Below are 56,781 nucleotides of genomic sequence, written 5' to 3' on the forward strand. Positions count from 1 at the left end.
ACCACGCCGAGTTCCTCGGCGTGCTCTTCGAGGAACTCAGAGGGAAACAGTGTAGTGAGCCGACGCATAATCCGAGATGAGGAGTCCTTGTCGTGCACAGACTGGACTTCCTCATTCCTTCCGAAAGGTGCCTCGATAAGCCGCCGCTATCACGCGGTTTCTCGCTTAACTAAAGACGGATGAGGCATCTGTACATCTTCGTTTTGGATGCCGAGACACATAATTCCTCAGGCTCTCGAGATCGGTAGTGTTCAGATTAGCTGATTTCATGCAAAGCTGAAGGATCTGAGCCACTCGTCGGCGGTATCTGCTGTGGCGTTGCTGAAACAGTTTGAGAACGAGGAGGTTCGTTGTTTTATCTCTCGAAAGACGCGTTCAACAGCATTCTGATTTCCATGTGTTTCAGACTGGAATCGGAGGCCATGTCGTTGGCAGGCGTCTTTCAGTGTCGGTGCGCCATCAACGAGAAACACAGCATTATCGACGTCGTATTTTTCGCGGAGTTGTTCGAAAAACGAGCGGCAATCACGTACGTACGCGCCGGTTCAAGCGTTGTATAGAGTGATTTGGTCGTTTCTGGATCGACAGCAGCGTACAGCCAGTATTGCTCGTCGTTGAGTCGGAGCACGGTTTCGTCAACGGCGACGTGATTTGGAGTTCGTCCAGACTCAGGCTGTAGGTCGGCTTTCTGCACCCAGTTATGAGCGGTGGAGCGTACGCGTTTGACACCGAATACCACAATCATTAAGACAGTATTTCGAAAGCGAGAGTCCAGCAAGATGTAGCTGAATACTGAGCTTCATCAGCATCTGCGGTGTCGCTTCTCGTTCAACAACCGCTACGTCGATCTGGTCTAAACACCCGTTGAGGTGGTCGTTTTCTGGCATGGACATCTGAAAACCGCACCGCCTCACCTTTCAATCCCTTATCTGAACACCGCCACCCGGACTGACCAAAGCGTTTATTGAAGTAGATGTTCATGACACTATTATGAATATACGGGCAGTTCTAGCATGGCTCTTCGGTGTTCTGCTTTCACTGCTCGGACTCCTACTCCTCATTAGCGTACCGCCGATCGGGATTCTGGTCCTCCTCGTCGGACTGTATATCCTCCCACCAATTAACCGAAAAATTCAGGTCAATATCTCATCCGCATGGGCGCTCGCCTGGATTACCGGGGGGCTCCTACTCTTGTTCGCACTCACGATAACCCATCTGGTTCCTGCCGCCGGTGTGATCGCCGTTGTCGGAGGCCTATTTGCCCTTCCACCCGTTCGTCAGTATTTAACGAGTTGGACAGACTTCGAACTCGGTCGATGGACAGTTGTTGGTGTTGTCTTCCTCGTTATCGTTAGCTCCAGTGCAACTGCTGCGATCGCCCTTCAGAATAATGAGAGGCTTGGACACGAGACAAAAGTTCACGAACCCGGCGAGCGGTTTACCGTCGATTCAGGAGAGACTAACCTCGCATTTACTGTGAAAGCGGCCAATAAAACGCACACAATCAGTCGGGGGCCTGATCGAGAGCGGGCAGACTCAGAAAAGATCTACCTCGTCGTCACACTCCAAATTGAGAACCTCGCCGATCAACACACAACGTTCACCACTAGCGATTTTGCCGCCGTGAGTGATGATGGACAGCGGTCCTACGAAATTGCAGAAGAGACGGCCGATATCAGATCTGCCGACCCCTACGAGGCGCAAGGACTGGAACTAGCGACAATAAGTAGTGACCGACGGCTTGATGCCGGCGAAACGGTTACTCGGACCGTTGCATTTGAGGTAGAAACGGGCCGGACGTACCTGTTCACAATTCCCGCAACCGGCCCATACTCAGGGGCCGACAATCACTACGTTCCGTTGGGGAAGGTTTAATCGCCACCACACAACCAAGTCAAAAATTAAACTTGCATCGTTACATTCCCTGAGTGAATATCATATCGTCGATGAAAGGTATTCCCGGAGTCGTCCCACTTTCGGAGCTTTTGAATATTATTTTCCGCAACCAGTCCAAAATGAGGGAATTGTGCACGAAACCCATTGGTACCGTCATATGGGCCTAAATTCTCACCGTCCGTGTCTTCGGCGACTGGATTGCTTCCGAAAGTCCATTTAGCAGATTGGGTGAGAAGCCCCCCATCCTCAAGGAGCGACCGAATGGGAGCGAGTAGGGTGGGGATGAATCGTCCTCGTGAAGCTGGGTGAATATCTTTAACTCCCTGCAAGTGGATAATCAGGGTACGGCGCATGGATTACGTCCTCAAGTATCGGTTGTTCCCTGACAGTCAGCAGCGCGAGCAACTGGACTGGGTTCGTGATACCGTTCGACAACTCTACAACCACGCCTTACATCGGTTCAACCGGATACCTGAATCGGCGGGCACGGTCAAACAACGAGTCACACAGGTCAGAGATGAAATCCCGGACCTGAAAGATTGGTGGACCGACCTCACCAAAATCTACTCGACAGTGCTTCAACAGGCTGTTGAACAGATAGCGACTAACATCGAGAATCTCGGGAAACTCAAACAGAAAGGGTTCGATTTGGGTCGTTAAACTGGAAAGCGCCACAGGAGTATCGGAGTTTCACATATCGCCAACGGGGTTTCGAACTGGATGACAACAGTGGCCCTGATGGGCGTGGACTCCTTACTCTGAAGAAAGTCAACGGCGAAACCTTACAGGTTCCTCTCCGGCTTCACCGACCCATCCCAGACGATACCGACGTGAAACACGTCACCGTCAAAAAAGACCAGACTGGCGCGTGGTACGCCTGTCTCAACGTCGAACGGGACGCTCCCGACAAACCCGACGCCAGTGACATCAGTATGGAAAACACAGTCGGGTTGGACCTTGGCATCCTGAACTTCATCACGATTCCGACGGACGACAAATCAGCCGTCTTGACGTATCCAGCGACCGGGAACGCCTTGAACGTGAGCAACAGAATCTCTCTCGGAAAGAACACGGCAGTAACAACTGGGAGAAACAGCGACAACGAGTGGCTGAAGTCCACAAGCGAATGCGACGGAAGAAACTTGACTTCAAGCACAAAGTCGCCGCGTTCTACACCAGCGAGTACGACGCGGTGTTCGTTGAAAATCTGCATGTGAAAGGGATGCTAGAAGGTGAGCGGAATGGTCGGAACACGGCTGAGGTTGGGTGGCGTGACTTCATCATGGTTCTCAAACACCACGGCCGGAAACGTGGGTGTCACGTTGTGGACGTTGACCCGGAAGATACGACGAAAGCGTGCCACAAGTGCGGTGTGAAAACGAAGAAACCGTTGTGGGTCCGGGAACACTCATGTCCCTCGTGTGGGTTTGAAACCGACCGAGATTATAATGCCGCGTTGAACGTGTGGGAGCGTGGATTGGACAAGCTAGGAGTGGTTCACTCCGAAGGGACGCCTGCGGAGACTGCGACCGCTGTGGACGCTGATGAATTTCGAGAAGTGTCTGCAAGTCGCGTCGTTGACACAGGAAGCCCCTGCCTCAAGGAACGAGCGGCTATCGCCGCGAGTGAGTAGGCTGGGGTAGTTCACTGCTGTTGATGATCTCCTTCGCATGTTTTGTCGTGTAGTCTGTTGAATGGGCTGTGTTGAATCACCATACAGCAGCGAGGTAGGCCGGTAAATCAAAGGAGTTGAAGCGAGAGAATGCGGTTGTCTATGACGCAAATCTCCCGCTTCATCGGGGAGGTTGTGCCGGTTGCTCAAAGAGTTACTGGCGATGGAGGCGAATCCGCCGCCCCGGAAGGCGGCGGCGGATTCGCTGACTATGCGCTCGTTTCCCTCCATTATCTGCGGATTTATCTTGATTCATCCTACCGGATGACCATTGACCTGCTCAAAGAAATGCCGCAATTGACATCCTCCTCGGCGTGAACGCGGAGGAATCCTGAGCGTTGGAAATTTCAGGTTTCACAATCCCACCGAACATCCAACCAGTACGAATCTGAGAGGGATGCTCGTGGGCTACGGCGGGTGGGAGTGCTGGGAGTGCCAAGCCCCCGGTACTCCTATCCTCAGTCATATTCGGACTCCCAGAGTTGGTTTTGCCTCGCGGAAGTCCCCCAGACGTCGATGGACTCGGAGTTACTTTTTCTGCTTACAACAGTCAACTCCGGTCGAATCCTGTGAGGATTCGCCGGTCATCGACTGGTCCCGATTACTGTTTGATTGCTTGAGGCGGGCAGGCCGCCATCGTAGGACTAGGTGGAATCGCTCCGTCCCAGCCTGATTCCTACTCTTGAGTACGGTTGACTGCCAGTTCAAAGTGTGTATTCGTAATCTCGGGGTAGTCGTCGAGCGTGGATTGATTCCGTTTTGTCGGATTCATCCTGCGGCTAAAGCCGCAGATATTCTCCTCGAATCTGTATAACCGGGGAGATCGGCCTCAACGCGGCCGATCTTCGCGCGCCGTCCACGTTGTGTAAGGCGTTCGACCGGATCAGTATGAGCGTGTGTCGAGTGCTGCTGCGCCAGTCGGCGCAGCTGCACGATCTCTCTGAACACGGTGCGATCGACGCTACGTTCTACGAACGCTCAGCAGCGAGCCGCCACTACTGCCAGCGAATCAGCTACCGCGTTCAGAAGCTCAAAGTCACAAAACTCGTCGATACAGCGTCTCAAGCCGTCCTTGATGTTCACTGCTCAACGAACCGAGAAGGAAGCGACGCAGACCTCGCTGAGCAGATCGCCCGCCGGAACGCGGGCGATCTGCGGTCTCTTGCAGCCCATAAAGGCTATGACAAGCAGTCACTTCGAGAAGGATTACGCGATCTCGGGATCAGACCGCTGATCAAGCATCGGATCTTCGCTCCGTACGACCACGCACACAACGCCAGAATTGACGATATTCGCTACAATCAGCGCTCTATGACCGAAACTGTAAACTCGGCTGTGAAGCGCTCGCTCGGCTTCGCCGTGCGAGCGCGGTCGTGGTTCCGTGAGTTCCGTGAAATCGCGCTGATGTGTGTCGTCTATAACATCAAGTGCTTCGTCAAATAGTGAATCTCTACGCCTTACAGCGATTCAACACAGCCCTGCGAACCGAACGCTGGAGTAGCAGAGAGTGGGGTAGAAGCTTCAAAACTTCCCAGGCTCACAGGGTGTCCGTCTACAGTACAACTCCGTTCAGTCATGGTCGGTCTCGCCATGTCGACTCCCAGCATCGCACCCAGTCCGGGTGAACGAACCGGATCGCCGCTCGCGGCCGGCGCTACTCTAGGAACCGATCGCGAGACACCGTGCGGGAGGCCAGGGGTGCGATTTTCCCCAGGACGACCGTGAACTCCTCCCGTTCGATCGGGAAGGCGATCCGAAAGTCCCCATCGGTAATCGAATTCGGCGGATCGGTGAACTGGCGGGTGAGTTCCGTCGGTTCGCCGGGCTCAATCTCGACGAAATCGTCCGCGTCGATCGAGTATCCGTAGTCGAAACTTTCCGGATACCCGAAGTCCGTGTGGAGGTTCACCAGGTGAGTGGGCTTTGGAGACTCGATCGTCACCTCGGCCGTCATCTCGGTGAGCTGGAGCCCGCCACCGTCGTCGTTGGTGTGAATTTCGGCGACCTCGAACGACACGTCCGGATACGGCAGTTGCACATAGAACGTCTGTTCGGCCGTGGCCGTCGCCGCCCGGAGCTTATAGAGCGGTTGGTCCAGGTACGTCGGATCGAGGCTCTCGTACGGAATGACGACCTCGCCGTTCCCCTGGCTTTCGAACTCCCCGAACCAGCCCACCAGGTTGCGGATCTCCCCGTCAACCGGGAACGACAGCCGGATGCCGTCAGCCGTCTCTTCGCCCTCGATGATCTCGTGATCCGACAGCAACGCCGGTTTGTACGGCTTCGACGGTGGTGCGTATCCCTCGTTGTACGCCGCCGTGAGCCCCTGGACCGTATCGCCGGGCTGAACCGCCACCTGCAGACGGTTGTTGTGCGCCCAGATAGTCTCCTGATCCTCGTTGACCCGACTGGTGTCGTATACGTATCTCTGGAGACAGGTTTCGAATACGCGCTGGGATGTGTTCTCGTAGACGTCGATCTCTTCGTCGTCTCGTTCGAGCTGGTCCGTTACCGTGACGATGTCGAGGTCGTGGCGGGCGATTTTCTTCGGCTGGAACGTGGTGGCGGTCGTTTCAGTTTGCGTTGGAGTATCCTCTACAAGAGGGGGGACTTCAGAGGATGACTCAACCTCTGGCGGTGTAACTGTTTTGTCTTCGAAGGTGCCTGTGCACCCCGCAGACCCAGCAATTCCCAGCACCCCGACTTTCCGCAGAAATCGCCTGCGACCCAAGTTCTGATTGCTCATTGAAAGGATGGAAATCCTCAAGTAGGTTAATGGTTATGCTCTAGGTAATGACACCTAATGAAATTAGGTCTGCTGAGTCTGCCAACCCGAGAATTCTGACTCGCAGGCAACTTCTCGCGGTCACCACTACGCTCGCAACCGCGGGGTGTTCAAGTATTGGAGGCTCCTCAACACCAACTCCAGAAGAGACGGACGCAGTAGTCTTCACAGAGAGACGCCGAACGACAATTCCCGAAGGTGAGTATCTGTCCTTCGAATTTGGCAGCGAAGCAGTGCCACAACTGCAAGTCTATTACGAGGTGGGTGTTATTGGCGATGGACAGATTAACGTCTTCCTCCTTGATATGGAAAACTACGACAGATATACCGCCGGACAGACGGTTGCGTATGTCTCCGGGGAGCTCAACGTTGATGACAACCGGAGTGAGGAAACAGTTCCTGCGGACAAGTACGCGGTTGTGTTCGGCAATACTGATCGAGGTGAGAACCCCACCACCGACGTGACTGTCGAGTTCACAATTGAAGTTTCACAGGCATGATGTCTTCCTGCACCTAAATGGTAGTGTTCAGATTAGCTGATTCCATGCGAAGCTGAACGATCTGAGCCAATCGTCGGCAGTTTCTGTTGAGGCGTTGCTGAAGAAGTTTGAGAAACAAAGAGTTCGACGTTTTATCTCGTGGAAGACACATTTGACAGCATTCCGATTTCCATGTTTCTCGTATCTGAAATCGAAGCCGTGACGCTGACACGCGTCTTGTAACGAGTGGGATCCATCGACGAGAAACACGGCGTCGGTGACGTCGTGTTTCTCGGAGAGCCCCGTCAGAATCGAATGCGCGAGAACCTTCGTTGTCGTCGGTTCAAGCGTTGTATGTAGCAATTCAGTTGTTCCGAGGTCGACAACGGCGTACGGCCAATATTGTTCGTCGTCGAGTTCGATCGCAGTTTCATCAACCGTGATGTAATCCGGACACCGACTAGGCTCGGGCTGTAGATCGGCCTTGTGGACCCAATTATGAATGGGTGATTGAGCACGCTCGACACCAAACACCTCAAGAATTGGATAGTATTTGAAAGCGAGAGTCCAGCAAGATATAGCAGAATACTGAGCTTCATCAGCAATCGCGGTGTCGCTTCTCGTTCAACAAACGCTACGTTGATCTCGTCTAAACATCCGTTGAGGGAGTTGTTTTCGGGATAACCAACCAGAAAAGAACCGCCTCACTCTTCATCCTTATCTGAACACCGCGCCTCGCCGGAGCGCAAGGCTTTATTACCTTAAAATAACACCGAGTGGTATGGCGCTGTCCGACGAACAGATGCAGCAGTATCAACGGGAGGGATACGTCGTCGTCGAGGACGTGTTGTCGGCGACTGAGGTGACCGAGGTGAAAGACCGCCTCCGAGAGTACGTCCGCGGCGAGCGAGAGGAGACCGAATTCGATCGAATGCTGGAGCCGTCGATCGACGCCGAGGAGTTCGACCACGAGGGGCAACCGGTCCGAAAGTTCGAGGGCATCGGGATGGCCCGCGAGGACGAGGTGTTCCGGGAGCTGGCGTACCACGACGACATCGTGGAGGTGGTCAGCCAGCTCCAGGGGCCGAACCTGAAGCTATTGCGCTGTGCCGGCATGCTGAAGCCGCCGGGGGTCGGGACCGCGAAGAAGTTCCATCAGGACGCGGCCTACTACCCCATCCACCCGATGGACCACGTGACGGTGTGGGTGGCTCTCGATGAGTCGACAACTGAGAACGGCTGCATGCAGGTCGTCCCGAAGGCCCACACGGACGGCCTCCTCGAACACGAGGCGATGGAGTACGACACGGACATCACGATCAACTCCCGGGACTACGACGAGAGCGACACCGTCGCGCTCCCGATGGATCCGGGGGACGCGCTGTTCCAGCACTGCCTCGCTCCCCACTACACCGCGCCCAACGAGAGCGACCGCTGGCGCCGGGCGATGATCGTCGCGTACATGCGGTCGCGGTCGCGGTTCACCACCGACAACCGGCCGGAGTGGGTCGACAGCCTGCACATCGCCGGCGAGGAGTTCCCGGGGTGCGTGTAGATGGCGGTCGCCGAACGAATCCGTGAATTCACCGGCGAAATGGGGCCATCGTGGGTCGCTGGGGCAATCGCAGCCGGCCCGGCGACCATGGCATCCATGATCACCGCCGGCGCCGCCTACGGGTACAGCCTGCTATGGGTCGTGGTGCTCTCGGCGTTCGCCGGCGCGCTCGCCCAGTACCTCGCGATGCGTCTCGGCCTGCTCACCGAGCGAGGCATCGTGGAGGTCGTCGAGGAGTATCTCGGCGAGTGGTGGGCGTGGCTCCTTGTCGTCGACGTGGTGCTCGCCTCGGGGGTTGCACAGCTGGTCATCATGAACACGCTGGCCAGCGTCTCCGCAACCATCACTGGCACGCCAGCTTGGATCTGGGGTGTCGTCTGGGCGGCCGTGCTCGCGCTGGGACTGGCCGGCCGGGGCTACGGGCTGTTGGAAGCCGCGGCCAAGATCCTCGTGGCCGCGGTGGTCCTGGCGTTCGTCGCGTCGCTGTTCGTGGTGCCGCTTGACGTCGGCGCCGCTGCTGGCGGCCTCGTCCCGACGCTTCCCGGCGGGAGCGCGCTCGTCGCCGCGGGCATCCTCGGCGGCGCGGTCCACATCACCCTGATCACGATGCACTCGTACACGATGCGGGCGAAGGGATGGACTGACGACGACTATGAGATTGCGACCGTCGACATCGGCGCGTCGATGCTCGGCGCCTTCGGTGTGTACAGCGTTGCCATCTTTCTGGTTACCGCCAGCGTCCTCACTCAGCCGGACCTCAGCACCGTCGGGGCCGCACAGGCGCTCGGCCCGCTCGTCGGCGAGCACGCCAAGTGGCTCTTCCTGCTCGGGCTCGGCGGGGCGGCGATATCCTCGTTGGGTGGGAACACTATTGTCCCGCCGTTCGTCCTCGCGGACAAGCTGGGCTGGGGGACAACCGTCGCGGACGCGCGATACCGCGCTCTGGTGGCCGCGGTCGCGCTGCTCTCGGCGTTCGGCGCGTCCATTGGTGGTCAGGTGCTCGGCCAGCTGGTACTCGTGCTGGCGCTGGGCACCGTCGGGACTCCCTTCGCCATCGCAGTCGTCCTCTACTTGCTGAACTCACCGGCCGTACCCCGGCCGACCGCCACACTCACGAATCTCAGCGGGGTCGCGCTGCTCTTGGTTTCGGGGATCCTCGCGGCCAACTTCGTCCGCGAGCAGGTCGCGGCCGGCGTCACCCCGCTCTCCGGGGGCGTCCTGGCGTTCGCCGTCCTGCTTGGGCTCGCCATCGCAGGGCTGGTCGTGAAGCACGTCCGGCGGTGGCTCAACGGCATCGGGATGACCCCCGAGCCGGCGGACTGAGATGCCCGACCTCCCACTCCCGCCGACGGGGACGGCGCTTGTGACCGGCCCCTCAAATGCTGGGAAGACGCGGCTGACCGCCCGCGCGCTCGACGCCTGGGTGGCCGAGTACGGCGCCGACGGGGTCGTCGTCCTCGACTTCGCCCCCGAACTGGAGCGGGATGGCACGCTGCTCGGCGGTCGGCTCACCCAATTCACCGACGTGCCGGCGGAGGCCTGGCGCGGCGTGTTGGAGGCCCACGCGCCCCGTGCTGGCGGCGAAACGAACGCGGAGGCGCTGTCGCTCGCTGCGGCCAACGCGCGACGCGCTCGACGCATCGTGTCTGCAGCGCCCGCGTCGCCGCGGGCCGTCTTCGTCAACGACGCCACCATCCCGTTTCAGGCCGATGGCCCCGACGGGTTCGATCCCGGGGTACTGACCGGTTACTGCGACCGGGCGGACGCGGCGGTGTGCAACGCCTTCGAGAGCGACGAGCTCGGTGTCGACGATCCCGTCTCCCGGAACGAGCGGGCCGCACTCGAGGCGCTTCGGGAGTGGGCTGACCGGGTCGTGGAGCTGTGACTGCGGCCTACGCCGCGGCCGCCTCTGCGAGGCCGGTTGCCAGCTCCGCGGCCGCGGCCACCGACCGGGAGTCGGGGGATCGTCGCGGGCTCGCTCCTCATTGGCTGCGCCAATAGGGCCGTAGTCATTGCACTCTTGGACGAGTCCAACCATCTCGGCCAGTACAACCCCATGACAATTAGTCGGTTGTATACATCAGTTATAAATTCGCGGAGTTTCACCGTGGGGACGGACATGGGGTTTAGTGACCAGCTCCTCGACAGCGGCACCGAGCTGTGGGCGTTACAGATGGACCACCCGTTCGTTCGCGAGCTCGCCGCGGGCACGCTCGACGAGGCGGCATTCCGAACCTGGCTTGAACAGGACTATCACTACCTGCTTGACTACGCGCGGACGTTCGCTGTCCTCGGGATGAAGGCGACCGACGAATCCACGATGGCGCACTGTTTCGGCGTGGCGAACACTATCGTAGACGACGAGATGGATTTGCACCGATCGCTCGCGGCGGACTACGGTCTCACGGGCGAGAACCTGGCAGCGGTGCGTAAGGCGCCGACCTGCGAAGCCTACACCAGCTACCTCCTGCGGACAGCCCGGGGGCGTCCGCTCCCCGTCGGCGCGGCGGCCGTCTACCCTTGCGGCCAGGGGTATTTGGACGTGGCCGAGCACATGGCCGAGCTCGCTGACGACGAGCACCGCTACACGCCGTTCATCGAGAAGTACACGAGCGAGGAGTTCCGCGAGTCAGTAGCCTGGATGCGGGATCTGGTCGACCGCTGCGCCGAAAACCACCCGTCGCTGCGCGAGGAAATGGAGAGTGCCTTCCGCCGGAGCGCCGAGCTGGAGCACGCCTTCTGGGAGATGGCCTACGCCAAGGAGGACTGGCCCCACGAGCGCGCGACGGTCGAGGTGGAGGGGGTCTGAGTGCGCGATGCCGACCGTCCCCCGCGGGCACCGGCCGTCGATCGGGCCGAAAGCAACGGGGAAGGACAAGCAGTGGTTCAGCCCCCCGTGGCGCTGACCGTCGCTGGCTCGGACAGCGGCGGCGGCGCCGGCGTCCAGGCCGACCTAAAGACCATGGAGGCGCTGGGGGTCTTCGGCACCAGCGCGCTCACCAGCGTTACCGCCCAGAACACACAGGGCGTCGACGCTATTGAGGACGTGTCGACCGACGTGGTGGCGGCACAAATCGGCTCCGTCGCCGGGGACTTCGACGTCGGCGCCGCGAAGACTGGGATGCTCAGCTCCGCGGCCATCATCGAGACCGTCGCCGATAGGCTGGCGGGATACGACTTCCCGCTCGTGGTCGATCCCGTGATGGTCGCGCAGAGCGGCGACCGGCTGCTTGCCGAGGACGCCGAGCGCACGCTTCGGGAGGAGTTGCTTCCGAAGGCGACACTCGTGACACCGAACCTCGCAGAGGCGGAGGTGCTGACGGGAACTGACGTAACGGACGAAGCCGAGATGCGTTCGGTCGCCGAGCGAATCGCAGAGCGCGGACCCGAGGCCGTCCTCGTCACCGGCGGCCACCTACGGGGCGACAAACTGGTCGACGTGCTGTACGCTGCCGGCGAGACCAAAACGTTCCGGAAGCGCCGTGTCGACACCCCGAACACCCACGGCAGCGGCTGTACCCTTTCCGCGGCCGTCGCGGCAGGGCTCGCTGGCGGCGCGGACCTGCAGACCGCTGTCGAGCGCGCGGAGGCGCTGCTTGACCGGGCGGTCCGCTACGGCCTCGACGTCGGCGAGGGCGCCGGACCCGTCCACCACATGGCGGGGCTACGCAACGACGCGGCGCGCGCCGACGCGCTGGGCGAGGTCCGCGAGGTACTGCGGGCTCTGCGGGACCGCGACGCCGGAGTACTCGTCCCCGAAGTGGGGCTGAACGTCGCCGTTACGACGCCGTACGCCGTCGACACTGGCGAAGTGGCGGCGGTCGAAGGCCGCGTCCACCGCACGGCCGACGGTCTCGTCCCGGCGGGGCCGCCCTGGCTTGGCGCGTCGAGCCACGTCGCCCGCCTCCTGCTGGCCGCACGGCACTATGATCCGTCGATTGCGGCCGCGGCGAACGTCCGGCTGGACGATGCGGTGGCTGGAGTGGTCGACGAGCGACTGGACGCTGTCGCGGTGGACCGCACGGCCGAGCCGGACACCGACCCTACTGAGGAGCGCGAGGGAGGGACGATGGCCTGGACCGTCGAGCGGGCGATGGCCGATCGTGAAACGGTTCCCGACGCAATCTATGACCACGGCGCCGTCGGGAAGGAGGCTATGTGTCGGCTATTCGCCGAGTCGCCGGTGGAACTGCAGGAGCGCCTGCTCCGAATCGACGACGGACTCGGTGACGAAAGCTGAGAACTTCGATCAACTGCCGCCCCATCGATTCCGACAACCGAAGAACTGCGGAAGCGGTGACCGACGCCACGAACCCGATGCCTGTCAGCCCATCGGCTCACGGGGGACACAGACGTACCAGTCGACCGCCGTCAGCATATTAGTCCGGGTTCCACCCCGGGTTTCCGTGCTGCTTCCGCTCTGAGTCCTGCAGAGGGGGCGTGTTCGCGTGGTTGATGAGACACAAGATACTTTCCGTGATTAGTTGAACGAACGAGATAATGGCCCCCGGTAACCAGTCCTCCACGCAGTCTTCGTTGTCGCAGTCCCCTTCGTCCCAGGGTAAATCAAACTCGGAGCGTGTGTCGCGGCGCGCGGTCCTCGCGCTCGGTGGGACGGCGGCGACAAGTACGCTCGCCGGTTGTAACGTGATGAACAACGACTCGAATACGAAGCCGTTCCACGATGGTGACTGGCGGTCGTATGGTAACGGGCCGTCGAACGCGAACCGCGTTGCCAGCGGGATGCCAGAGCCAGCGGCGCATACCGTGCTGGCGTCGGGTGACTGGCCGTACACGCCGCCGGTCGTGCATGAAGACGTGGTGTATTTCGCGGCTGGCCGCGAGGTTGTCGCGGTCATGCCTGACGGGAACGAACAGTGGTCGCAGCGGCTTGACACCGAAGTCTGTGGCTCGCCAGCCCTTGATCCATCCCGGGATCGGCTCTACGTGCCGACGCGTGTCGTCCAAACGAGCAACGGGCCGGATCCGGCGCCGGCGTTTGTAACTGTGCTCTCGCTCTCCGAGGGCGAGATCAAGCATACGTTTCGTGTCGGCGACAGACGAACCTACGGCCTCAGTCTCGCAGAAGGCGATATCTACGCGCGGAGCGCAACCGCCTGTGTGAAGCTTGCGCCCGATGGTACCGAGCAGTGGCGACAACCGCTGGACCCACTCATCTACGACGAATACAACCTCGGGGACTCCACCGTGACACAAGTCGCCCCCGCTGTTACTGAAGACGGTGTATACGTCCCGGATCGGAACGCGGTTGTGAAACTCGACCCCGGAACCGGTGACGAACGCTGGCGCGTCACCGTCGATACGGCCTACGCTGCCTCAGTCATTGATGACGCTGGTGTCATCCAGACCGGCCATCAGGAGACCGTTGCGGTCAATCATGCCGGTGAAGTCCGCTGGCGGCGTGACCTTCACAGTCGTGGTGCTGCCGCCGTCGCCGCGAACGGCGACATCTACGTCATCGCCGGCGACCTGCATGAACTCGATGCAGCAACTGGCGAGACGAACTGGCAAGCACATCTCCCAAGCGAGGGCACGGCCGCCCCGGTCGTGACTGATGATTCTGTCCTCGCTGTATCCGGGGACGTGCGTGCGTTCCGCCGGGACACAGGCGGGATTCTGGCTCCCGACCGGAAGCGATGGGAGTTCACGGCAGTGCACGCAGCCGCGTATTCATCTCCTGTAATCGCGGCCGGTCAGGTGTTCGTCGTCGGCCCCATGGGACTGATCGCCCTCGCACCCGAGAAGAGCGAGTAGGAGAGGCACTTTCGGGCGGAGTACGTGCGGATACCACTATCATACCCCTTCGATGAGGAAGGATTCAGGCTTGAAACGGAGCGGTTCGGCCTAGTTCTACAGGCGGAGCAGGCCCAGTGCCTCGGGGATTGACCCCGAGGCGGTCCACGGTGTAGGCGCCGAAGAAGATGTCGTGGTTGTTGAGGTTGAACTTATTTATTTCAAGAAGTATGTGTGACTGACATGGAAGGGGTTGACACCTCGTCGAGAATTCTCCTTGATAAGGTGCTATATCGGGTTGGAGCTGGTCGCCTCCAAGAGCAGCTGCCTGGGTCACCTCGACCGATTACGATCTGGGCGTTTTCGTTTGTTCTGTTCGACGTGGTGATCTTACAGATGTATAAGGAGCTGGTCGGGTATACCGCGACATTCCTTATTAATCCGGCGTGGCTGCTCTCGCCGACATTGGTCGTGTTGGCAGCGCTTGGAACGAGTTATCTGTACGGTCGATACGATCGAGCACTAGAACTGATAGATATCGAGAATCGGACCTCGAATCTTGAGCCGTTCAAAAATCTCACTCCATCCTGGGTTCGGTTCGGGTTGTACAGTATTGGCGTCATTTATGCGTTGTTTAATCTCTATAATCTGGGTATCAATCGTATCTTAGAGGCTGGGGGGATTGCTGAACTTCTTGGCGTCGCTGTGGTTTTGCCGTTCGGCTATGCCCCAGTCTTTATTGAATTTCTCACGGTATACATTGGGATTATGATTTATCTGCCGCGGCAGATCAAGAAGAGTGATTTTGCGGTTCATTTCCTTGACCCTGAAGGGCTCGGTGGGCTCAAACCAATCGGCGAACTCATCAAACTGACGTACTACTTGATCGTCATTGGGTTGGTTAATTATTTGATCCTAACGTATGGTCCATTCGCGTTCGGGGAAATCATGCAGACACCATATCAAAAACCCGGCCTCGTAGTCAATGCTGCCTTCACTGCGATCTGGATCCTAACCGTTGGCCTCCTCGGTCATGCATTATACCAACTTCACTCATTTCTGAAACGAGAGAAACAAGAGGAACTCGCACAACTTGAAACGCGAATCCAAGACGTTGTCGAGTCACCATATAACGCCGCAGAATGGGAGGTGACCGACGAGGAGGAATTCCAGGATATCCGTGATCGGATGAACTACGTGAGCGCAACCAGGGAGTACCCAACGACATTTGCAATGTGGTCCCAGATCCTCATCGGCCTCATCATCCCGAAGGCTGTCCAAATGTTAATGACGCTATAGTACATTCTAAATCGGCCAGGATACGGGTTCGCTAGTCCGACTGCGCCATGTTAGAGGCGGTGCCGTCATTGTGCCAGCCGCGGGCGTCGTAGTAGGCGTCGAGGGCGTCCTCGAAGCCGAGGAGTTGTCCTCGTAGGGGGAGACGATCGTCCTCCCTGTTGAGCCCGCGCTGGTTGGCGAAATGCCGCTCCAAGGTCACAACCCGACTGCCGACATCGAGCAGTTCCTGGAAGTCGGCGCCGAACAGCATCTCGTAGCATCGGGGCCATGAAATCCCGAGTTCCTGGCATCCCAGATGTTGAAGTACATGGCTGTGGTACGATACCACATGGATTCAAATGGTGACCGCTGCCTCCAATGTGGAGATCAATTTGAGTACGATGACGGTGAGTGTCCGAGTTGTGGATGGAGTAGCTCGGAGTTTCGATCGCGTAACCGATACAACCTTGCGCGGCCGGGAACCGGCGAGTGGGAACGCGACTGAACGAAGTGGACGAGAGAACGTGCGGCGGGAATGATCGTTCGAATTAGTAGAGAACTGCCGGGTTGGCTCAGTCAGAGGGTTCGGACTGGCGTGCTTGGTGGAGGGCATCGCAGACGCCGCCTTGGCCGTCCATGTTGACTTGTGCGAGGCGTGCACGCCGGTGGATGAGTTTGGCGTTGTCAGGCGCGATGGGATCGCCGTCCGGCGTCCGGAACAGTCGGTCGGAGTCCGCGAAATAGTCAAGCGAACGGGCTTTTGCCAGATATCGGTCAATCTCGGCTGCCGATGCCACGACTGTGAACGCTGCGCCGGGGACGTCGACGGCAATCCGGTCTTCGGCGGCGTCTTGGTTGAGGTCGCTTCGTTCAAGGCGCGCGATCTGTTCGAGGGTAAGACCGGCGTCAAGAAGTGATTCGACAGCCCCGTATTGCCTGGAGATGACGGCTTTTTCGTCGAGGGTTGAGCGGAGATCAGTGATGCCGTCTTTGGCGTCCGGGAACGCTTCAGCGAATGAGAGTCGATTGTTGACGCCGTGGTTGACCTCTGTCTTGTGCATGTGCTCGCGGAGTTCAATAGTACAGTTATCGACCGACGTGAGCGCCTCGACAGCATCGCGGGCATCGGCCGTCATCATCCACGCGAATGCCGGCGAACACCATGCCGTCGGGAGCGTGACCGCGACGTGGACGTGCGTGGTGTTCTCGCTGTCTTCGACGCGGATATCGTCGATATAGCCGAGTGTAACGATGGAGCGGTCGAGTTCAGGGTCAGTAACCGGCTCTAATACTGACCGAATGCGATCGGGCGTCGGGATGCCATCAGCTTGTTTGTCTGTTGATTCGGGTGTCATCGTTAGTCGGCTGTCGAGGGGGTATCGTCGGTGTAGTGCGCCGCAAGGTCGAATTCTTCGGTGATGGCGTCGTCCTGGAGTTGTGCTTTCTTTTCCTCGATGTCGATATCGTAGAGGCGGGCTGCGTTTTCGCCCATGATCTTCCGCATCACGTCCGTTGAAAGTTCGACGCCGTACTCGTCGCGTTGCTCCTCGGTGAGCTCGGCATTCATGATGCAGTCAACTAACCAGTCGGGGTTCCAGAGGGCGTAGTCGCTACCGAATAAAATCCGGTCCTCTCCGAGCCAGTAGAGGAGTTCGCCCATGATTTCGCCGAACTTCCGAGGGCGGTTTTGCGCCATTGGTGCGGCGACTGCGAGCCCGCCGTAGACGTTTGGCTCTTGGGCGGCGATCCAGCAGAAGTCGTCGAGGCGTGGGAGGCCGACGTGTTCGACGACGAAGTTGAGTTCAGGGAACGAGGTTGCGGCATCGTCGACATCTGCGACGTCGAAGGCGTCCCGGTTAAGTGGGCGAATTGTCGGTCCCTTGTGTGGGTGAACGTTCTTGATGCCGAGTTCCGCGCATTTTTCGAGGTAGCGGAATGCTTCTTCGCTGTCGAGGCGCCATCCTTTCGAGTCGTTGCGCCATTCGGCTGTGTAGAGCTTGACGCCGTCGATGTCGTATTCTTCTTTCTGACGTTCGAGCTCTCGGAGTCCGGCTTCGCCTTCGCGGGGGTCGAAGCGCCCGTTTGTGATGAATCGTTCGGGGTAGTCGGCTTCGATGGCGGCGTTGTCGTCGACGGTGTTGAATCCCTGGTCGTAGAATTCGTTGAGGTGGGTTGGTTGGAAGATGCCCATGTCGACGGAGCCGTTCTCGAAGAGGTCGGTTAGCATCCGTTCTCGGGAGTATTTGCGGTACTCTTCGAGGGTCCATTCGCGCTCGGGCGGCGTGAATCCGGTGTGGTAGTCGTAGAAGCATCGGATGAATTCCTCGCCGCCCTCGTGGATGATGTTCTCTTTGCTAGCATCCCAGAAGTGGAGGTGGGAGTCGATGACGAAGATGTCGTCTTGGTCTGGGTCGGATGTGCGATACATACGGCCTACCATGTGTAGTGCTACCATATAAAAATCATTATTGTTAATGTGGTTGCCGATTCGGGGCAGATTTATACCGAACGTTTATGGAGATTGCCACGACAGATATTCACAGACATGGAAGCCGCACGACTCCACGAGTACACGGAGAAGATGGGAGACGCACTCAGCATCGATGACATCGAACGACCCGCCGTAACCCACTCTGACGACGTGGTCGTGAAAGTGGAAGGCGCTGGATGGTGTCAAACAGACAACCACATTATCGAGGGGATGTGGACAGACTACGTCGACCAAGACCTCCCCATGACCCTCGGCCACGAGAACGCAGGCGAGGTCGTCGAGGTCGGCGACGAAGTCCAAACCGTCGAAGTCGGCGACAAGGTAATCTGTCACCCTGTCGCAACCTGCGGGGAGTGCCGACAATGCCGGCTCGGCGAAGACATGTACTGCGAAAACCTCGCGTTCCCCGGACTCACAACTGACGGTGGGTTCGCCGAATACCTCCTCACAAACGAACGCGCAACGATCCCGCTCCCCAACGACGTTGATCCCACAGACATTGCTCCACACGCCGACGCCGGCATCACGGCCTACCACGCGGTCAAGAAAGCCGTCGATGAACTCAATCCTGGCGACCCAGCAGTTGTCATCGGGGTCGGAGGGCTTGGCCACATCGGCCTCCAGTGTTTGGACGCAATGAGTGCCGCTAACATCGTCGCACTTGATGTCAAACCAGAGGCACGCCAGCTTGCCGAAGAGCTCGGTGCCCACTATACGGTTGACCCGACATCTGCGGACATCCCCGATACCATTGCAGACATTACAGACGGCCACGGCGCCGAACAGGTGCTTGACTTCGTCGGTGCCGATGAAACAACTGGATATGCCCCCGATATTGTCGCACCCGGCGGCGACCACCACATCGTCGGGTACGGTGGCCACATCCATGAGCCGGCACAGGCACTCGTTGATGGCGAGTTTGCCTACCGTGGCACGCTCGTCGGTCGCTACACCGAACTCCAAGAACTCGTCCGCCTCGTCGAACGCGGCGATGTCGACCTCCGGACGACGCGATATGATCTTTCGGAAATCAACAACGTCGCCGAAAAGCTTGAACACGGCGAGATTGAGGGGCGTGCCGTCATCACGCCAAACTAGTCGGCCCGTTATTGCACCTGACAGCCGGGCAAGACACCCGCAAGGAAAAGATGATAGACGCCGAAGAAACGCGCGAAGCGTTCGGGACGAGCGATGAGTGATAGGGTGGATGTGGGAATTCTCCGCAACCGGCCCAAACCCGGCCTTGATTCGCTCTCACCCACCGAGCAGAACCGAATCCTCGACAAGCTTGACGAAATAGTTACTTCACCGTGGCGCGACCCCGCCGGACTACGGTGAACCGCTGCAAAACGCCGGCACAAGAAGATTCGAGGCGAAGGATTCTGTCTCTCCGCGATATTCTACTAGGACGAACGGCGGCTTGTCGTCGCTCGAATAGACTGTCGTGGGTACGCATACACAGCAGACGACTGGCTAGCGACGTCGAGGCCACCGTACAACGGGTGGCTGGCTGCTGGACTTATCAGTTGTCGGCTGCCGGCGCGAGGACGAGTACAGCCGTGCTATCTTCGATTGCTTCGGGTGCAATCTGTTGGTCGCCTTCGAAGCGTGCGATGTCACCGGCGGCCAACTGATGGGTGTCGTCGCCTAATGTTAGTTCGAGCTCGCCTTCAACGAGGTAGCAAACGATTTGGCGGCCTGGGTGTGCGTGTGGTGGGACTGCTTCTCCGGCATCGAGAGTGAGTCTGATCGTTTTTGGTTCCGAGTTCGGGAAGGGGTTTGCGTGCGGTTTGCCGTCTAGTTCGTCGAGTGCTCGAATTTGTGCCGTCATTTGATTGAGGGAATCGAATTCGTGTTCTTTGAGAGCGTCCGAACCGGATCGTGTTTGACGCCAGTTAGCGGTGGTGCGCTACCTAGAACTGCTGCCGGTCAAGTGTCACTACCGGTTTTCACTCCCTGATCGGTATCTTAAGCAGCTGCGCTCGCCGATTGGCCAGCACACCAACGTGCTGAAGCCGAGGATACTAGTGACGTCTAGTATATCCTGGCGATTTAGTGCCATATCTCATAGTATGGTGTTTCGCGCAAATGCTTAGGGGCCAGTCGGTTCTGAAGTTTCGGGATTCACCCAGCTTCTATTTCACCCGTCGAATACTGATTTAGAACACATACTGGAGTGCGAAGATTATGACAGCCACAAACGCAGAGATCGAGGTCACGTTTAACCCGCAGAAATGGGTGGATGCACCGGACCACCTAGACGATGGATCAGAGAAGCAACTAATCCCTGCGGAAGACCAGGACCCAGTAACGTTCGTCGTCGCCTGGGAAGATGGGACTGACGAAGAGGGAACGATCTTCCCGGACAAATCCTACGAAGCAAACCAGTTGCAATCCCACCCAACCGCGCCAGCATGGGTCCAAAACTGGGAAGGCCCATACTACATCCGCACAAAATTAGCTAACGAAGAGTAGCGGTTAGGGGGTGACGACGACGATGCCTTTCATGCCGAGAGTTTCGTGGGGTGTGCAGACGTACTTGTATTGGCCTTCGGTGTCGAAGGTGTGTTCGAAGGTGTACCCGGATTCTTGGGTGAGGTCGCTTTCGAAGGCGTCGCCAGTGTGGGCGACGTTGTGGTAGCCGCCTTCGCCGGTCCATTCCCAGACGACGGTTGTTCCCGTTGAGACTTCGATAGCGGGTGGATCGAACGCGAACTGGCCGCCGTTCCCACCGGCACCGACAGCCACCACCGGGCGGTCCACTTCGGTCTTGTCGACGACGCCTGTGTAGTCGTCGACGTCGTCGAACCAGCCGTTGAAGTCGTCAGTCCCCTTGCCGTAGCCGGCATCGCCACCCTCACCACCGCCGTCGTAGATCTCCGGTTTCTCTTCGCCGTTGACCTGAAGCATATTGAGCGCGCCCTTCTTCACTGCCCGTGTGGCAGCGTGGTCGACGAGCATGATCGGGCCAGGAACGGGCGTATCGATTTCGACCGCAGAGACGCTTCCCGGTGGCACGGATGTGGTTTCGACGTATCTGGCGGGATCGGAGACGAGGTCGCCGTCGCGGTAGAGGTTCGACCAGACGTTCCCGATGGCGTGCCAGGAACTGGTGAAGTTCGGGCCGCCGTTCGCCAAGAAGATGCGAATGCGTTCGTCAGTGTTGACTTCGATGGGGCCGTATTTGTCCTCAGTGAACGCGTATGGCTCGCCGTTGTAGACGACGTACGTCGGTTCTTCATTGGCCATCGCGTCGAAGTCGAAGGTGAGGTCGCCGCTCTGATCCTGCTCGCCGGTGTAAATCTCGTGTTGGCCGAAGTACAACTCTCGGTCAACCTCAGGAAGGCCGTTTTTCGGCTCAACGAGAATCGCGCCGAACATTCCGGAGGCGATGTGATGATCAAACCCAGAGACAGCACAGTGGTATATGTGGACGCCAGGATACATCGCCGTGAATTCGATTTCGGCGGTTTCACCGGGCGTGATGGTTGTGTCTTCGGCTCCGCCACCAGGGCCGTAGGCGGCGTGGAAGTCGATGTTGTGGGGGAGATTGCTGTCCTCGGGATTGGTGAGTTCCATGTGAATGCGGTCGCCTTCCCGCACTCGTATCATCGGCCCGGGAATCTGCCCGTCGAAGGTCATGTAGTCGAACGTCTTCCCGGGCGCGATCTCCGCGGTCAACTCCTCGGTCTCCATCGAAATCTCGTGGCGGCGCGGCTCGTTCCAATCCACGGGATCAGGGACGTCGGTTGGGTCTGCTGCAACTCGGTCAACGTCAGCGTTCGGTGTTTTCGACTGCTTGCGCTTGCCCGCGGGGGCGGTACAGCCAGCCAACGCGCCGAGGCTAGCAGCGCCGGTGCCTTTCAGGACATCCCGGCGATTCATGTCTGGTGACATAGTTTAAACTGAACTATACATCTTAAATAGATGGGGGCCACGGTGCTGGTTCAGCCGCCAAGAGACGGCGGTGAGTCTGGCGCTACTCGACGTGGACACGCAGGACGTGGCCGCCACACCCACACTGTTCGATGTACTCCCAGTGCGTGTCGCTAGCACCGAAGTGTTCGTCGAGTGGGTCGTAGAGATACGACTCAGGATGGCCGTGTGCGGCATGCGTGACAAGATTCACGTGGTTGCCAGCGGTCGTCTGTTCGATGGCGTCGATCGCATGCTCGACGAGGAGGGCTTGGTCGTCTTTGTACTGTGGTTTTTCCAGGTTCGCGGACCAAGAATTGTCGTGCGTTCGGTCGGTGACAGGCGCCGCATCGCCGTGGTCGTGGGAATGGCTCGACATAATCTACTATTGGATGGTGAACAGCATAAGAGAGGTGGTAATTACCACTATGCGAGATTCTCATCGAGTGCGCGTACCTTGCGCCTTTTATTCGCCGGATTATCTGATGAAATATCCGCTCGGTAGGATTCCGGACTTACCGACGTTACTCGACGCATCAGGACGGATTCGCACCAACAGGATTTGGTTTGGGTAGCCACTCACTCGTTTGAACTGCAATCAGCTGATTCAGGGTGCTTCGACGGTGAACCTTGTCGCTATCGCCTCCTCCCCTACGCCCCAGTAGAGAAACCGATACGTCCCCGGTTCGAGTGGCGTACAGACGTAATGGTCGGCGTTACCGGGATTTTCTCGTTCGAGGCCTTCTTGGTTGAACGTGAACGGCCAGTCGTAGCCGCCACCGGGCCTGATAGCATTAACGTCATCAATCCAACCTGAGTTGGGCGTATAGTACACAGGCACCCATTCGTCGCCCTCACGTCGCTGGAAGGTGTACTTGTAGATTGTTCCGACAGAATTCCGTTCGGTACCGACATTCCGGAGCGAGAACGTAATCTCATCGCCAATAGTAACTGTCTCAGTTGTCGCGGTTAGTTCAAAGTCATCCGCCCGCTTGGGATACGACTCACGGGTCAGGAAGTCAATCGGCTCCATCGCTTCGTCGCTACAGTCAACATCTGAGTCCGGTGGCTGCTGAGAGAGGGGTTTGATTTCTGGCTCAACATTCGTCTGCTGTGGTTCTGTAGTCGTCTCTATTGATGTTTCGGAGGTTGATAGGCACCCTGCGGTCAACGAGACAGCAACGGTAGCGTGGAGGAGGACTTTCCGCCGTTTCATACCGAATCGGTCTCTCGGCTTCGGTAAGTGTCTTGTCTGTAGTTAACTTCTGGAGCGCTGGAGCACAATCCAACAGATGGAGGTAACGCCAACCAAGAGGAACGCTACTGTAAAGAACGCAAGCTGATCGCCAAGAAGGCTGGAAAGACCGAAGAGGTTAGTTCGGTTGATGTACCCCAGCCCAAAGAAAATACTGAGGACGACGGCTGCAGCTCCAATCCGCATTCCCAGATCTTTCAGGAAATTTTTGAACGAAAGGTCTCGACCCATCTATTCCCCCTTCCAGTCAAGCATGTTTGACCCTGCTGTGTAATCACCTAATTGTTTGACGATTAGATCTACTGTACTGACCGATCGAAGCTCGAATCTAGTCGCAGTGGGGAGTTCAATAGCGGTGCAAATTTCCGCCCGCCGTACTTTAAGTGGGTTGTCCGAAATGTACCTGTATGAGCGCTCTTGCGGACACGATTCAAATCGAGAACGTCGTCGCATCCAGTGATATCGGCCAAGAACTCGCCCTTGACCAGCTCGCAACGGATCTCCCTGGCGCGGAGTACAACCCAGAGGACTTCCCTGGGGTTGTCTACCGCCTTCAGGAGCCGAAGTCAGCCACGCTGATTTTCCGGTCAGGGAAAGTTGTCTGTACCGGTGCGCAAAGCGTCGACGATGTCCACGAAGCTCTCGAAATAGTGTTTGAGGACCTTCGCGAGTTAGGGATCGATGTCGCGAGCAATCCCTCCGTTGAGGTACAGAATATCGTCTCCAGCGCCAACCTCAAGCAATCACTGAACCTGAATGCGATTGCGATCGGCCTGGGACTGGAGCAAATTGAGTATGAACCCGAACAATTCCCTGGCCTCGTCTACCGCCTCGACGACCCCGACGTCGTTGTTCTCCTCTTCGGCAGTGGGAAACTCGTGATTACTGGTGGGACCAAACCTGAGGACGCCCAGCACGCGCTGGCACACGTCAAGGACCGACTCACCGAACTCGGCCTGCTTGAGTAGACGACGCTATTCTGGTTTTTGAGCGGCGGGATTGAAAGCTGACTTTATCGGTCACGCGTTTGAAATTCGACTGAATGTACGATCGGATTCTACTGTCGACGGATGGCACAGTTGCGTCGGAACAGGCTGAAGCGCACGCTCTTGACCTCGCTGCCGCTCACGACGCTGTCCTTCACGTGCTTTACGTCGTCGATGAGGATGTTGTAACTGCATACAGTGGTGACGAGTACGTTGACGAAGCCGAAGGTCCTGAACACGGTCTCGAAGAACTCGGCGAGGAGACGCTCTCTGACCTCCGTAGTCGAGCGTCGGAGGCAGGTGTCGACGTCGAAACGGCGATACAGCACGGTTATCCTGCCGAAACCATCGTCGAGTATGCTGACGACCACGACGTGGACTTGCTCGTGCTCGGCACCAAACGCCGCCCAGAAGAGTATCGCGCGCTGCTCGGAAGTGTCACCGACCGCGTCCTCCGCTTGACCACCCGCCCAGCAACCGTCGTCAAAACCGAAGTCAGTCAGTAGCGAACGGGCGTTCGCTACCGTCTCTCATCAAGTGTGAGACGGGCGCGGCGGCGGTCGAATTCTTCGTCGTCGATCTCGCCACGGGCGTACCGCTCTTGGAGGACCGCGAGTGCGCTATCCTCGGTAGTGCCGTCTGATTGCGACCGCGTTCCAAGCCAGTAGACGAGATATACCGGGAGGCCGATGAGGAGTGCCACCCACAGGAGACCAAACAGCATCATAGAAGTTCAAGGCGGAAACCCACGACTTGAGTCGTGGGAGGAAGCTGACACGCTTGGATCACAATCAACGAATACCGACAGGCGGACTCCCCAACGTGAACCATTCCTCTTAAATAATACTGGCTCTGCATTTGAACCACATGCTGAATTGGAACTGCGAGGTGAAACTCAACGTCCGCAACGATGGAGACGTACTCCTTGATGCGACGTTCGAGCAGTTCCGACAGGCAGCACAATCCGTGGCAGACTACGGCTGGAGCGACAATCCCGCGAACATCATCGACAGTAAATCGGAACTCAACGACGCCACCTACGACGATGTCCGCGAGCAAACCGATCTCGTCGCCAACCACGTCCAAGCCGCCCGATCGCTTGCGGCAGAAGCCCTGGATTCCTGCAAGGAACTCTATTTTGAGGAAGACCAAGCGATCAGCAAGCCCACGTTCCGTGGCTCCGTGATCATCTACGATAGCCGAACCATCACGTTCAACGACGACCACTGCACCCTCTCAACAATTGACGGTCGCGTCACTGCTGAATACGTCTTTCCCGAAGACACGAGTAACACGCCCTTCGAGACGTACTGGAACAGCGACGAGTGGGAGAAATCCAGTGCGACACTGCACAAGCGCGACGACACGTACTACCTGCACGTGAACTTCCAGCAAGAGCCAGAGACGGACACGTCGACAGTCGAGAACGGAACGGTTCTCGGCGTCGACTTCAACGTTGACGGCTATCTGGCAGTCACCAGCACCGGCGCGTTCCTCGGCAACGCCGATTTCCTCAATCACAAGCGGGACGTGTACGAGCGCAAGCGCAGCAATCTACAACAGACGGGGACGCGGTCGGCACACCTCACGATCCAGTCGATTGGGAATCGGTTCAGGAATTGGGGTGAGGACTACTTGCATCGAGTCGCACTCGCGGTTGTGTGTGAAGCGCGGCGCCACGACTGTGACGCGATTGCAATCGAGAACTTGAAGCAGATCCGCGAGCGGATTTCGAACGCCAGTAAATTCCAGCAGTGGGCGTTCAAGCAACTGCAGGAATTTGTCACGTACAAAGCCGAAGACCATGGAATTCTAGTTGACGATGTCCGCCCACAGTACACGAGTCAGCGGTGCAGTCACTCCGAATGCGGGTTCACCCACGAGGACAATCGTGATGGTGACGCCTTCGAGTGCCTGAAGTGTGGGAAAGAACTGCACGCCGACTATAATGCTGCGCGGAATATCGGATGGCGGCTTCTCCAGCACTGGCTCAAGTCTGGGGCTGGACGCGCCAACTGTCAGGTGGCGCTGAAGTCAGGGACGGTGACCGGGAACGGTGAGTTTTCACCGACCACGAGTAGTGGTTCGACCGGGAGTCCACTGACAAGCCCACGACTTTAGTCGTGGGTTCCTGACGCCAGCCCAGATGAGGAGGGTGCCTGGGGGCAACAACCAGAACGCAATCGCGTTAATTCGAGGGAACGCCATGTCATCGGCCCCGATCAATAATGGAATCACGTAGTTTGCGACCGCTGCGAGAATCGGCGTTCCGAACAAGAACAACATCGTGATCCCGTGCGTCGTCATCAAGGCGTTGTACATCGAGGAGGAGAGCACGTCGATCGGCGGCGTCAACAATTCTGTCCGCATCAGGAGGACGGCAACGCCACCCCATGCAAACGACAGGATGGCGAATGCGCCATAGAGGATGCCGATATCTTTGTGATCCACCGTCGTTAGCCACCGGACGATTCCGGCTGGTTTCTCTGCGTGGGTGTGTTCGTGTCCTTGGTGATACGCGCCAGAACCCCCAAATGGCGAGTACGAACGCCAATTTTCAAGATTTGCGACCGTCCAAGCGACCCCAAACAGAAGGAGGGCGGTAACAACTGTGAGTGTGAGCTGCCCCATTCCAGCTGGCATACGGGGTCGTTCCTTCCCTAGTACCGTTCAAGATTGTCGCGAATATATTCGAACCACGGCCAGATTCTCGAAGACCGAACTGAGAGCTAGTCTGAGTCGTCAATCGCGACCTGTTGAGCGCGTTCCGAGATTTCGATTTTCAGGTCTCGAATGAATTCATCGACGGTGTTTCGCATCAATAGTACGGGGGACTCCTCATCAAGCATCTCGTCTAAGACTGCTCCTGCGTCTTCACCGTTGACAACGTGTGTCCCGGGGGATTGTCCGAGCGAAGGCACGGGCGATATCGCGTCGTGTCTTGCCAAGTGTGTCTTGGTGGTCCTGTCGAATGTCCGCCAGGACGACCACATCAGGTTTGACGAATCGTTGATTGAACAACCGTGTTGTGTACTTCTTGACTTCCTCTCCGCCGTGAACGGTGAGGATTCCTCTACCTAAACACGCACTTTCCAAACAGTTATCTTGCAGCCGGATGACTGCCACGTACCTGAATGATTGAGTCTCTTCTCCTTGGTCATATCCTTATTTTCGCCGTGTCTGCGATTGCCTGCGTTACGTCGATTCCACAAGCACGGAAGATTCAGCATCCGGGAACACGGGAGGGACTAATCGTCTTTCTTGGTTCGGTTGCGCTGTGGGCCGGGGGGTATATCGGGTATCTTCTCGCACCGACACGTCCGGGGAAACTTGCGTTCTATATTCTCGGGTTTGTCTTCGCGTTCATCGCTGTTGGGGCATGGCTTTACTTCTGTGCGGCCTACACCGGCCGCCCACCACGTCACACCCCATTCCGAAAGGCAATCGTCGGAATATTTCTCGTTTTCACCGCGCTCAAACTCACGAATCCACTCCACAATCTCTATTTCACAACTGAATGGGTCACTGAGCCATTCCCGCACCTCGTCATCCACCACCAACTACTCTACTGGGTCGTCTTAGGGCTGTCATATGCGGCTATCGCTGTCGGATTCTTCATCCTGATGGAGCGGTTCTATCATACCGGCAGTGACAGCCGGCCGCTCGTTGTTCTCGTTGGACTCTCCGGACTCCCAGCTATAGCAACGATCATGGGCAGCCACGTCGACTGGCTGCTCCCACTAATGTACGAGCCACCTGGAGTCGCGTTGTTCGCCGTCGGCACACTCTTCTTCTACAGGCAGCGCTTTGAGGGAATCCGACTTACCGGCGAGTCAGATAAACCGGCGATCTTCCTCGATCAAGGGACCTGTATCCGGGACTACAACCAAGCGGCTCGCCGACTCTTCCCAGCGCTCGAGAGATCGTTTGGCGACCCGCTCGAGGCTGTGCATACCGGGCTTGCGGATCATCTCACGAACCAAGGTGTGCTGGCTATCACGCAGGATGACGAGACACGGTACTATGATGTCTCGAGTACGCCATTCGTAGCTGGTGAGGTGATGACTGGACAGTTAGTAACAGTTACTGACGTCACTGAGCGTGAGTCCTACCGGCAGCGACTCGAAGAGAAAACCGAGCAGCTCGAAGCGCTGAATCGCGTGGTTCGACACGACATCCGGAACGATATGGCCGTGGTTCTCGGTTGGGCGGAGATCCTCGAAGATCATGTCGATGAAGAGGGGGAAGACGCCCTGAACCGCGTGTTACATAAATCCCGGCACGTGATTCAAGTTACAGAGGTCGCACGCGATTTCGTTGAATCGTTGTCAGAGAATGGTTCTGCTGAATTGGAAGAAATCGAGCTACAGCCGCTTGTCGACGCTGAACTCGCTGTAGTACGGGATTCATTCCCGAGCGCGCAGTTCCATGTCTCTGGTGAGCTCTGCGATGTATCCGTGCAGGCAAATGAAATGCTGTCATCGGTTTTCCGGAATATCCTCGAAAATGCGGTCCGACACAACGATAAGGAGACCCCTGAAATCACCGTCTCCTGTGAAGTAGATTCAGAGACCGTTCGGTACCGAATTGCGGATGATGGACCGGGCATTCCTGACAACCAGAAAACACAGATCTTCGGGAAGGGAGAAAAGGGACTAGACAGCCCAGGGTCCGGGATTGGACTGTATCTCGTCCATCTGTTAACCGATCAATTCGATGGTAACGTGTGGGTCGAAGACAACGACCCTACCGGTTCCGTCTTCGTCGTCGAACTACCGATCTACACGCCCTCAAGCCGAACATCTGAGTGATTATCTGAATCAAGCATCAAGGGGATGTATACACCGCAGGAAAACTGCGCTACCTAACTTCTGGCTCAGTAATTCCATCGCCCTGATCGTCCAACGTGTCGATGGTCACCGATCGTACTTCGCCTGCCTCTACCGGTGGTGTCCCATTCTGGTTCCGGCTTGGGGGCCGATCTTTGGGTGTTACAGATTCAGAACTGGAATCCCCTGACTATACTTCGTTCGCCGAGGCAAGATATGTGACTAGTTGACGCCCCTCTCTCTCCGGCATTATCCGGGAGAATGTCAATTACTCAGTTTCATTAATATTCGATATTTCAACTCGCAGGCCGTCGTCTGCACTGGTGGTGAGGGTGATCTCCCAGTTGTGGGCGTCGGCGATCTGGTTGGCGATACTCAGCCCGAGCCCCGTTCCGTCCGTTGTGGTTGAGTAGCCGGTTTCGAGGGCTTGCTCGCGTTCTGTGGGTGGGATTCCGGGACCGTCGTCTGCGATATAGAAGCCGCTGGAGTGGTCGCCAATCGTGATCGTGGGCGCTTCACCTCCATGTTCGACGGCATTCCGAAAGAGGTTCTCAAGGAGTTGCTTGAGGCGACTGCGATCGGCACGGATGTGCAGGTTGGTTTCAACCTGAAGTGTCGCGTCCGCCGTCTCGACGGTCTGCCAACAGTCTTCTGCGAGCGCACGGAGGTCAATCGTCTCTAGATCACTTACCTGATTGCCCTCGTGTGCGAGAGTGAGCAGATCCGCGATTAATGTCTGCATCCGTTCGTGGGCCCGCGCTACCTGATCAAGGAAGTCGCTGTCGCAGTCTTCTTGTGCGAGGTCGAGATTGCCCTGTGCCACGTTCAGCGGATTCCGGAGGTCGTGGCTCACGATCGAAGCGAACCGCTCTAACTGCTCCTCACGCTGCTTGCGGTCCGAAATATCCCGGCCGACACTCAACACAACTGTCCGGCCCTCATAGGATATCAAGCTCGAACTGATTTCAATCGGGACTCGCTCTCCGGATTTCGTCTCGTGGACCGTTTCGATCACCTGGGTTTCATCCTCCGGCATGTCCGCAATTAACCGGCTAATCTCTGCATCAGGTGTCTCTGCGTCAAAATCATGCGGTGTCATCGACAGGATTTCTTCCCGAGAGTAGCCTAATGTCTCAACGGCCGCATCGTTGACCGCCAGAATTGTCCCATCTGGATCAAGCACCCATCCGGTGTCGTTCATTCCGTTGAACAACTCCTCGTATTCCCGGCGAGCCTGTTCCAAGTCACGCTCACGCTCTTTGTAGTCCGTAATATCTCGGACGGCTCCTCGAAGCGTTACAACCTCACCATCCTCCAGTGCGGGTTCGCCCTGAATCCGGAGCCACCGAATCTCCCCGTCTGGCCGCTGGAACCGAGCCTCCACATCGAACGATTCGCCGGCCGCGACCGCATCTTCAATCGCGGATGCAACGTGCGGCCGGTCTTCCTCAAGGTAGACATTAAGCGCCTCCTCAAGCGAGGGCGCGTTCTCGTACTCTACGCCCAGCATGTCGAAGAGATGCTCCGTCCAGAACACCTCATCTGTCTCCGTATCGATCTCCCAGCCGCCCACATCAGCGATGCGTTCAGTTCGATCCAGCAAGTCGTGAACGAACCGGAGTTCTGCTTCCCGCTCTTTGCGCTCGGACAGATCCCTACCGACCCCAACGATCCCAAGAAACTCGCCGTGGGGGTCAGTCAGTCGCTTCCCCGTGAGTTCATGCGGAATTTGCTCTCCAGACGCGCTCAACACAGCGGCTTCAATCGTCACGTCGCCCGTATCGATCGCTGTTCTGATCGCGTCCTCAATACGGGCGTGGTCGTCTTCGGCGAAGAGTTCGCGAGCGTTCAGCCCGTCAAGTTCAACGTCGGAGTAGCCGGTGATGTCACCGACTCGTTCATTCCAGCGAGTGAGCGTACCGTCGGCATCTATCACGTAGAAGACATCGTCGAGGGTGTCGAGTGCTTGTTCAGTGAACGCGCGCTCTTTAGCGAGTTTCTGTTGGCGCTGGACGCGGTCGGTGACGTCCTGGAATTTCGAGAACATCGTGACGATGTCCCCGAGTTCGTCTCTGACGACGCGGTGATGCCACTCGCAGACAAGTCGCTCACCGTTCTTTGTGACGGTTTTTTGTTCGATGTCGTAGGCTGTCGAGTCGGTGAGCAGTTCCGAGAAGACGTCGGCAACGTCGTCGTGCTGGGAGTCTGGAACGAGGCGATTCCAGGAGCTGCCGACAAGTTCGTTTTCATCATAGCCGAGGATGTCCTCAGCGGTGTCGTTAATGCGTGCGATATCGAAGTCGTCAGTCCATTCGATCGCGCCGAGCGGTGATTGTTCGAAAAACAGTGAGAGGCGTTCCTGACTGGCTTCAATTTCTCGCTTGGAGCGGTGTTGTGCGACTGCGTTCGTGATTCGATGTGCGAGGAGTGTGTACTGGCCAGTACCGCCTTCCTTTTGGAGAGCGTGTCATAGAAAGCCTCCCAAGGGAGGCCGCAGGGTTTGGAAACTGTGTCCAGCAGTACCAACGCCCTGCAAGACGTAGCTTCGGTAGACGACTTCTTGAATGCGGCGGCTACCGAGACAGTACCGTTGTTCGAGCATCTTGAGTTCGAGTTTCTGCTGGAGTACGACGTGTTCGCCCCCGACAAGCGGGGGCGAACACGAGTTCACAAGCCACCAGACCTCTTTCGCGGCTTTCTGCACTGCTACTACGAAGATGTCTACGGCACGCGTCCGGTTACACGAGAACTTCAGCACAGCCTTGTCTGGTACTACTGCGGACTCGACAAACCGCCATCCAGAGACACGGTTGATCGCTTTCTCACCGACCTTGAACACGTTATCGACGATGTCTTCGACAGACTCGTCGAGCAAGCCGCCGTCCGCGGCCTGCTCGACTCCACATACTCCATCGATTCGACGCACATCGAGGCGATTCAGTACAACGACGCGGCGTCATGGAACTACGACCCAACAGCCGAACAGTACTACTACGGCTTCGGCTGTACGATCGTCTCAACCGGCGCAAAGATCCCGATCGCAGCGGAGTTCACACAAGCTAAACAAGCGGATCAGAAGACGGCGATGCGCGTCACGCGTGACGCGCTCGCCGTCGATACACCGGTCTGGATGCTTGGAGACAGCGCCTACGACATCCTCGATTGGCACGACCACCTGCTGGCCGCAGGGGTCGTGCCAATCGCTCCATACAATCCGCGAAACACTGACGACCCGAAAGATATCGAGTACAGAGTCGAAGACCGCATCGACGAACACAGCGAGGACGTTCAGCTCAAGCAGTCAGTCTTAGACGAGACGTACAACCACCGGACAGGGGTCGAACGGACTAACGACGCAGTCAAGGACTGCGGCCTCGGGCACGTCCGCGCCCGAGGCCGCGTCCACGCACGAACAGAAGTATTCCTGGCACTGTGTCTCCGGCTCGTCATTGCCATCACCAACTACGAGCGAGGAATCGAACCGGGCTGTGAGAAACTATGAGATGGATTCTATGACACGCTCTATGCGGGTTCACTCGACGATGAACGCCGGCCGAATAGCAAGTCAATTTCATCCAGAACGAACACAACGGAGTCATATCCTTCGTCTAGTAGCTCGTATAGACGGTCGTACTTCGTACTCGTAGAGACACCATGCCGTGCGACTCCGATTTCTTTGTCAAGGTCGTGGGCGGCTTCACGGACAAGTGCATACACGGCTTCATCGAGGCTCCTGAGGTTCTGACAGTTAATTCGCAGTGTGCCGAACTCATAGCCTCGGTTCTTAGAGATTTCGCGTATTTGGCGGGTAACAGCATCAAATATCAATGATTTCCCCGTTCCTGCAGGGCCGTAGAGTAGCAGATTCGGCGGGCGGTTCTCGTTCAGGACTTTCCGAAGGTTGGAGACAACAGTTCGCAGCTGGTCGTCGCGGCCGACAATACGGTCCCTGTCGATGATCGTGTCGGGTTCCACCAGATTCCGGTTCTTGAACACTGACTCCTTGCCTGCCTGTTCAATCATCTCCCGCACGGAGAGTGAACTGTCATCGTCTCCCACGTCGTCCCCCGGGGGGTGGTCGCTGTCACTATCAGGCATATGTCCCGATGTATCTTCCGCCCACATAAAGATATTCCACCGCTTTCGAAGTAACACTTCGCTATTACTGGCGTCTGCAGCATCTTTCAATCCGTATTTCGTTCCCTAATACAGAGCCTGTCATAGAAGAGTTCACATGGTTCGCTAAATCAACTTAGACGAATTGAGACCGTTGTACACTTAGTGCACGCCGTTTTAAGCTTGTTTTAGCTATGGCGAAAGAGAAGTTCGGCGTCGCTGTTGACGAGGAAATCGTGCGAGAAGTGGATGAATTGGTCGCTGAGTGTGACGATCTCGGAGCCAGCCGCTCCGAGATCGTCGAGGCCATCCTCACAGCGTTCGTTCAATCCGAGACGAATCACGTAGAACAGGTGCGAGAAATCATTATTCGGAAACGAAAGGGCACTCTCTGACCGATTTTAAGATCCGTGCACCAAGTGCACGAGCTTCTAAGATAATATCTTCCTATAATAGTAAACAAAATAATCATTATGTGTGAATAGTTCTATGACACGCTCTTTGGAGGTAGTCGGTGACGCCAGCTGAAATGGCGTCGCTGGCGATTTCCTCGCTGCCCTTGCCCGTAAAGAGGATAAACGGAAGGTCCGGGTGCGTGTCACGAACGGCGTTGAGAAACTCGATGCCGTTCTGTGCGGGCATGTCGTAGTCGGAAACGATACAGTCGAAGTGGGTGTCTTCGAGATGCGTCAGGCCGTCAGCTGCGCTCGTCGCCGTTGTGATCTCGATCTGGTCATCTTCGCGAGTGAGGAACTCCGCGACCATCTCCGCGAAGGCCGGTTCATCATCGACATGGAGGACGTGAATTGGAGTGGTTGTAGACATAGGTGAGTAGTCCTCGGACGACCCTGCCGAGAAGATTTAATAAATTGACGCGATCCACAGGTAAAAACACGCCGGTGAACAAACCGGTTGTGGCGGAGATGCGTTAAGATGCTATCTTGATTAGGCAAGAGAATCCCGTCGCTCACGGCGTTGACGAGACGCGTTGGGTCTCATTCGCACACTGGGGACGGGCGTGAATCGTCGCAGGATGGATTGACGTGTTCGGTAGGCGTGCAGGGTGGTGACCGACGCAAACCAACTGAGATACCTCCGAGTCAGCAGGGCAGAACCACGACCCCACTGCCGGATAGGAGTAACGGCGGCGTGGCGACAGTTCCTCAATTTGCTCGAATACAAAGCCGAACTGTATGGCACTCACGTCGTGCAGGTTGAAGCGGCAGGAACGACCAAAGAATGCGCGTCGTGTGGTGTGGAAACAGACAAACCGATCTGGGTGCGAGAACACTCCTGTCCATCGTGTGGATTCGAGGTCGACCGGGACGCGAATGCGGCGATGAACGTGTTGCAGCGCGGGTTTGCTGCATTAGGGTTGGGATGGCCCGAATCAATGCCTGTGGAGACTGCGCTCCCCACGGGCACGGCTCGCGTTGAGTCGGTGTCTGGAAAGCGCGTCATCGAAACAGGAAGCCCCACCAGAAATGAGCGAACGGCGTCAGCCGTCAGCGAGTAGAGTGGGGTAGTTCACCTTGTTTCTGGCCATGCTGCGACTACTGTAATGCCGGTACTAATTCCAAACCAGCTAAGGAGGGAGATGGCGCTAGCAAGTGGAGAAGCGGTGGCGACGGATGGGTTGATCGCCAGCGCAGGTTGGATTGCCATCTCTAGGACGAGGCCACGGAACGCACTTGCCGGGCTGAGGCCCGTGAAAATGGCAATTGAGCCGGCGTCGATGATGTTCGTTGAGACGAGCGTCACTACGGCAAGGTCAAGTCCAATTGCGAGGGTGAGCAGCATGCCAACACCGGCGGCGATCGCTTCTCGGTTCGTTCGTGTTGCTGCAGACACGGTGAGTGCGATACTGGAAGCAACGAGTGTGTAGATTGCAGCGAACACCATGAATCGGATGTATACGACGGGTGTGTCGCCTGCTTGGTGTGTCGCAAAGAATTCGACGGGAGGGGTTGCCCCCTGACTAGCAACAACGCCAGCGACACCGAGTGTCGTGAGTACGACGACGAGTAAGACTGCGGTCCGTCCGATGAGAACGCCTGTAACGTATTCTAATCGTGAGACGTCGTACGTTCGGATAACATCTAACTCCCCGCGTTCATCATCACCACGAATAGACCGATAGACGTACGCGAACGCAAGCGTCGGGATCAAGACCTCCACCGGCAGTAGCAAGTCATAGGTTAGCGATACATATCCGCCGGGAGACCCCATCGAAACCCCACTAAGCCCCACAATAACACCGAAGAAACCGATGCCGACAGCGATGACTACCCTGTTTCGGAGGAGCGTCCAGAGTTCCCGCTCAATGATGGCGAACACGCGATCACGTCGCTGCATCAGCGCTCACCTCCGTTCGCACCCGGACGAGTAACACCACTAGTTTCCGTGCGAAAGACCGTCGCGAACGCCTCCCGTAGTGTCTCCGTATCCGTTGCCTCCAGAATTCTCTTGGGATCGTCATCGAGAACGAATTCGCCGTTTGAGAGGAACAACGCGCGGTCAGCGCGCGTCTCAATAGCTGCGAGGTCGTGGCTCGCCGTGACGACGAGACGCCCGTCGCTGGCGACACTCTCGATCACGTCGAAGATATGGTCGGCGACGTCCGGATCCAGACCGCTGGTCGGCTCGTCGAGAATGACGACGGGTGGATCACCGATGAGCGCTTGCGCGATGCCCAGGAGGCGAGTCATCCCCCCTGACAGTTCGTCTACACCACGGGCGGCGGCGTCATTGAGGCCGACTTCACCGAGCAGACTGTCAGGGTCAGCACTGTCCTCCACGAGATCCGTGTAGAAGCCCAGTGTCTCACGGACGGTGAACCCCGACCGAAAGCCGGGTGTCTGCGGTAGATATGCGACAGTTCGGCCCGATGCTGTTGGCCGCGTAACTGTCCCGGTGTCGAGTGACCGCAAGCCTGCGAACAACTCGAGGAGCGTCGTCTTCCCGGATCCATTCGGACCGACTAATGCTGTGAAATTGCCCGACTGGAGTTCGACAGATGCCTCTTTGAGGACGGTCACGTCTCCGAACGCATACGATGCGTCCGTGAACGCAAGTGGTGGCTCGTCCGTGTCACGGGCGTTTTGTTCGGTCACGTCGCCACCTCCGTCGAGTTATTCGATGCTTGAGTAGCGGCCAGTGTCTCGGGCTGTACGGGAGTGACTCGCGGAGCGGTATCGACGATGCCAGCTGAACGTAGCCCAGGAACGGTGTTCTGAACGCTCCGGACCAGTGCAATTGTGGACGACTGTGCGAGCGTCCATGCGCCCGGCGCGTCGTGGAGGTGTTCGTCGATAGGGCTATTCGGGCGGAATGACCGCTCGTAGTAGCCGTCAGCGTCTCCGTCTACCCCCGGCATCGGCCCCCAGTAGTTCCCTTCGCCATCGACGGTCCACACGCGAAGTGGACCAAGGCCAGCTGTCGCTGCCTGCTCGTTGCCGACGATGTCGTTCGCGGTGACAAGATTCGTCGGAAGTCCCGGGCCGCTGCGAATCCCAACGGTGTTGTCGGTAATCGTGTTGCGCTCAACGAGTGACTGGAAGCTGAGGATGTCGATGCCGCGGATGTTGCCAGACAGCACGTTGCCGGCGTAGTAGGAACTCGACCCTGCAGTCGAGAGTCCAACCTGCGACGCGCGGACGTCGTTGCCGACGACGAGATTCCCTGTCGGTCGTGTCATAATGATAATTCCAGTTCGGGTGTCACGGACGGTGTTGTTGCGGACAAGCGAGCGGGAGGTGTACATTTCGTGGACGCCGAAGCGGCTGTTCTGGAATGTGTTGTTGCGGACCACGATACCGTCGGCGCGATGCGTGTACACGCCGTCACGGCCGCCCGCAAACTGACTGGCTTCGACGACCAGCGGACCGTACATTGCGACCACCCCCATGAATCCCTCGTCGTCGCCTTCCGTCACGTGCAGTTCGACATCATGAACGACGGAGTTGCTACTATTGAGGGAGATGATACCGGACGAGGGCGTGTTGACGTGGAGCCCTGTGAGTACTGACGCGGAGGCATTAATCAACCGTACGGCGGCGTCTCCGCGACCATACGCAAGTTCGATATTCTCCGACCAGCCGGCTTGTTCGAGCCGGGACGCATTCAACATACTGCGCCTACTTCCGATATCGCCGACACCGTCAATACTGAGGTTGGCCAGCCCAACCCGGGGTGCGGTGACGTGAACGACAGTCCCGTTCCCGTCACCTCGGATACGAGTGGCTGAACCAGCCCCCAGAATCGTCAATGACTTGTTCACCGTAAGTCCGTCTGTCCGGTACGTTCCTGGTGGCACTCGAACGGTCGTATTCGGTGGTGCAGCGTCAATCGCGGCGGCCAGCGACGGTGCGTCCTCGCCGACGACAACAGACGTCGGTCTGTCGGTGAGATTGCGGGCAGTGGCGACGGTTGCGTCTGCCCATGCGGACCGATTATCCATGGCCGCCTGGAAGTTGTCCCGGGTGAGCGATTGCTCAGGGGAGATAGTCTCGGCTACGTCTACCCATGGAACGACGTCGCCACCGTACTCGTTGGCGAACTTGTCCGCCGCGTCGCGGTTGGCAAACGGCACGGCGACCGGCCCGTTAGGGAGCCGAGCGTGGCTATCGACGACGACAAACGTGTCTTCGGCATCGACGAGGCCGACATGACGGGATGCCGTCAGATAGCCGTCCTCAGTGAGGGAGACGTTCGTACCTGCATAATCTGAGACGAAGATCTCGACTGGCTGCCCGAACTGTCGTTGATGGCCCGCTCGATCCTGCTCGGCGAGGAACGACTCGATAGTATTGAAGCCGACGACGTACTCGTAGCTCGAATAGTATACTTGGACGCGGGGAATCGACAGGTCGCGTTGCTCAACCTCCCGAATGGTTTCGTCGGTCAGCCCGAGGTCGAATGTGTTCCCGGACTGTGCGGGCTTGACGGTGTCATTGCCGACCGGAACCACGAGCGAGTAACTCAACAGGACGAGAACGACAACGAGTACGACCGGCAGGCTACGCCCGAGCATACTACATCCCGAACGACGAGATGAGACTCGGCGTCACGTCGTCGAAGGTGGCAAGGTCGCCGCCGTACTCTTCACGGAATGCCTGGGCATCTGTTCGGTCGGAGAATCCGATCAGATCTTCTCCCATCGCACCGACGACTGACGAGCCTACAACGTACGTGATATCAGTTGCATCAGCGAACGCTTCTTGCTCGTAGTGTGTGGAGAGTAGTTGTTGGCCGCCATCAGTTTGGATGTCGTAATCGACGGCCGAGTAGTCCGTGACGTAGAACGCCTCACGCGTCCAGTTGTCGTGCTGGAAGTCGAACTGGAACGCTTCCCATGTGCTGTCGAAGCGGGCAGGGTTGTCATGGTCGTTCGGCTGTGCGTCAGCGTAGAAAATCTCAGCAGTCGGCCCGGGTTGCTGTGTGATCGTCATTCCGCAGACGTCACACGTGGCGGTAGTAGGAATTGTAATTGGGGCCGGTGCATCGTTGTTTCTGCCACTATTGAGGCAGCCGGCGAGACCAGCAGTTACTGCCGTGGTTGCTCCAACAACGAATTGCCGTCGTGTGATTGGTGTCCGGCCGTCTTCCGGGGTGGTTTGCTGTGGGTGGGATTCGTGGTTTGGACAGCGCTCGTCGGGTGAGTGTGGAGACATAGGTGGGCAGGTGTGGTTGCGCGGGGCTGGATTACCTCTGAATGTGGCTCAGCCTATAGTATAGCGGTACTGGTACAATACTCGAATCCGTTCGAGGAATGAACCACAAACAACTACGAGGCATCCGCCGGCGACTGGTAAACCAGATACAGGAGCGTCGCCGCAGTCAAGAAATCTATCGTGTGCGCAATCAAGTGATGGAAGACCATCGGCACCAACCCGAACAGCGTCCCCATACCGACAATCGTCCGTCCGACAAGTAGTGCAAGGACACCCGAAACGAGTAGATATCGGCGAGACCGACGCTGAATATACGCATTCAAGCCAATCCCGAACAAGATGGCGGTTCCGATCGTCGCAAGCGCCAACACCACTACAAGTACCGGCCAGTACTGAGCTGGGATCCAATGAGACATCGAGCGAATTCACCCGTCGAGGAGATTATCGACCAAGCGGGTAAACCGATCAACCATCCGTTCGCCCAGTGTCGGATCGGCCTCACGGAGTAGCTCAACCGTTCGATCAGCATTCCGGACACTGAGAGTTACTCGGTTCGAGATATCTCGCTGCTTCGCGACCAAGCCTTGTTCGACGAGGCGATCCAAATGCCACTCCAAGGTACTACGAGCAATATCAAGCTCCTCCGCAACGGCCGCAGGCGGCGTATCCCCTTCAGTCAAGAGATAGGCAACGATCTCCCCAGCCGTTTCCCGGCGAAGCAGCGCTAATGCCGTCCGCTCCCATTGATTGTATTCCGGTGGAAAATAGTGGGTTTTCCCGTAGACCGATTCTGCAATAACATCCTCGGTGGACTGTAGTTGCTTGATGTGATACTGGAGTTGGCCCGGAGCAAGTTCGAGGCGTCGAACAAGCTCGTTAAAATGGAGGCCGGGATGTGTCTCAATCGAATTCGTGATTGTGACGCGAGTGTTAGGCATGTGGGATACTATCGTGATTGGCTCCGCCGGCGGCTGAAAACGACCGTCTGAACGCAAGCATGTTTGGGTAACATAATCTAGGTCGCTACCGAGAAAAACGACTTTTGGTCCATCTCCAAAGAATATATTTGGGGCCCTGTTCACCAGCGGCGGGAGCTGGCCTCCTAGTGGGCGTCGTGCGCTTCGTTGTTCGGTCCTAATTGGGTTGCGTCCGCCCCGAACTCGCGTGTAAGCAGTGCCGGAACATCATTCGGCTGTACGTCCGAGTACCACCGATCACGTGGTTGGATTGCGAGTGCGGCGCCATCGGCGCTGCAGAGGCCAAGACAGCTCGTTTCGCTAACGTAGACGTGTGACCAGAACACGTCTCGCTCCCGCAGCCAAGCCTGGACTGCCTCGTACACGTCGTCGCCAAACGCGCCTGCACAGCATGCAAAGTCCGCATCTCGTGCCTGAGTACAGACGATGACTTGGTCGGTGAATCCGTTTTCGTGGACGTCCTTCGTTCGCGATTGCATTACTCTGGCGTACTCGCTCCGTCAAGCTGAGTGGCGGTGGGTTGAGCGCTGTCTCTCATGTCGGCCCGGCGCTGGAGCTGGGCGTGGATGTTAGCGAGGAGCAGCCAGAGACCGGCTTGTCCGAAGATGATTAGGCCGGTTACGCCGACGGCGAGCTCAGATGGGAGTGTGGTTTCCACTGCGTTACGTGGTGCGAGCATAGCGGGAATCGCAAGCAAGCAAATTGGAAGGACGGCGACGGCTGCGGCGGTAACTCGACGGTGCGCCACGTGGAGCCGATTATAGATAACCCCTGCGAGGAGGCTAGCGAGGGCACCGGCAGCCATCATCCCGCCATAGAGGAGGAGGCGTGTTGCTGTGGGGAGTGTTTGTTCGACCCCTGGTGGCTGTGGAGGGAGGACAAGCCAGGGAGCGCCGGAGACGGTAAGAAACCCGGCGGCGGCCAGCAGGTAGCTTTTCGTGCTCCCGGCGCCCGGAATCGCTGGTTCAAGCAAGTAGTAGACAACGCCGAACACAACGCCGCCTAAGAGCACCCCCCAGAAAACGCCGGAAAGAATGCTCACACCGTTTGTTACGGACATCGACACCGCACTGTCGTGGTGGCCCCCAGCCGTCGTGTCGTGGTGATCGTCGACAGCATGGTCGCCGCTGTGCCCGAATTCGTCAGCGAACGCGACGAGCGGGTTGGCGACGAGTGCCATAAGGAGGCCGAATATCAGTCCAGCGATGATGCCGGCCATCACGCCTTGCTTCACGTAGTCCGTGAGCATATTTAGTGGCAGGTGACGCCCGCTGCATGCCGGAAGTTGTGCATCGAGTCGTGCAGCATCGGCTGTTGTACGAACAGTAGTGTGAATCCGAGTGCGGCGATGAGCGCAAGTGCGACGGCGGCTTGCGTCGGTGTGAGTTCCATGCGGGCCTGTTCGAGTCGGCTGTGAACGGTGTTGCTAGCAGTCGCCATTCTAAACTACATTTGCAATATATCAACCTAGATTGTAAAACTTCTGGATGGAGGAAACCAACATTTCGTGAGGCGCGCAAGCTCGCGATGTCAGCCAAATTCATGCGCCTGGGGGAGATTCCGCCTCAACTGTGTGGAACTACCGACTAAGCGCTGGTATTGTCGCATTAATATACTGTTCTGGGAATGTGGTACTAACAGCGAATTCCTACTCGAGTATTTTGGCTGGCTGGAGGACCCTCTGCGAAGACCTCGAAGCCCTCGGAGAGAAAGCCGATACCTAACCACCTAAATGTAACTTAGATATTAGATCATCGGATGATTCGACAACAAATTTATCCCCTCATCTCATAATCGGGGAATATGAGTAATGTCTCCTCCGCGAAGTCTCGCGGGGATCTCGTCTATGAATTGCAGGATATGGAGGAGTGGACTGATGTAGACGCCGATATTGCGATCTCCGATCCGCCATTTGGCCTTGAATTCGACGGTAAAGCCAGCAACTACAATCGTGACGTGTCGCGCGTGGTTGACGGATATGTCGAGTGGGAGACCAATGAGTATTCGACGAAGATAAACAAGTTACTGGACGTTCTCGCACAGAACACTTCTTCAAGCGGCCAGGCAATCGTGTTCTCGGGGATGGATAATAGCCACCTGCTCCACCAGATGGTTCTCGACCACGATACTTGGCGTCTAGAGGGGAAACTGTACTGGGCGTATAACTTCGCGCCATACTGCAAGAAGCGCCCCGCTCACAACGTCTACGAGTTGTTCTGGATGGTGAAGGACGACGACTGGTATTATACGAATGAGTGTTCGTTCGATCACTGCCAGGAAGGCGAAGCGAATCTCTCGGTAATGGATATCCCGCGGAATTACATGAAAGAGATGCCAAAGTATCCAACGCGATTACCACTAGAGGTCGTCGGCGTTCTACTCGAACACTTCACCGAACCGGGAGACAAAGTGTTCGACCCGTTAGCCGGGTCAGGAAGTGTTGGAATTGGGGCAGCTGGCCTCGGTCGAGAGGCGGTCCTCGGTGATCTGAACGAGAACGCGAGAGAAGTCTTCGAGTCGACAGTCGACGCACTCGAAGACGACGTGTTTCCGGACCGCAACAGCGACCACGCCTCTCTAAGCGATTTCTAGCGTTCCACAAAACCACAACGCGCTTCGGTGGCTTTTCGAGGTCATCCCACTGCAGTCGGTCCTCACCCCTTCGCACTCTGTCGGTCAAGTAACCATTGGACACTGTTATCTACATCCGGATTTTAGGCATCGGTATGCTGGCCAACGATGTTGAACAAGAAGCAACTTCGATATTGGATGTTCTCCAGCGGGTTCTTCAGCAGCGAATTGATGGCCGGAAGGCGGTTAGAGAACTGAAGGAAGCCGATTACAATTGGAAGCAGATGGAGTGGCAGGGGTGGTATTTCGAATATAAAGCGTTCCACTCTCTGAAAGACGAATTGGGTGGAGGGGTCGGTCCGACCTTTGGGTCGACTGAATTTGACTATCAACGAAACTTCGTTTGGGACCTGAAGGCGCACTCGACGACGACGCCGAGTGGGAATGAACGGCGGGATATGTATCTCAATGACAAGACTGCTATTGAGGATTGTATTCGTGAGAACGCCGGAATCGGGTTTATCGTTGCGCATGGCGATCCAGAATATGATGACGACGATAGATCGTTCTATCACTGGCACCAGGAGCTCAAGGGCGGCAAATCAGACTACGTAAAACGGCGGGAAGAACGCGATGCGCCGTCACGAGAACGGAAGAAAGCATTCCCCCTCAATCGGATCTCTGCGTATTTTGTTCCGACGATTGATGCACTCAGACAGGGCGAAGAGGATGGCTGGATTCGGCCACGGTCCCAGGGTCGGAATGCCGACGGGAGTGAACGGCCGAAGAAATACGCGCTCTATCCAGATAAAGTTCCAGCAGAAGTGATCGCCGACGAGATAGAGTACTGAGGTCGCGTATACAGCACCGCTAGATGTTGGGGTGGCAGCCCTTGTTGGGCTTGTTCGCTGTGAGTGCTCGGGAAGATGCGTTTCTTTTGCTTGACCGATTCGGAGTTGTTGGTGGTGCTGGCGCTGCTTTACGCGTTGGATTCTCAATGATTCCAATCACCGGCAATAATCACTGGTTTGGATGGGTGGTTCCGAGACGATTCACCGCTGAGCCGTCGCTCACCCCGGGTTGTTCATGGTCCTACACCTGATGTAGCGGCAAGCCATGGGGTGAAACAGCGACTAGCCGAAAATTTAGCCGACATGGCTCTGGTTTTGCGTCTATACGCTTTGAAGTTGGGTAGTGAACGAAACACCCACTCGCCGAGACGCGTTGCGGATGCTCGGCGTCGGTTCCGTTGCGTCGCTCGCCGGCTGTTCTAGCATCCTCGGTGGCGGTGACAGCCAGAACTCGATCCGTATCTCCGGCGGTGTCGGCCCCCTGCCGATGGTGCAGGTGTGGGCGGAGCAGTACCAACAGAACAACGAAGTCTCCATCGACATCTCCGGCGGCGGCACCGGCGTCGGCGTCTCCGACGTACTGAACGACCAGGTCGACGTCGCGATGATGGGGCGCGCACCCACCCAAGAAGAGCGCGAGCAAGGCCTCTTCGCGGTCCCGATGCTCCGCGACACCGTCGTCGGCTCGGTCAACCCGGAGAACCCTGTTCTCGACGCGATTCAGGAACAGGGCCTCTCCCGGGCGGACCTAGAAGCCATCTTCACCCGTGAAGTCACGACGTGGGGCGAAGTCGTCGATGCCGAGTCCGACGCCGAGATTACGGTGTACGGGCGGTCGGACGCCTCCGCGGCGTACAAGAAGTGGGCAACCTTCCTCGGGGACTACACCCAAAGCGATCTCTCCGATCAGAGCGACGGGAACTTCGACGGCGACCAGCAGGTCGCACAAGCCGTCGGCCAGGAGCCCACGGCCATCGCGTTCAACAATATGAACTACGTCTGGGACTTCGAGACGGGCAAGCTCTCGGGGAACGTCCGCCCGGTTCCCCTCGACCTGAACGACAACAACACCCTGGACGAGGACGAGTCCTTCTATGGCTCTCGCGACGAGTTCCTCTCCGCGGTCGAGGACGGCACGTATCCGGCGCCGCCCGCCCGCGAAATGTTCCTCGCGTCGAAGAACGGCTTCGACGACACCTCGAAGCAGTTCGTCGAGTGGGTCCTCACCGACGGTCAGTCGATGGTGCGGGACAACGGCTACGTGCCGCTGGACCAGAGCCGCCTCGAAGAGGCCCAACAGAAACTCGAAGACGGGGCCTGAGAACCCTAGATGAGCAACGAGAGCACCAAACTGCGCCGACGGTTGGCCGTCGAGGGGGCGAGCAGCGTCTGGTTCCGCGCTGCGGGCTACTTCGCCGTTCTCGTCTTCGTGCTCATCGGGGCGACACTCGTCTGGCAGTCCCTGCCCATCCTCTCGCAGTACTCCCTCGTTGAGTTGCTCACGTCCGCGACGTGGGATCCGGCACGAAACCAGTTTGGCTTCATGCCCGCCATCGTCGGGACGCTCGCCGTTTCGGGGATTTCGATGGTTATCGGGGCGCCGATAGCGATTCTCACCGCCATCTACCTCGCCGAGTACGCTACTGACCCGTGGAAGTCGATTATCTCCTCGTTCGTCGATGCGTTGGCGGCGATTCCGGGTGTCGTCTTCGGGTTAGTCGGTCTCATCGTCGTGGTGCCGTTCGTCAGGAACTATCTCGCGCCGGCGTTCGGCGCTGACAGCGCTGGACAGGGGATTCTCACCGCGAGTCTGGTGATGAGCATTGTCGTGACGCCGTTCATCGTCTCGCTGACCGTCGAGTCCCTTGAAGCGCTCCCCCGCGAACTCCGTGAGGCGACGCTCTCACTGGGCGCAACAGATTGGGAAGTGACGAAACACGTCCTCCTGCGAGCGGCGGGGCCAGGCATCCTCTCGGCGCTCCTGCTGGGCTTCGGCCGCGTGTTCGGGGCGACCATCGTCCCGGCGATGCTCATCGGGAGTCAAACTGTCCTCCCGGAGAGTGTTTTCTCGCCCGGCCAGACGCTTACAACAGTCATCGTCAACGACTTCGGCGAGTTGATGTCGCTGCCGCTGACCCAGTCAGCACTCATCTTCGTCGGCCTGCTGTTGCTCGTCGTCGTTTGGCTGTTCAACTTCGCTGCGATGCTGTTGCGGCGGCGTCTCGAACGGAGGTGGCAGTACTAAATGGATCGTTACACCGAACAACGAATCGTCGACGGTCTCGTACGTGCCGCAACGGCAATCGTACTCGCCGTGCTGGCGCTGGTTGTCGGCGTGACACTCGTCCGCGGCGGCGGCGCACTGCTCGCCGACCCCTCGATCGTCGTTACGCCGCCCGGCTCAACGTACATGCTCGACGGGACGGGTGGCTTCCTGCACGCGGTTCTGGGGAGCCTACTCATCGTCGTGCCCGCCACGGTTATCTCGACGGTGCTCGCGATTTCGACCGCGATATACCTCCAGTCGGACTACTCCAGCAAGCGGTTCGCGGAGTACGCCAACCTCTTCCTGAACGTCCTCTGGGGGACGCCTCCCATCGTCTACGGCGTGTTCGTGTTGACAATCATGATCGCGGCGGGTACCCGCGCGAGTATGCTGGCGGGCATCCTCTCGATCACGATCTTCCAGTACCCAATCATCACCCGCTACACTGACGAAGCGCTGCGCTCGGTTCCGACCGAGCTGAAAGAGACCACCTACGGGCTCGGCTCGACCCGCTTCGAAACTATCCGCGTCGCAGCGCGCGCGGCGCTGCCTGGCGTCATCGCCGGCGTCATCATGGGATTCGCCCGCGGTATCGGCGACGCCGCAACGGTTCTGTTCACCGCCGGTGGGAGCACCTCGATGCCCGGTGGCCTGCTTGAACCGGCGACGACGCTGCCGATCCTCATCTTCCAGCAGGCAACCTCCTTCAACGCGGAGGTGCGCTCGCACGCTTACGCGGCCTCGTTCGTACTCATCGTGGCTGTGTTGGCGCTCATCGGTGCGTCGAAGCTGCTCGCTGGGCGGTTCGCCCGGTACACACCTGGAGGCCAACGCGAATGACCGAGAAAGACATCGCCATCGAAACCGACGACCTGCGCGTAACGTACACCGGCGACCAGCCCGTCGAGGCGCTGAAGGGCGTCTCCGTCGGGTTCGCAGAGAACGAACTAACGACCATCATCGGTCCGTCGGGCTGTGGGAAGACCACACTCCTGAAATCGCTCAATCGTCTCCACGACATCGAGCCGAACGCTGAGGTGTCGGGCGACGTGTACGTCGAGGGCGAGCCCCTCTACAACACGGACCGGCCCGTCCCCGAAATTCGGCGGAAAGTGGGGTACGTCCCCCAGAAGCCGACGCCGCTACCGATGTCGATCTACGACAACGTGGCCTACGGGGCGAAACTCCACGACGATTACTCGAAAGCAGAACTGGACGAACTCGTGGAGACGAGCCTCCGGAAAGCGAACCTCTGGGACGAGGTTCACGACCGTCTCGACGCACCCGGTGCGGGACTCTCAGCCGGGCAGATCCAGCGGCTTTGCTTGGCCCGCTCGCTCGCCGTGGATCCGGACGTGTTGCTCTGCGACGAGGTTACCTCGGCGCTCGACCCGATTTCGGCGAAGGAGGTCGAGGACACCCTCGAAACGCTCAAATCGGAGTACAGCATCGTGATGGTGACTCACAGTATGGAGCAATCCCAGCGCATCGCCGACACCGTGGTCTTCCTCTACCTCGGCGAACTCGTGGAGAAAGCCGGCATGGAGAAATTCTTCGAGGACCCCGACAACGAGCGCACCGAGCAGTTCATCGCCGGCGAGACCATCGTCGACACACAGTAGCGATACGACCATTTTTGTGAGTGCCCGGCGGAAGGACTGATATGGCTCTTCATCGATTGACTCGCTCTCGATACGGGCGGTTCTGATGGCTGACTTAGGCTTATCCGCCGCGAAACTCGGCGTTGCACTGTTCCTCGTGGTGTTGAACGGATTCTTCGTCGCTGCGGAGTTCGCCTTCGTTCGGGTTCGTGCGACCTCCGTCGAGCAACTCGTCGAGGAGGGCCGTGCTGGTGCCGGCGCCCTCCAGGACGTAATGGTGGACTTAGACAACTACCTCGCGGTCACCCAACTTGGGATTACGCTCGCCTCACTGGGCCTGGGGTGGGCCGGTGAACCCGCGGTAGCCGGCCTCATCGAACCTGTCTTGGGGTCGTTCCTCCCGGAAACGTTCATCCATCTGGTGGCCGTCGCGATTGGGTTTACCGTCATCACGTTCCTGCACGTCGTCTTCGGTGAACTCGCGCCGAAGACGTTCGCAATCGCCCAAACTGAGCGGATTTCGCTGTATCTCGCTCCGCCGATGAAGGTCTTCTACTACCTCTTCTACCCCGGCATCGTCGTGTTCAACGGCGCAGCCAACGCGTTCACGGCATTCCTCGGCGTTCCGCCAGCGTCCGAGTCCGACGAAACGCTCGGCGAACGCGAAATCCGGCGCGTCCTCGCACAGTCCGGTGAGGAAGGCGACATCGACGTCGCGGAAGTCGCCATGATCGAGCGCGTGTTCGAACTCGACGACACCACCGTCCGCGAGGTCATGATTCCCCAACCGGACGTCGTAAGCGTGGCCGCCGACGCCACACTGTCGGAACTCCGCGACACCGTCTTCGAAGCGGGTCACACGCGCTACCCCGTCGTCGAGGCCGACGACCGCACCCAAGTAATCGGATTCGTCGACGTCAAGGACCTCCTGCAGGCAAGCGAGCGCGAGGGCGAAGGGACAACGACGGCCAGCGACCTCGCTCGTGACATCCTCATCGTTCCCGAAACCACGACCATCAACGATCTGTTAGTGCAATTCCGCTCCGAACACCGGCAAATGGCCGCTGTTATCGACGAGTGGGGCGCCTTTGAGGGGATTGCAACCGTCGAGGATGTCGTCGAAGCCGTCGTCGGCGACCTACGTGATGAATTCGACGTCAGTGAACGCGAACCGTCGATTCGTCGGCGTGAGGACGGCAGCTACGACGTCGATGGAGGCGTCTCCTTAGCCGCTCTTAACGACGTGCTCGATGCAGAGTTTGAACATCCGGCAGTCGAAACGGCTGCCGGATTGGTCCTCAACCAACTGGACCGTGCCCCAGAGGTCGGTGACCGAGTCGAAGTCGACAAGTACGGGTTTGAGGTGACGGGCGTCGACGGATCACGGATTTCGTCGCTTCGAATCTTCGAATCCGGCAGCGACGAGACGAACTAGGTAGCCAGACAAATCCCGGCCAGCAGGAGGTTTCCCGGCCAAAGGGGGAGGGAGGATATTAATCGTTGGATTGGGTTGTCGTCGGTTCTGTCTCCGAAAGAGCGTCTTCGACGGTGTCGATCACTTCTCGGATGTTGAAGTCCTCGTTGGCATCAAGGGCGAACGCGACGCCATGCGTCTCGTTCGTTGGCACAGCAACGTCCAGCATTTCCTGATACACGCGCACTGTCGCCCGTAGCTCCTCCTCCTGATGCTCTTCGTGGAGGACGTGGCCTAACGCCTCGAACCGTAATTCTTCGACAATCTCGTCGACTTGCTCTGGTTCGTATTTCTGTTCAGCCCAGTCTGAACGGAAAACGTGGCCGACGCCTTCTCGGTCGTAATAACTTACTCCGATCATCGCCTCTTCACCCACCTCTTCCCTCAGGACAGCCTCCGTCCGTTTGGCTAACTCCTCCATGCCCACCAAACAATCATAACGAAAGTAAGTGGTTGTGGCCGTCTTGCCGAAATACTGCACGGGCGACTCCGGAGATAGTAACTGGAGTTGCGCGTCCTTACCTCTGGGGCCCTGAGCAGGTCATAGTTCTGTCTAAGAGACCCAAAACACTTAGTGCATAGTTCGCGTACTATGGAATATGTCGAACGCCCCAGCCTCCGTTCAGCCACCGGATGCAGGACATACAGCCCATCGGTTCTTCGTCATCCAGGAGCTACTGGGCACCCCAGAACTCGCGCGGTTCTACACGGACATCCTGATCAACTCCCCAACGACAATCACGGCAGCCCGTGAACGCCAGGACTTCTCCAAAAGTACCGCCTACAAGTACGCCAACATGCTGGAGGAATTGGGCGTCGCGGAGGAGCTGGACGAACACCAGGACGGCTCAGCACTCTGGCGAGCCGAACCTGTGAGTGGCGACTGGACCGATGAGATCACCCTTGAATTCGGCCCCGCCATCATCGCCGTCTACGGGGCAACAAGCGTTGACGACGATCTCGAACTCTACGTTGACCGTCACGGGAAGGCAGCGCTAGCACCGGCGGTGATGGGCACAATCACCTATCTGCAGGGTGAGACGACCCGCCGCGGTGTTGCCGATGATCTCGACATTCCCGCTGTCGAAGCTATTGCGGTCACGCAAGCAATTGAACGAGTGCTTGTCGTCGTGAAGGACTTCGACCCGACGCTCAAGGACGTTACGTTCGATGTGGACGCTCACGAGCGAGCAATCGAGCAGGGTCCGTACCAGCCCGCCGATGAGTGAGGCCCATCCGTCGCCGTTCCCAACAGCGCTTCTCCTAGATACGAGCTTCCTCCGAACCATCGGTGGCACTGACAGCGGAACTGTCACTGTGACGGTTCCACCCTCCGCGGATAACCGGGCGTTCATCGAAGCGTGCGAGGAGACACTCGGAACGGTGTCCATGACTCGCCGCGAGTCGGTCCGTGGCACCGGGTCGATGGGCGACCTTCGATACGATCTGGAAGATATCGTGACCGAGAAACAATTCGAGGCGCTGCAGGCTGGGTTCTTCAAACTAGGTAGCGAGGCGGATTCCCCGCCCCACCGTGGGCGGGGAGGAAGCCGACACTCGCTGCCACAAATCACTAACTACTAAGTATCCTACTCGTCTATTGAAGATCGTGGCGGACGACTACTTGAGACGTACCGCAATCACCCGCCCCATCCTCTCCGACGAACAGAAGCAACTGCTCGACACCACCATCAGCGAGTGGCAGGACGCCTGCAACATCAGCAGCCAAATCGGCTGGCGGACGGGTGAAACGCGGAAAACCTACCTCCAAGACCTCGCCTACGACACGGTGTTGGAGAAGACGCGTCTCGGGAGTCAACACGCAATTCTGGCCACCCACCAAGCCGCAGCCGCACTCGAAGGGGTCGACGAACTCGAGGAATTAGACGAGGAGTACAAGACCTCGCGTCCGAATTTCACCGCTGAGACGGTGAAATACGACACGCGGACGATGACGCTGTTCGACGACGAGACAGTCTCACTCGCAACGGTCGATGACCGGATTCGGTGTGACCTCGCGTTGCCGGATGAGGAAGACGGCTACCAGTACCAGTACCTCGAAGACGAGGACTGGGAGGTCACCGAATCCACGCTTTCTCGGCGTGATGGCGACTACTACTTGCATCTCGGCTTTCGCAAACAGAAGCCTGAGAAACAGGTCGAACGACAGGGCGACGACGAGGACAGGACAGTTCTTGGCGTTGACCTTGGGATCGTCAACATCGCCACCACCTCGACAGCGTACTTCGCGTCCGGTCGGGAACTCAGGCACCGGCATCGGGAGTTCGAGCGGATTCGCGGCAATCTCCAACAGACCGGCACGCAGTCTGCGCACCGCACGATCCAGCAGATGAGCGGCCGAGAATCACGCTACATCCGTGATGTCCTGCATCGTGTGGCCAACGACATCATCGAGGAAGCACTCATTCACGACTGCGAGTACATCGCCGTCGAGAACCTCCGACACATCCGAGAGCGTGCGCCCCCGGTCAAGGAGTTCCACCAGTGGGCGCACCGCCAACTCGTTGACCTCATCGAGTACAAGGCTGACGCGGAAGGTATCAGTGTTGAGTACGTCGATCCGGAGAACACGAGTCGACGGTGTCCGGAGTGTGGCCACACAAGTAAAGGGAATCGCGTCAGGCAGGCGGAGTTTGAGTGCGAGTCGTGTGATGCAACGGCAAATGCGGACTATGTTGGAGCGAAAAACGTTGGATGGCGGTACGTCCGTCGTGGCCTACAGTCGTCGCGGCGGACGGGCGAGGGTCAACTCGCCCTGAAGTCAGGAGTAGTGACGCCGAACCGGGGATTCGTCCCGTCCCCCTAATTGGGGGTAGAGGCCGAGTTCACTGACAAGCCCCGCGCCACCGTCGCGGGGCCGTTGACCGGCTTCTTCGAGGTCCCGCGAGAACACACCGGATAAGAAATTGCCGCGAAGATGGACGTCAGTGGCCCAACCTTCCAGCACCACGTCCGCAAAGGCATTCACCGAATTCTGAGCGTGGTGTTCGAAGCATCCGTTCTAGTTTAGTGGCGGTCAAAGCCGAACTCACCTCGTTCAACCTGCTCGCGTAACCGATCTCTGTGTGGATTTGGATTTCGTGACGCCCACAGCAACAGCTCGTCCAAATCCGGCAGTTCGTAGCCCAACTCAACCATGAGATACAGCTGGATCAGATGAGCATGCCGTTCGACGGCTAGCGAACAGCGACGCCGAGGGAGCCGCGACGCCGACTCGTCGGCGTCTGCGGCGGCTTCGTCCTCGCGCTGTCTTGCCTCAATTGACCGTAACTCATCCACGATCACACGACTCATCAGCAACGAAACCGCCGCCGTAATGATTAGTGCCTCGATGATGTAGGCGTCGGTCGTCTTGATCTCGTCCAAGCCGAACCGCGATTTCAACTCCTTGAACAGCAGTTCAACCTCCCAGCGCGCCCGATAGAGCTGCGCGATATCGGGCGCGCTGTAGTCGTCTTTGCCGAGGTTCGTCAGGTAGAGATGGTACTCGTCGCTCTCCTCGTTGCGCATGCCAACCAATCGGAACGTTCGGGTCGCGCTGGCGCCCGACCCTTGCTTGCGTTCGAACGAGAGTGTGATTCGTACGTCGATTTCCTGTCGCTGCAGGTCGTCGAGGACGGCCTGCAGCGACTCTCCTTCCAGTGGGATGGAGTTACCCCGCCACGTCCGCAGTTCTTCGACGATCTCGAAGTTCGCGTCGTCTTTGACACGAGAGACGAACCAGCCGTCATTCTTGTCGATGCGGTCAAACAGCCAGAAATCGTAAAAGCCCAAATCAAGGAGGATGAGGGCGTCAGCTACCCACTCGCCGGTGGGTAGCTGACTCCGTTCATGAGTCGTCCCGTCGGTTGTGCGGAATCGTGTTGGGAGGCCGGTCGAAAGAGATTCTGTGAGGTGAAGTTTCAGCTCGGCTTGATCGTCGCCAGTTGCTGTGTAGATCTCAGCGGCGTCTTGGTACAGCGAAACGATAGTTGCGTCCGCGATGAGGACGTCTCGAAAGCGTTCGAGACGTCCGTTCAAGTCGGCCCGTCCGGTATCGAGATTCTCGATAGCGTCATCGAGAATCTCTCGAAGGAGTGCAACGAAGCCCGGTTCGAACCAGTCGTGGAACGCCGCGTAAGAGAGTTCGTCGCAGTCAGCCATCTCGACGTAGCGTTCGAGAAACGCTTGCAAAGAGCGGTCTGAGCCAGCAGCGAAGCCGAACGAGAGTGTGTAAAACAGCGCAACGATGTCGAACTTCCGCTCTCGTTGGACGAGATTCGTTGCGCGAGCGCGCTCGCGCAACTCATCGGAGGGAAACGCTCTTTGAATCCGGTCAACAACTACCGAATCCGGTGGCGAGTAAGTCACACTTCCCACCGGGTTCCTCAACCGGGTAGTTGCGACGATATCTAATCAGCAGACAGCGACTGGATTCTCCGCTAAACTAGAACGCATGGTGTTCGAAGATGGGACAGACAATTAGCCATGGAACGAACGTTGCCGGCACGTTCGCCATCTTCGTACCCATGTCCACGAATCACTCACCCTCAATATCCCATCCTCAAATTGACACTACAGTAGGCTACTCTCTACAGTACCTGTCTATATGTGGAATAATTGGCTCGAAATAAGATAATATAGCACCCTCAGTGTGATAGACAAGATTATATTGGACAAGTATACACCCTAATATATGACGTACGAGACACTGGACACCGAGTTGATTAACGCGCTTCTCGAGGATGGCCGCGCGAGCTTCCGGAGCCTCGCAGAAGAACTGGACGTCTCGGTCACGACAATCTCGAACCATCTCAACGACCTCGAAGAAGACGGCGTTATTCAGGGCTACACACCGATTATCGACTACGGGAAGCTGGGATACGACGTTACGGGCATTCTGCAACTGAAGGCCGCAGGCGGGTCACTTCCAGACCTCGCAGACCGCCTTCGAGCGCACAAGCAGATGACGTCCGTCTACGAAGTCACCGGCGACTACGACATCATCGCCATCGGGAAATTCCACGACACCGACGACATGAACCACCACATCAAGGAATTACTCGCGGACGCCGACATCGAAGAATCCTCAACGAGCATCGTGTTGAACGCGGCCGCGGAACACGAACAGTTCGAGCTCGACGTCGAATAGGAGATCTCGAGGAGGCCGAGAGCACCGTATAAGATCTCCAAGGAAGGGTTTAGTGAGCGGCGGCTCGAAGAGTGGGTAACGCGACTCGATGTTGAAGCCCTATATGAGCGACTCAAACGTGCCTGACGACCTCGATGCGAAACACGAGCGCAACCGAGAGCAGCGCATCGAGGCGGTCAAACACTGGGTTGAATACATCAAATCTGAGCCGCCCGAGAAGTGGGGGCCCCAACAGAACGCAGTTGTTGATGACCAGCTCGACGCCGCGCAAAGTATCGACGCCTCGGCAGCCCACCGCCAGCACGTAACAGATGTCGCGGAGGATATCCTCGCAGTGAGAGACGAGTCCGCCGACGAAGCGGAGCGGGATTCCTCAGATTAACTGACCGCTGTAGGACACTACTCAGATTCCTACGCATCGACTGTGATGACCTCGGCGACGATTTCCCGGAGGTCCGTTTTCGAGAACGGCTCGACGTCGACTGTCTCTGCTTCGTTCGTGTAGAAGAGTGTGGCTCGGACGTCGCGGTCCGGATACAGGTCGGTGATGATGTGGTAGTAGACGCTGAGTTGCTTGCGGTACTCGCGTTCGGCGTGACGGCCGCGGTCGGTCTTGTAGTCGATGATGGTGACCGCCTCGGGGGTAATCTGAAGGAGGTCGATGACACCGAACAGCGTCACGCGGCCCGCGTCAGTATCCAACGGCAGCCGCGCTTTCTCTTCGGCTCGGAGCTCGCCTGCGAGCCCGTCGACGAGTGACTGAATGGCTTCCTCGTCGTGATTGCTAGGTTGAACGGCGAGATCGTCGACGTAGTCTTCGGCGAAGTCGTGGACCTGGGTGCCGTATTCGGTCCCCTCTCCGCCGTCGGCGTCTTCGTAGACGGAGTCGTCCATCAGTGAGTGCGGCGAGTATCGGGCTGGCCCGTGCTGCCCGGGAACAGCGACTGAGAGCGTCTGCCTGTCACTCCGGTCGTGTTCGATGTCGCCGATAGCCGTCGGGCCGGGTGTAATCTCGACGGGGAGTGCTTCGAGGAAGGTGTTCGGGTCGCTACCGGCGGTGAAGACGACGTGGTTTTCTGCGCGCGTGATGGCGACGTAGAGGAGGCGACGCTCCTCGTCGTAGTTTCGCCCGAGACACCGTCGGACGACGTCCGTCTTCCAGCTGTCGTAGATGTACGGCGAGCCATGCGCATCGCTGAATTCCTTGCGTTGACGGAGGCCGACGGCGTCGTCGAACATGATTGCCGGACTCGAACTACCACCCGGTGGGAACCGCCCCGAGTTCATGTTTGCGAGGACGACAATGGGGTGTTCGAGCCCCTTCGTCGCGTGAATTGTCTGGACGGTCACGGAGTTTTCACCGGTGCTCGTACTGACTTCGTGGGTGCTGCCGTGCTCGATGCCACGGGTGATGAATCGAATGAGGTCGCCACGGGTCAGCGTCGACGCCTCCCGAATCGATTCGACGGTCTGGAGGAGGACGTCGGCGCGAGCGCCAGTGAAGCCGTAGCGGTCGAAGACCTGACGCATCACACCCCCCAGCGACTCCGTCTCCGCGAGGCCGTCACGGAAGGCAACCATCTGGTCGGGATAGGCGTCCGTCTCGAGGATGTGCTTGATTTCGTCGAGTGTGTAGCCGGCGCGCTCGAGGACTGGTGCCCAGCCGCGGTCGGCGTCAGATTCGAGGATGCGAAGCCACGCGAGCAATAGCTTTGCCTGGTCGGTTCGGAATAACTCGATGCCGCCCTCGTAGGCCATCGGGAGGCCGTGCTCGTCAGCAGCAGTCTGCAGTTCGCGGCCGAAGTCTCGTGTCCGCGTCAATACCGTGATATCACGATACTCGGGGTCGCGCAGCCCACCGTCGTCGTCTTTCACTTGGTACGCCGAGTTCCCGACGATTTCTTGGACTTTCGCGACGAGTGCGTCGTGCTCGTCGTCGGACTGATGGGCTTCGATAATCGTGTTATCGTGGTCGGCCGTCGAATCCAGTTCCACGATGTCCTCGCGAACCGACTCCTCGTCGACGGAGTCGTACTTCGCGGCGGGTGTGACCAGTGCCTCCTCGGAGAACCGGAGAATCGACTCCGTCGAGCGGTAGTTCTGCTCAAGCTCGATGGTGGTGACGTCAGTGGTGTCGTACTGAACTCGTGGGTGGTCCGTGTTCAGGTCCTCGGTGAACTGCGTGAGTCGCTCGCGGAACTCGAGGATGTTCTCCACAGCAGCGTACTGGAAGCTGTAGATGCTCTGTTTCCAGTCGCCGACCACACAGAGGTTCTCGGTGTCCGCCAGCAAGAGCGTGAGTTTGAACTGAATCTCGCTTGAGTCCTGGAATTCGTCGATCATCACGTACTCGAACCCGAGGCGGTCGCGTAACTGGTGGTCCTCGCACAGCAGGACGAACGCGAACAGCTGGAGGAAGCTGAAGTTCAGATAGTTCCGAGCGAGCGCGAACTCCAGATACTCGAAGTAGAGATCGTGGACGAACGCCTTCAGTGCCTCGCGGTCGTCCTCGAAGACGAGTCTGGCGACCGCGTCGGGAACTTGCTTCCCATCGCCGCGAAGCTCGTATTTCGGCGGGGCGTCCGGAAGATAGCACTTGTCCTTGCCATACTGGTAGAGCTTCGACCGGAGCCGCGACTGTTTGCTCCCGCCGTTCCGGGGTTCGTTGAGATCGTCGAACTGACTTTTGAACGCCTCGAAGTCACCGTCGAGGTGGGATTCGCCATCCCGGTACCAGCCGTCGCGCGTAGGGAACACACCCTTCGCTGCGAGTTCGGTGATGAGGTCCAGCAATTCCGCCGGGTTCGAGACCACGCGCAGGAACTCCGCGTATTCGGGGTGGTCGTCGCTGAACTGCTCGAAGAACTCGCCGAACAGCGCCTCCTCGACGATGTCGTCCTCGATGATTCGAGTGGTGCTCGGAATGCGGTCGTCGATCCCCAGTCGCGTGGGTGCGTCGAAGCCGTGCTCTTGGAGGAGGTCGTGACAGAGGCTGTGGAACGTCTGAATGGGGGCGTCCGCGAGTTCCGTCATGCCGTAGTCGCAGTGCCGGACGATACGGTCTTTCATCTCCGTCGCAGCGTTGTTCGTGAACGTCAACAAGAGGATGTCCTCCGGCGACGCTGTCGTCGAATCGAGGATGTTCGCGTACCGCCGCGTCACGGCGAACGTCTTTCCGGTGCCAGCGCCCGCGTCGACGAGATACG

The 56,781-nt window shown here is 58.0% G+C and carries 51 protein-coding genes and 9 pseudogenes (1 of these 60 only partly in view); 33 read left to right on the plus strand and 27 right to left on the minus strand.

Annotation, left to right across the window (positions count from 1 at the left end; genetic code table 11):
* Nucleotides 1-266 precede the first annotated feature (266 nt).
* Nucleotides 267-887: pseudogene (locus LPA44_RS14390) on the minus strand (IS6 family transposase).
* 103 nt (nucleotides 888-990) lie between these two features.
* On the opposite strand from LPA44_RS14390, the gene LPA44_RS14395 reads away from it, so the two are divergent.
* The 4 genes and pseudogenes from LPA44_RS14395 to LPA44_RS14410 all read left to right on the plus strand — a co-directional run.
* Nucleotides 991-1,875: a DUF4352 domain-containing protein gene (locus LPA44_RS14395; protein WP_230890231.1), complete on the plus strand. Its 885-nt coding sequence runs from the start codon at nucleotides 991-993 to the stop codon at nucleotides 1,873-1,875.
* Nucleotides 1,876-2,247: 372 nt separating this feature from the next.
* A pseudogene (locus tag LPA44_RS14400) lies at nucleotides 2,248-3,529 on the plus strand (RNA-guided endonuclease InsQ/TnpB family protein).
* 141 nt (nucleotides 3,530-3,670) lie between these two features.
* Nucleotides 3,671-3,868 (plus strand): annotated as a pseudogene (locus LPA44_RS14405) (IS5/IS1182 family transposase); the annotation flags it as partial.
* Nucleotides 3,869-4,378: 510 nt separating this feature from the next.
* Nucleotides 4,379-5,011, plus strand: a pseudogene (locus LPA44_RS14410) (IS5 family transposase); the annotation flags it as partial.
* A gap of 211 nt (nucleotides 5,012-5,222) precedes the next feature.
* Here LPA44_RS14410 and LPA44_RS14415 read toward each other — a convergent pair.
* Nucleotides 5,223-6,314, minus strand: coding sequence for a hypothetical protein (locus tag LPA44_RS14415; protein ID WP_230890232.1), 1,092 nt, complete (start codon nucleotides 6,312-6,314; stop codon nucleotides 5,223-5,225).
* 47 nt (nucleotides 6,315-6,361) lie between these two features.
* Between LPA44_RS14415 and LPA44_RS14420 the strand changes: the two genes are divergently transcribed.
* Nucleotides 6,362-6,853: a hypothetical protein gene (locus tag LPA44_RS14420; protein ID WP_230890233.1), complete on the plus strand. Its 492-nt coding sequence runs from the start codon at nucleotides 6,362-6,364 to the stop codon at nucleotides 6,851-6,853.
* 27 nt (nucleotides 6,854-6,880) lie between these two features.
* Here the strand turns inward: LPA44_RS14420 and LPA44_RS14425 are convergent.
* Nucleotides 6,881-7,524: pseudogene (locus LPA44_RS14425) on the minus strand (IS6 family transposase).
* Nucleotides 7,525-7,613: 89 nt separating this feature from the next.
* Here LPA44_RS14425 and LPA44_RS14430 point away from each other — a divergent pair.
* The 7 genes from LPA44_RS14430 (at nucleotide 7,614) to LPA44_RS14460 (ending at nucleotide 15,440) form a co-directional block, all read left to right on the plus strand.
* Nucleotides 7,614-8,387, plus strand: coding sequence for a phytanoyl-CoA dioxygenase family protein (locus LPA44_RS14430; protein WP_230890234.1), 774 nt, complete (start codon nucleotides 7,614-7,616; stop codon nucleotides 8,385-8,387).
* A complete protein-coding gene (locus LPA44_RS14435; RefSeq protein WP_230890235.1) occupies nucleotides 8,388-9,710 on the plus strand; it encodes an Nramp family divalent metal transporter in 1,323 nt (440 codons plus the stop codon).
* A 1-nt stretch (nucleotide 9,711) separates the two neighbouring features.
* A complete protein-coding gene (locus LPA44_RS14440) occupies nucleotides 9,712-10,272 on the plus strand; it encodes a hypothetical protein (RefSeq protein ID WP_230890236.1) in 561 nt (186 codons plus the stop codon).
* Between the two features lie 234 nt (nucleotides 10,273-10,506).
* Nucleotides 10,507-11,196: a thiaminase II gene (gene tenA / locus LPA44_RS14445; RefSeq protein ID WP_230890237.1), complete on the plus strand. Its 690-nt coding sequence runs from the start codon at nucleotides 10,507-10,509 to the stop codon at nucleotides 11,194-11,196.
* A gap of 87 nt (nucleotides 11,197-11,283) precedes the next feature.
* On the plus strand, nucleotides 11,284-12,627 hold the full coding sequence (gene thiD / locus LPA44_RS14450; protein ID WP_230890238.1) for a bifunctional hydroxymethylpyrimidine kinase/phosphomethylpyrimidine kinase: 1,344 nt from the start codon (nucleotides 11,284-11,286) through the stop codon (nucleotides 12,625-12,627).
* Nucleotides 12,628-12,968: 341 nt separating this feature from the next.
* Complete coding sequence (locus tag LPA44_RS14455; protein ID WP_230890239.1) at nucleotides 12,969-14,162, plus strand: outer membrane protein assembly factor BamB family protein; 1,194 nt, start codon at nucleotides 12,969-12,971, stop codon at nucleotides 14,160-14,162.
* 222 nt (nucleotides 14,163-14,384) lie between these two features.
* Nucleotides 14,385-15,440 carry a hypothetical protein gene (locus LPA44_RS14460; protein WP_230890240.1) on the plus strand — a complete coding sequence of 352 codons (1,056 nt, stop codon included), beginning with the start codon at nucleotides 14,385-14,387 and terminating at the stop codon, nucleotides 15,438-15,440.
* A gap of 31 nt (nucleotides 15,441-15,471) precedes the next feature.
* Here LPA44_RS14460 and LPA44_RS14465 read toward each other — a convergent pair whose 3' ends face one another.
* The 3 genes from LPA44_RS14465 to LPA44_RS14475 all read right to left on the minus strand — a co-directional run bounded on the left by LPA44_RS14465 (nucleotide 15,472) and on the right by LPA44_RS14475 (nucleotide 17,847).
* A complete protein-coding gene (locus LPA44_RS14465; protein ID WP_230890241.1) occupies nucleotides 15,472-15,633 on the minus strand; it encodes an aldehyde ferredoxin oxidoreductase C-terminal domain-containing protein in 162 nt (53 codons plus the stop codon).
* Between the two features lie 358 nt (nucleotides 15,634-15,991).
* Entirely contained in the window at nucleotides 15,992-16,774 is a 783-nt protein-coding gene (locus tag LPA44_RS14470) for an iron-sulfur cluster assembly protein (protein WP_230890242.1), read from the minus strand.
* A gap of 2 nt (nucleotides 16,775-16,776) precedes the next feature.
* Nucleotides 16,777-17,847 (minus strand): amidohydrolase family protein, encoded by a 1,071-nt coding sequence (locus tag LPA44_RS14475; protein WP_230890243.1) that lies wholly within the window; start codon nucleotides 17,845-17,847, stop codon nucleotides 16,777-16,779.
* 117 nt (nucleotides 17,848-17,964) lie between these two features.
* Between LPA44_RS14475 and LPA44_RS14480 the strand changes: the two genes are divergently transcribed.
* Complete coding sequence (locus LPA44_RS14480) at nucleotides 17,965-19,008, plus strand: NAD(P)-dependent alcohol dehydrogenase (protein WP_230890244.1); 1,044 nt, start codon at nucleotides 17,965-17,967, stop codon at nucleotides 19,006-19,008.
* A 424-nt stretch (nucleotides 19,009-19,432) separates the two neighbouring features.
* On the opposite strand, the gene LPA44_RS14485 is transcribed toward LPA44_RS14480, so the two are convergent.
* The gene (locus LPA44_RS14485) at nucleotides 19,433-19,741 is read right to left on the minus strand and encodes a cupin domain-containing protein (RefSeq protein WP_230890245.1); all 309 of its coding nucleotides are present in this window, start codon (nucleotides 19,739-19,741) and stop codon (nucleotides 19,433-19,435) included.
* 356 nt (nucleotides 19,742-20,097) lie between these two features.
* On the opposite strand from LPA44_RS14485, the gene LPA44_RS14490 reads away from it, so the two are divergent.
* Nucleotides 20,098-20,385: a hypothetical protein gene (locus LPA44_RS14490; RefSeq protein WP_230890246.1), complete on the plus strand. Its 288-nt coding sequence runs from the start codon at nucleotides 20,098-20,100 to the stop codon at nucleotides 20,383-20,385.
* A gap of 3 nt (nucleotides 20,386-20,388) precedes the next feature.
* Here LPA44_RS14490 and nirK read toward each other — a convergent pair whose 3' ends face one another.
* The 3 genes from nirK to LPA44_RS14510 all read right to left on the minus strand — a co-directional run bounded on the left by nirK (nucleotide 20,389) and on the right by LPA44_RS14510 (nucleotide 23,041).
* Nucleotides 20,389-21,795 (minus strand): copper-containing nitrite reductase, encoded by a 1,407-nt coding sequence (gene nirK / locus LPA44_RS14500; protein ID WP_330166355.1) that lies wholly within the window; start codon nucleotides 21,793-21,795, stop codon nucleotides 20,389-20,391.
* Nucleotides 21,796-21,889: 94 nt separating this feature from the next.
* The gene (locus LPA44_RS14505) at nucleotides 21,890-22,204 is read right to left on the minus strand and encodes a CGCGG family putative rSAM-modified RiPP protein (RefSeq protein ID WP_230890247.1); all 315 of its coding nucleotides are present in this window, start codon (nucleotides 22,202-22,204) and stop codon (nucleotides 21,890-21,892) included.
* A 228-nt stretch (nucleotides 22,205-22,432) separates the two neighbouring features.
* Complete coding sequence (locus tag LPA44_RS14510) at nucleotides 22,433-23,041, minus strand: immunoglobulin-like domain-containing protein (protein ID WP_230890248.1); 609 nt, start codon at nucleotides 23,039-23,041, stop codon at nucleotides 22,433-22,435.
* A gap of 446 nt (nucleotides 23,042-23,487) precedes the next feature.
* Here LPA44_RS14510 and LPA44_RS14515 point away from each other — a divergent pair, with 446 nt between their 5' ends.
* Nucleotides 23,488-24,048: a TATA-box-binding protein gene (locus LPA44_RS14515; RefSeq protein WP_230890249.1), complete on the plus strand. Its 561-nt coding sequence runs from the start codon at nucleotides 23,488-23,490 to the stop codon at nucleotides 24,046-24,048.
* A 74-nt stretch (nucleotides 24,049-24,122) separates the two neighbouring features.
* A complete protein-coding gene (locus LPA44_RS14520; RefSeq protein ID WP_230890250.1) occupies nucleotides 24,123-24,572 on the plus strand; it encodes a universal stress protein in 450 nt (149 codons plus the stop codon).
* Nucleotides 24,573-24,586: 14 nt separating this feature from the next.
* Here LPA44_RS14520 and LPA44_RS14525 read toward each other — a convergent pair whose 3' ends face one another.
* Entirely contained in the window at nucleotides 24,587-24,793 is a 207-nt protein-coding gene (locus LPA44_RS14525) for an SHOCT domain-containing protein (RefSeq protein WP_230890251.1), read from the minus strand.
* 140 nt (nucleotides 24,794-24,933) lie between these two features.
* Between LPA44_RS14525 and LPA44_RS14530 the strand changes: the two genes are divergently transcribed.
* Nucleotides 24,934-26,187 carry an RNA-guided endonuclease InsQ/TnpB family protein gene (locus LPA44_RS14530; RefSeq protein WP_230890252.1) on the plus strand — a complete coding sequence of 418 codons (1,254 nt, stop codon included), beginning with the start codon at nucleotides 24,934-24,936 and terminating at the stop codon, nucleotides 26,185-26,187.
* A 12-nt stretch (nucleotides 26,188-26,199) separates the two neighbouring features.
* On the opposite strand, the pseudogene LPA44_RS14535 reads toward LPA44_RS14530, so the two are convergent.
* Nucleotides 26,200-26,709: pseudogene (locus tag LPA44_RS14535) on the minus strand (cbb3-type cytochrome c oxidase subunit I); the annotation flags it as partial.
* A 491-nt stretch (nucleotides 26,710-27,200) separates the two neighbouring features.
* Here LPA44_RS14535 and LPA44_RS14540 point away from each other — a divergent pair.
* Nucleotides 27,201-28,877, plus strand: coding sequence for a sensor histidine kinase (locus LPA44_RS14540; protein ID WP_230890253.1), 1,677 nt, complete (start codon nucleotides 27,201-27,203; stop codon nucleotides 28,875-28,877).
* 286 nt (nucleotides 28,878-29,163) lie between these two features.
* On the opposite strand, the gene LPA44_RS14545 is transcribed toward LPA44_RS14540, so the two are convergent.
* A complete protein-coding gene (locus tag LPA44_RS14545; RefSeq protein WP_442903404.1) occupies nucleotides 29,164-31,308 on the minus strand; it encodes a PAS domain S-box protein in 2,145 nt (714 codons plus the stop codon).
* A gap of 96 nt (nucleotides 31,309-31,404) precedes the next feature.
* On the opposite strand from LPA44_RS14545, the gene LPA44_RS14555 reads away from it, so the two are divergent.
* On the plus strand, nucleotides 31,405-32,397 hold the full coding sequence (locus LPA44_RS14555; protein WP_230890256.1) for a transposase: 993 nt from the start codon (nucleotides 31,405-31,407) through the stop codon (nucleotides 32,395-32,397).
* A gap of 23 nt (nucleotides 32,398-32,420) precedes the next feature.
* Here the strand turns inward: LPA44_RS14555 and LPA44_RS14560 are convergent.
* Nucleotides 32,421-32,918 (minus strand): annotated as a pseudogene (locus tag LPA44_RS14560) (AAA family ATPase); the annotation flags it as partial.
* A gap of 287 nt (nucleotides 32,919-33,205) precedes the next feature.
* On the opposite strand from LPA44_RS14560, the gene LPA44_RS14565 reads away from it, so the two are divergent.
* The gene (locus LPA44_RS14565; RefSeq protein ID WP_230888175.1) at nucleotides 33,206-33,406 is read left to right on the plus strand and encodes a ribbon-helix-helix protein, CopG family; all 201 of its coding nucleotides are present in this window, start codon (nucleotides 33,206-33,208) and stop codon (nucleotides 33,404-33,406) included.
* Nucleotides 33,407-33,509: 103 nt separating this feature from the next.
* Here LPA44_RS14565 and LPA44_RS14570 read toward each other — a convergent pair.
* Nucleotides 33,510-33,836: pseudogene (locus LPA44_RS14570) on the minus strand (response regulator); the annotation flags it as partial.
* Nucleotides 33,837-34,155: 319 nt separating this feature from the next.
* Between LPA44_RS14570 and LPA44_RS14575 the strand changes: the two are divergent.
* A pseudogene (locus LPA44_RS14575) lies at nucleotides 34,156-34,527 on the plus strand (RNA-guided endonuclease InsQ/TnpB family protein); the annotation flags it as partial.
* A gap of 11 nt (nucleotides 34,528-34,538) precedes the next feature.
* Here the strand turns inward: LPA44_RS14575 and LPA44_RS14580 are convergent.
* The 9 genes from LPA44_RS14580 to LPA44_RS14615 all read right to left on the minus strand — a co-directional run bounded on the left by LPA44_RS14580 (nucleotide 34,539) and on the right by LPA44_RS14615 (nucleotide 41,100).
* Nucleotides 34,539-35,366, minus strand: a complete 828-nt coding sequence (locus tag LPA44_RS14580; RefSeq protein WP_230890257.1) for an ABC transporter permease — start codon at nucleotides 35,364-35,366, stop codon at nucleotides 34,539-34,541.
* Nucleotides 35,366-36,124: an ABC transporter ATP-binding protein gene (locus LPA44_RS14585; protein WP_230890258.1), complete on the minus strand. Its 759-nt coding sequence runs from the start codon at nucleotides 36,122-36,124 to the stop codon at nucleotides 35,366-35,368. Before LPA44_RS14585 ends, LPA44_RS14580 begins: the two co-directional genes overlap by 1 nt.
* Nucleotides 36,121-38,043, minus strand: a complete 1,923-nt coding sequence (locus LPA44_RS14590) for a NosD domain-containing protein (RefSeq protein ID WP_230890259.1) — start codon at nucleotides 38,041-38,043, stop codon at nucleotides 36,121-36,123. Before LPA44_RS14590 ends, LPA44_RS14585 begins: the two co-directional genes overlap by 4 nt.
* Nucleotide 38,044: 1 nt before the next feature.
* Nucleotides 38,045-38,683 carry a nitrous oxide reductase accessory protein NosL gene (locus tag LPA44_RS14595; RefSeq protein WP_269070261.1) on the minus strand — a complete coding sequence of 213 codons (639 nt, stop codon included), beginning with the start codon at nucleotides 38,681-38,683 and terminating at the stop codon, nucleotides 38,045-38,047.
* A 113-nt stretch (nucleotides 38,684-38,796) separates the two neighbouring features.
* Nucleotides 38,797-39,099, minus strand: coding sequence for a DUF7471 family protein (locus tag LPA44_RS18480; protein WP_442903403.1), 303 nt, complete (start codon nucleotides 39,097-39,099; stop codon nucleotides 38,797-38,799).
* Nucleotides 39,100-39,108: 9 nt separating this feature from the next.
* Nucleotides 39,109-39,621 carry a winged helix-turn-helix transcriptional regulator gene (locus LPA44_RS14600; RefSeq protein ID WP_230890261.1) on the minus strand — a complete coding sequence of 171 codons (513 nt, stop codon included), beginning with the start codon at nucleotides 39,619-39,621 and terminating at the stop codon, nucleotides 39,109-39,111.
* 164 nt (nucleotides 39,622-39,785) lie between these two features.
* Entirely contained in the window at nucleotides 39,786-40,139 is a 354-nt protein-coding gene (locus tag LPA44_RS14605; RefSeq protein ID WP_230890262.1) for a (2Fe-2S) ferredoxin domain-containing protein, read from the minus strand.
* A complete protein-coding gene (locus LPA44_RS14610) occupies nucleotides 40,139-40,909 on the minus strand; it encodes a CbtA family protein (protein WP_230890263.1) in 771 nt (256 codons plus the stop codon). Before LPA44_RS14610 ends, LPA44_RS14605 begins: the two co-directional genes overlap by 1 nt.
* A 2-nt stretch (nucleotides 40,910-40,911) precedes the next feature.
* The gene (locus LPA44_RS14615; protein WP_230890264.1) at nucleotides 40,912-41,100 is read right to left on the minus strand and encodes a CbtB domain-containing protein; all 189 of its coding nucleotides are present in this window, start codon (nucleotides 41,098-41,100) and stop codon (nucleotides 40,912-40,914) included.
* Nucleotides 41,101-41,463: 363 nt separating this feature from the next.
* Between LPA44_RS14615 and LPA44_RS14620 the strand changes: the two genes are divergently transcribed.
* From LPA44_RS14620 to LPA44_RS14650, 7 genes are all read left to right on the plus strand, one after another.
* Nucleotides 41,464-42,252, plus strand: a complete 789-nt coding sequence (locus LPA44_RS14620; protein WP_230890265.1) for a DNA methyltransferase — start codon at nucleotides 41,464-41,466, stop codon at nucleotides 42,250-42,252.
* A gap of 134 nt (nucleotides 42,253-42,386) precedes the next feature.
* Nucleotides 42,387-43,082 carry a hypothetical protein gene (locus tag LPA44_RS14625; RefSeq protein ID WP_230890266.1) on the plus strand — a complete coding sequence of 232 codons (696 nt, stop codon included), beginning with the start codon at nucleotides 42,387-42,389 and terminating at the stop codon, nucleotides 43,080-43,082.
* A 343-nt stretch (nucleotides 43,083-43,425) separates the two neighbouring features.
* Nucleotides 43,426-44,403 carry a PstS family phosphate ABC transporter substrate-binding protein gene (locus LPA44_RS14630; RefSeq protein ID WP_230890267.1) on the plus strand — a complete coding sequence of 326 codons (978 nt, stop codon included), beginning with the start codon at nucleotides 43,426-43,428 and terminating at the stop codon, nucleotides 44,401-44,403.
* A gap of 9 nt (nucleotides 44,404-44,412) precedes the next feature.
* Entirely contained in the window at nucleotides 44,413-45,327 is a 915-nt protein-coding gene (gene pstC, locus LPA44_RS14635) for a phosphate ABC transporter permease subunit PstC (protein ID WP_230890268.1), read from the plus strand.
* The gene (locus LPA44_RS14640; RefSeq protein ID WP_230890269.1) at nucleotides 45,328-46,188 is read left to right on the plus strand and encodes a PstA family ABC transporter permease; all 861 of its coding nucleotides are present in this window, start codon (nucleotides 45,328-45,330) and stop codon (nucleotides 46,186-46,188) included.
* Nucleotides 46,185-46,970 carry a phosphate ABC transporter ATP-binding protein gene (locus LPA44_RS14645; protein ID WP_230890270.1) on the plus strand — a complete coding sequence of 262 codons (786 nt, stop codon included), beginning with the start codon at nucleotides 46,185-46,187 and terminating at the stop codon, nucleotides 46,968-46,970. The genes LPA44_RS14640 and LPA44_RS14645 overlap by 4 nt, the downstream gene beginning before the upstream one ends.
* Before the next feature lie 85 nt (nucleotides 46,971-47,055).
* Nucleotides 47,056-48,384 (plus strand): hemolysin family protein, encoded by a 1,329-nt coding sequence (locus LPA44_RS14650; protein ID WP_230890271.1) that lies wholly within the window; start codon nucleotides 47,056-47,058, stop codon nucleotides 48,382-48,384.
* Nucleotides 48,385-48,442: 58 nt separating this feature from the next.
* Here the strand turns inward: LPA44_RS14650 and LPA44_RS14655 are convergent, their stop codons facing one another.
* Nucleotides 48,443-48,844, minus strand: a complete 402-nt coding sequence (locus tag LPA44_RS14655; protein WP_230890272.1) for a hypothetical protein — start codon at nucleotides 48,842-48,844, stop codon at nucleotides 48,443-48,445.
* 178 nt (nucleotides 48,845-49,022) lie between these two features.
* On the opposite strand from LPA44_RS14655, the gene LPA44_RS14660 reads away from it, so the two are divergent.
* From LPA44_RS14660 to LPA44_RS14670, 3 genes are read left to right on the plus strand one after another with little or no spacing between them, the layout of a single operon-like run.
* Nucleotides 49,023-49,652, plus strand: a complete 630-nt coding sequence (locus LPA44_RS14660) for a DUF7437 domain-containing protein (RefSeq protein WP_230890273.1) — start codon at nucleotides 49,023-49,025, stop codon at nucleotides 49,650-49,652.
* Nucleotides 49,645-50,007 carry a hypothetical protein gene (locus LPA44_RS14665; protein WP_230890274.1) on the plus strand — a complete coding sequence of 121 codons (363 nt, stop codon included), beginning with the start codon at nucleotides 49,645-49,647 and terminating at the stop codon, nucleotides 50,005-50,007. Before LPA44_RS14660 ends, LPA44_RS14665 begins: the two co-directional genes overlap by 8 nt.
* Before the next feature lie 25 nt (nucleotides 50,008-50,032).
* Complete coding sequence (locus LPA44_RS14670) at nucleotides 50,033-51,250, plus strand: RNA-guided endonuclease InsQ/TnpB family protein (RefSeq protein ID WP_230890275.1); 1,218 nt, start codon at nucleotides 50,033-50,035, stop codon at nucleotides 51,248-51,250.
* 200 nt (nucleotides 51,251-51,450) lie between these two features.
* Here LPA44_RS14670 and LPA44_RS14675 read toward each other — a convergent pair whose 3' ends face one another.
* A complete protein-coding gene (locus LPA44_RS14675; protein WP_230890276.1) occupies nucleotides 51,451-52,803 on the minus strand; it encodes an IS4 family transposase in 1,353 nt (450 codons plus the stop codon).
* A gap of 316 nt (nucleotides 52,804-53,119) precedes the next feature.
* Between LPA44_RS14675 and lrp the strand changes: the two genes are divergently transcribed.
* Nucleotides 53,120-53,575, plus strand: coding sequence for an HTH-type transcriptional regulator Lrp (gene lrp, locus LPA44_RS14680; RefSeq protein ID WP_230890277.1), 456 nt, complete (start codon nucleotides 53,120-53,122; stop codon nucleotides 53,573-53,575).
* A 103-nt stretch (nucleotides 53,576-53,678) separates the two neighbouring features.
* On the plus strand, nucleotides 53,679-53,957 hold the full coding sequence (locus LPA44_RS14685; protein ID WP_230890278.1) for a hypothetical protein: 279 nt from the start codon (nucleotides 53,679-53,681) through the stop codon (nucleotides 53,955-53,957).
* A gap of 29 nt (nucleotides 53,958-53,986) precedes the next feature.
* Here LPA44_RS14685 and LPA44_RS14690 read toward each other — a convergent pair whose 3' ends face one another.
* Nucleotides 53,987-56,781, minus strand: partial view of a UvrD-helicase domain-containing protein gene (locus LPA44_RS14690; protein ID WP_230890279.1) — the 3' portion only. The gene runs 67 nt beyond the window's last position; the window shows 2,795 of its 2,862 coding nt (coding positions 68-2,862); its start codon lies beyond the right edge, outside the window — the gene reads right to left on this strand; its stop codon occupies nucleotides 53,987-53,989.

Source organism: Halobacterium sp. KA-4 (genome assembly GCF_021028995.1).
In the GTDB taxonomy this organism is placed as follows: domain Archaea; phylum Halobacteriota; class Halobacteria; order Halobacteriales; family Halobacteriaceae; genus Halobacterium.

Coding starts and splice junctions, on each gene's coding strand:
- LPA44_RS14650 (WP_230890271.1), top strand. CDS start 47,056: ATGGCTGACTTAGGCTTATCCGCCGCGAAACTCGGCGTTGCACTGTTC.
- LPA44_RS14540 (WP_230890253.1), top strand. CDS start 27,201: ATGATTGAGTCTCTTCTCCTTGGTCATATCCTTATTTTCGCCGTGTCT.
- LPA44_RS14605 (WP_230890262.1), bottom strand. CDS start 40,139: ATGCAATCGCGAACGAAGGACGTCCACGAAAACGGATTCACCGACCAA.
- LPA44_RS14685 (WP_230890278.1), top strand. CDS start 53,679: ATGAGCGACTCAAACGTGCCTGACGACCTCGATGCGAAACACGAGCGC.
- LPA44_RS14595 (WP_269070261.1), bottom strand. CDS start 38,683: ATGTCTCCACACTCACCCGACGAGCGCTGTCCAAACCACGAATCCCAC.
- LPA44_RS14435 (WP_230890235.1), top strand. CDS start 8,388: ATGGCGGTCGCCGAACGAATCCGTGAATTCACCGGCGAAATGGGGCCA.
- LPA44_RS14645 (WP_230890270.1), top strand. CDS start 46,185: ATGACCGAGAAAGACATCGCCATCGAAACCGACGACCTGCGCGTAACG.
- LPA44_RS14525 (WP_230890251.1), bottom strand. CDS start 24,793: ATGATGCTGTTTGGTCTCCTGTGGGTGGCACTCCTCATCGGCCTCCCG.
- lrp (WP_230890277.1), top strand. CDS start 53,120: ATGACGTACGAGACACTGGACACCGAGTTGATTAACGCGCTTCTCGAG.
- LPA44_RS14440 (WP_230890236.1), top strand. CDS start 9,712: ATGCCCGACCTCCCACTCCCGCCGACGGGGACGGCGCTTGTGACCGGC.
- LPA44_RS14665 (WP_230890274.1), top strand. CDS start 49,645: ATGAGTGAGGCCCATCCGTCGCCGTTCCCAACAGCGCTTCTCCTAGAT.
- LPA44_RS14615 (WP_230890264.1), bottom strand. CDS start 41,100: ATGGCGACTGCTAGCAACACCGTTCACAGCCGACTCGAACAGGCCCGC.
- LPA44_RS14600 (WP_230890261.1), bottom strand. CDS start 39,621: ATGCCTAACACTCGCGTCACAATCACGAATTCGATTGAGACACATCCC.
- LPA44_RS14430 (WP_230890234.1), top strand. CDS start 7,614: ATGGCGCTGTCCGACGAACAGATGCAGCAGTATCAACGGGAGGGATAC.
- LPA44_RS14620 (WP_230890265.1), top strand. CDS start 41,464: ATGAGTAATGTCTCCTCCGCGAAGTCTCGCGGGGATCTCGTCTATGAA.
- pstC (WP_230890268.1), top strand. CDS start 44,413: ATGAGCAACGAGAGCACCAAACTGCGCCGACGGTTGGCCGTCGAGGGG.
- LPA44_RS14520 (WP_230890250.1), top strand. CDS start 24,123: ATGTACGATCGGATTCTACTGTCGACGGATGGCACAGTTGCGTCGGAA.
- LPA44_RS14480 (WP_230890244.1), top strand. CDS start 17,965: ATGGAAGCCGCACGACTCCACGAGTACACGGAGAAGATGGGAGACGCA.
- LPA44_RS14475 (WP_230890243.1), bottom strand. CDS start 17,847: ATGTATCGCACATCCGACCCAGACCAAGACGACATCTTCGTCATCGAC.
- LPA44_RS14510 (WP_230890248.1), bottom strand. CDS start 23,041: ATGAAACGGCGGAAAGTCCTCCTCCACGCTACCGTTGCTGTCTCGTTG.
- LPA44_RS14490 (WP_230890246.1), top strand. CDS start 20,098: ATGACAGCCACAAACGCAGAGATCGAGGTCACGTTTAACCCGCAGAAA.
- LPA44_RS14640 (WP_230890269.1), top strand. CDS start 45,328: ATGGATCGTTACACCGAACAACGAATCGTCGACGGTCTCGTACGTGCC.
- LPA44_RS14655 (WP_230890272.1), bottom strand. CDS start 48,844: ATGGAGGAGTTAGCCAAACGGACGGAGGCTGTCCTGAGGGAAGAGGTG.
- LPA44_RS14420 (WP_230890233.1), top strand. CDS start 6,362: ATGACACCTAATGAAATTAGGTCTGCTGAGTCTGCCAACCCGAGAATT.
- tenA (WP_230890237.1), top strand. CDS start 10,507: ATGGGGTTTAGTGACCAGCTCCTCGACAGCGGCACCGAGCTGTGGGCG.
- LPA44_RS14485 (WP_230890245.1), bottom strand. CDS start 19,741: ATGACGGCACAAATTCGAGCACTCGACGAACTAGACGGCAAACCGCAC.
- LPA44_RS18480 (WP_442903403.1), bottom strand. CDS start 39,099: ATGTCTCATTGGATCCCAGCTCAGTACTGGCCGGTACTTGTAGTGGTG.
- LPA44_RS14470 (WP_230890242.1), bottom strand. CDS start 16,774: ATGACACCCGAATCAACAGACAAACAAGCTGATGGCATCCCGACGCCC.
- LPA44_RS14395 (WP_230890231.1), top strand. CDS start 991: ATGAATATACGGGCAGTTCTAGCATGGCTCTTCGGTGTTCTGCTTTCA.
- LPA44_RS14505 (WP_230890247.1), bottom strand. CDS start 22,204: ATGTCGAGCCATTCCCACGACCACGGCGATGCGGCGCCTGTCACCGAC.
- LPA44_RS14590 (WP_230890259.1), bottom strand. CDS start 38,043: ATGCTCGGGCGTAGCCTGCCGGTCGTACTCGTTGTCGTTCTCGTCCTG.
- LPA44_RS14580 (WP_230890257.1), bottom strand. CDS start 35,366: ATGCAGCGACGTGATCGCGTGTTCGCCATCATTGAGCGGGAACTCTGG.
- LPA44_RS14460 (WP_230890240.1), top strand. CDS start 14,385: ATGGAAGGGGTTGACACCTCGTCGAGAATTCTCCTTGATAAGGTGCTA.
- LPA44_RS14625 (WP_230890266.1), top strand. CDS start 42,387: ATGCTGGCCAACGATGTTGAACAAGAAGCAACTTCGATATTGGATGTT.
- nirK (WP_330166355.1), bottom strand. CDS start 21,795: ATGAATCGCCGGGATGTCCTGAAAGGCACCGGCGCTGCTAGCCTCGGC.
- LPA44_RS14610 (WP_230890263.1), bottom strand. CDS start 40,909: ATGCTCACGGACTACGTGAAGCAAGGCGTGATGGCCGGCATCATCGCT.
- LPA44_RS14660 (WP_230890273.1), top strand. CDS start 49,023: ATGTCGAACGCCCCAGCCTCCGTTCAGCCACCGGATGCAGGACATACA.
- LPA44_RS14565 (WP_230888175.1), top strand. CDS start 33,206: ATGGCGAAAGAGAAGTTCGGCGTCGCTGTTGACGAGGAAATCGTGCGA.
- LPA44_RS14515 (WP_230890249.1), top strand. CDS start 23,488: ATGAGCGCTCTTGCGGACACGATTCAAATCGAGAACGTCGTCGCATCC.
- LPA44_RS14415 (WP_230890232.1), bottom strand. CDS start 6,314: ATGAGCAATCAGAACTTGGGTCGCAGGCGATTTCTGCGGAAAGTCGGG.
- LPA44_RS14530 (WP_230890252.1), top strand. CDS start 24,934: ATGCTGAATTGGAACTGCGAGGTGAAACTCAACGTCCGCAACGATGGA.